The sequence below is a fragment of the Dokdonella sp. genome (genome assembly GCF_019634775.1).
GTDB lineage: Bacteria > Pseudomonadota > Gammaproteobacteria > Xanthomonadales > Rhodanobacteraceae > Dokdonella.
The window spans coordinates 287,316-344,986 of the sequence record NZ_JAHCAS010000002.1; the positions used below are offsets into that span (position 1 = coordinate 287,316).

General features: G+C 66.0%; 50 protein-coding genes and 1 riboswitch (2 of these 51 cut by a window edge). Of the genes, 21 read left to right on the forward strand and 29 right to left on the reverse strand.

The annotated features are described in order from the left end of the window. On the reverse strand, positions 1–170 hold the 5' portion of the coding sequence (locus KF907_RS12125) for a lamin tail domain-containing protein (RefSeq protein WP_291220714.1). Its footprint begins 2,623 nt before the window's first position; 170 of the gene's 2,793 nt are visible here — the first part of the coding sequence; its start codon is at positions 168–170; its stop codon lies beyond the left edge, outside the window. A 452-nt stretch (positions 171–622) separates the two neighbouring features. Beyond that, a riboswitch (SAM riboswitch) is annotated at positions 623–728 on the forward strand. Between the two features lie 48 nt (positions 729–776). On the opposite strand from KF907_RS12125, the gene KF907_RS12130 reads away from it, so the two are divergent. Together KF907_RS12130 and metB are read left to right on the forward strand one after the other, a co-directional pair. Further along, complete coding sequence (locus tag KF907_RS12130) at positions 777–1,769, forward strand: alpha/beta fold hydrolase (RefSeq protein ID WP_291220716.1); 993 nt, start codon at positions 777–779, stop codon at positions 1,767–1,769. Continuing rightward, positions 1,766–2,953, forward strand: a complete 1,188-nt coding sequence (gene metB, locus KF907_RS12135; RefSeq protein WP_291220718.1) for a cystathionine gamma-synthase — start codon at positions 1,766–1,768, stop codon at positions 2,951–2,953. The genes KF907_RS12130 and metB overlap by 4 nt, the downstream gene beginning before the upstream one ends. Before the next feature lie 31 nt (positions 2,954–2,984). Here metB and KF907_RS12140 read toward each other — a convergent pair whose 3' ends face one another. Further along, complete coding sequence (locus tag KF907_RS12140; protein WP_291220720.1) at positions 2,985–3,896, reverse strand: LysR substrate-binding domain-containing protein; 912 nt, start codon at positions 3,894–3,896, stop codon at positions 2,985–2,987. A 224-nt stretch (positions 3,897–4,120) separates the two neighbouring features. Between KF907_RS12140 and nudE the strand changes: the two genes are divergently transcribed. The 4 genes from nudE (at position 4,121) to KF907_RS12160 (ending at position 7,464) form a co-directional block, all read left to right on the forward strand. Then, complete coding sequence (gene nudE / locus KF907_RS12145; RefSeq protein WP_291220722.1) at positions 4,121–4,681, forward strand: ADP compounds hydrolase NudE; 561 nt, start codon at positions 4,121–4,123, stop codon at positions 4,679–4,681. Then, positions 4,678–5,475 (forward strand): 3'(2'),5'-bisphosphate nucleotidase CysQ, encoded by a 798-nt coding sequence (gene cysQ, locus KF907_RS12150; RefSeq protein WP_291220724.1) that lies wholly within the window; start codon positions 4,678–4,680, stop codon positions 5,473–5,475. Before nudE ends, cysQ begins: the two co-directional genes overlap by 4 nt. A gap of 26 nt (positions 5,476–5,501) precedes the next feature. Then, complete coding sequence (gene mazG, locus KF907_RS12155; RefSeq protein ID WP_291220726.1) at positions 5,502–6,299, forward strand: nucleoside triphosphate pyrophosphohydrolase; 798 nt, start codon at positions 5,502–5,504, stop codon at positions 6,297–6,299. 340 nt (positions 6,300–6,639) lie between these two features. Further along, positions 6,640–7,464 (forward strand): DUF4097 family beta strand repeat-containing protein, encoded by an 825-nt coding sequence (locus tag KF907_RS12160; RefSeq protein ID WP_291220728.1) that lies wholly within the window; start codon positions 6,640–6,642, stop codon positions 7,462–7,464. A 9-nt stretch (positions 7,465–7,473) separates the two neighbouring features. Here KF907_RS12160 and KF907_RS12165 read toward each other — a convergent pair whose 3' ends face one another. From KF907_RS12165 to dnaE, 3 genes are all read right to left on the reverse strand, one after another. Beyond that, on the reverse strand, positions 7,474–8,433 hold the full coding sequence (locus KF907_RS12165) for an acetyl-CoA carboxylase carboxyltransferase subunit alpha (protein ID WP_291220729.1): 960 nt from the start codon (positions 8,431–8,433) through the stop codon (positions 7,474–7,476). Positions 8,434–8,559: 126 nt separating this feature from the next. Beyond that, on the reverse strand, positions 8,560–10,920 hold the full coding sequence (locus KF907_RS12170; RefSeq protein ID WP_291220731.1) for a TonB-dependent receptor domain-containing protein: 2,361 nt from the start codon (positions 10,918–10,920) through the stop codon (positions 8,560–8,562). Positions 10,921–11,360: 440 nt separating this feature from the next. Further along, positions 11,361–14,885: a DNA polymerase III subunit alpha gene (dnaE, locus tag KF907_RS12175; RefSeq protein WP_291220733.1), complete on the reverse strand. Its 3,525-nt coding sequence runs from the start codon at positions 14,883–14,885 to the stop codon at positions 11,361–11,363. Positions 14,886–15,257: 372 nt separating this feature from the next. Here dnaE and KF907_RS12180 point away from each other — a divergent pair, with 372 nt between their 5' ends. Next, entirely contained in the window at positions 15,258–17,471 is a 2,214-nt protein-coding gene (locus KF907_RS12180) for a delta-60 repeat domain-containing protein (protein ID WP_291220735.1), read from the forward strand. A gap of 71 nt (positions 17,472–17,542) precedes the next feature. Here KF907_RS12180 and rnhB read toward each other — a convergent pair whose 3' ends face one another. The 16 genes from rnhB to rpsB all read right to left on the reverse strand — a co-directional run bounded on the left by rnhB (position 17,543) and on the right by rpsB (position 34,165). Continuing rightward, positions 17,543–18,151, reverse strand: coding sequence for a ribonuclease HII (gene rnhB / locus KF907_RS12185; protein ID WP_291220737.1), 609 nt, complete (start codon positions 18,149–18,151; stop codon positions 17,543–17,545). Then, the gene (locus KF907_RS12190; RefSeq protein WP_291220739.1) at positions 18,148–19,842 is read right to left on the reverse strand and encodes a sulfatase-like hydrolase/transferase; all 1,695 of its coding nucleotides are present in this window, start codon (positions 19,840–19,842) and stop codon (positions 18,148–18,150) included. The genes rnhB and KF907_RS12190 overlap by 4 nt, the downstream gene beginning before the upstream one ends. A 44-nt stretch (positions 19,843–19,886) precedes the next feature. Further along, entirely contained in the window at positions 19,887–21,101 is a 1,215-nt protein-coding gene (gene lpxB, locus KF907_RS12195) for a lipid-A-disaccharide synthase (RefSeq protein WP_291220741.1), read from the reverse strand. Between the two features lie 80 nt (positions 21,102–21,181). After that, positions 21,182–21,952, reverse strand: coding sequence for an acyl-ACP--UDP-N-acetylglucosamine O-acyltransferase (gene lpxA, locus KF907_RS12200; RefSeq protein ID WP_291220743.1), 771 nt, complete (start codon positions 21,950–21,952; stop codon positions 21,182–21,184). Next, positions 21,949–22,428, reverse strand: a complete 480-nt coding sequence (fabZ, locus tag KF907_RS12205) for a 3-hydroxyacyl-ACP dehydratase FabZ (RefSeq protein WP_291220745.1) — start codon at positions 22,426–22,428, stop codon at positions 21,949–21,951. Before fabZ ends, lpxA begins: the two co-directional genes overlap by 4 nt. Continuing rightward, a complete protein-coding gene (gene lpxD, locus KF907_RS12210) occupies positions 22,425–23,453 on the reverse strand; it encodes a UDP-3-O-(3-hydroxymyristoyl)glucosamine N-acyltransferase (protein WP_291220747.1) in 1,029 nt (342 codons plus the stop codon). Before lpxD ends, fabZ begins: the two co-directional genes overlap by 4 nt. Continuing rightward, complete coding sequence (locus KF907_RS12215; protein ID WP_291220749.1) at positions 23,450–23,971, reverse strand: OmpH/Skp family outer membrane protein; 522 nt, start codon at positions 23,969–23,971, stop codon at positions 23,450–23,452. The genes lpxD and KF907_RS12215 overlap by 4 nt, the downstream gene beginning before the upstream one ends. Before the next feature lie 91 nt (positions 23,972–24,062). Further along, entirely contained in the window at positions 24,063–26,414 is a 2,352-nt protein-coding gene (gene bamA / locus KF907_RS12220; protein ID WP_291220751.1) for an outer membrane protein assembly factor BamA, read from the reverse strand. A 77-nt stretch (positions 26,415–26,491) separates the two neighbouring features. Beyond that, a complete protein-coding gene (rseP, locus tag KF907_RS12225; RefSeq protein WP_291220752.1) occupies positions 26,492–27,829 on the reverse strand; it encodes an RIP metalloprotease RseP in 1,338 nt (445 codons plus the stop codon). Positions 27,830–27,850: 21 nt separating this feature from the next. Continuing rightward, the gene (locus KF907_RS12230) at positions 27,851–29,029 is read right to left on the reverse strand and encodes a 1-deoxy-D-xylulose-5-phosphate reductoisomerase (RefSeq protein ID WP_291220754.1); all 1,179 of its coding nucleotides are present in this window, start codon (positions 29,027–29,029) and stop codon (positions 27,851–27,853) included. Further along, positions 29,026–29,850: a phosphatidate cytidylyltransferase gene (locus tag KF907_RS12235; RefSeq protein WP_291220755.1), complete on the reverse strand. Its 825-nt coding sequence runs from the start codon at positions 29,848–29,850 to the stop codon at positions 29,026–29,028. Before KF907_RS12235 ends, KF907_RS12230 begins: the two co-directional genes overlap by 4 nt. A gap of 13 nt (positions 29,851–29,863) precedes the next feature. After that, positions 29,864–30,616: a polyprenyl diphosphate synthase gene (gene uppS / locus KF907_RS12240; RefSeq protein WP_291220757.1), complete on the reverse strand. Its 753-nt coding sequence runs from the start codon at positions 30,614–30,616 to the stop codon at positions 29,864–29,866. A gap of 25 nt (positions 30,617–30,641) precedes the next feature. Then, positions 30,642–31,199 (reverse strand): ribosome recycling factor, encoded by a 558-nt coding sequence (frr, locus tag KF907_RS12245; RefSeq protein ID WP_291220758.1) that lies wholly within the window; start codon positions 31,197–31,199, stop codon positions 30,642–30,644. 147 nt (positions 31,200–31,346) lie between these two features. Further along, positions 31,347–32,063 (reverse strand): UMP kinase, encoded by a 717-nt coding sequence (pyrH, locus tag KF907_RS12250; protein ID WP_291220760.1) that lies wholly within the window; start codon positions 32,061–32,063, stop codon positions 31,347–31,349. Positions 32,064–32,257: 194 nt separating this feature from the next. Then, positions 32,258–33,130, reverse strand: coding sequence for a translation elongation factor Ts (gene tsf / locus KF907_RS12255; RefSeq protein ID WP_291220761.1), 873 nt, complete (start codon positions 33,128–33,130; stop codon positions 32,258–32,260). Between the two features lie 156 nt (positions 33,131–33,286). Then, the gene (gene rpsB, locus KF907_RS12260; protein ID WP_291220763.1) at positions 33,287–34,165 is read right to left on the reverse strand and encodes a 30S ribosomal protein S2; all 879 of its coding nucleotides are present in this window, start codon (positions 34,163–34,165) and stop codon (positions 33,287–33,289) included. 508 nt (positions 34,166–34,673) lie between these two features. On the opposite strand from rpsB, the gene map reads away from it, so the two are divergent. The 11 genes from map to KF907_RS12315 all read left to right on the forward strand — a co-directional run bounded on the left by map (position 34,674) and on the right by KF907_RS12315 (position 48,434). After that, positions 34,674–35,441, forward strand: a complete 768-nt coding sequence (map, locus tag KF907_RS12265; protein ID WP_291220765.1) for a type I methionyl aminopeptidase — start codon at positions 34,674–34,676, stop codon at positions 35,439–35,441. Positions 35,442–35,452: 11 nt separating this feature from the next. Continuing rightward, on the forward strand, positions 35,453–38,143 hold the full coding sequence (gene glnD, locus KF907_RS12270) for a [protein-PII] uridylyltransferase (RefSeq protein ID WP_291220767.1): 2,691 nt from the start codon (positions 35,453–35,455) through the stop codon (positions 38,141–38,143). Then, entirely contained in the window at positions 38,118–38,939 is an 822-nt protein-coding gene (gene dapD / locus KF907_RS12275) for a 2,3,4,5-tetrahydropyridine-2,6-dicarboxylate N-succinyltransferase (RefSeq protein WP_291220769.1), read from the forward strand. The genes glnD and dapD overlap by 26 nt, the downstream gene beginning before the upstream one ends. A 4-nt stretch (positions 38,940–38,943) precedes the next feature. Then, on the forward strand, positions 38,944–39,306 hold the full coding sequence (locus tag KF907_RS12280; protein WP_291220771.1) for a Spx/MgsR family RNA polymerase-binding regulatory protein: 363 nt from the start codon (positions 38,944–38,946) through the stop codon (positions 39,304–39,306). Continuing rightward, complete coding sequence (dapE, locus tag KF907_RS12285; RefSeq protein WP_291220772.1) at positions 39,303–40,451, forward strand: succinyl-diaminopimelate desuccinylase; 1,149 nt, start codon at positions 39,303–39,305, stop codon at positions 40,449–40,451. Before KF907_RS12280 ends, dapE begins: the two co-directional genes overlap by 4 nt. A gap of 349 nt (positions 40,452–40,800) precedes the next feature. Beyond that, complete coding sequence (locus KF907_RS12290) at positions 40,801–42,621, forward strand: hypothetical protein (protein WP_291220774.1); 1,821 nt, start codon at positions 40,801–40,803, stop codon at positions 42,619–42,621. A 7-nt stretch (positions 42,622–42,628) separates the two neighbouring features. After that, positions 42,629–43,267 (forward strand): hypothetical protein, encoded by a 639-nt coding sequence (locus KF907_RS12295; protein WP_291220775.1) that lies wholly within the window; start codon positions 42,629–42,631, stop codon positions 43,265–43,267. A gap of 3 nt (positions 43,268–43,270) precedes the next feature. Beyond that, on the forward strand, positions 43,271–44,479 hold the full coding sequence (locus KF907_RS12300; protein WP_291220777.1) for a hypothetical protein: 1,209 nt from the start codon (positions 43,271–43,273) through the stop codon (positions 44,477–44,479). Positions 44,480–44,487: 8 nt separating this feature from the next. Next, positions 44,488–45,177, forward strand: coding sequence for a hypothetical protein (locus tag KF907_RS12305; protein ID WP_291220779.1), 690 nt, complete (start codon positions 44,488–44,490; stop codon positions 45,175–45,177). 11 nt (positions 45,178–45,188) lie between these two features. Beyond that, on the forward strand, positions 45,189–46,358 hold the full coding sequence (locus tag KF907_RS12310; RefSeq protein WP_291220781.1) for a hypothetical protein: 1,170 nt from the start codon (positions 45,189–45,191) through the stop codon (positions 46,356–46,358). A gap of 57 nt (positions 46,359–46,415) precedes the next feature. After that, positions 46,416–48,434, forward strand: coding sequence for a hypothetical protein (locus KF907_RS12315; protein ID WP_291220783.1), 2,019 nt, complete (start codon positions 46,416–46,418; stop codon positions 48,432–48,434). 56 nt (positions 48,435–48,490) lie between these two features. On the opposite strand, the gene KF907_RS12320 is transcribed toward KF907_RS12315, so the two are convergent. The 8 genes from KF907_RS12320 to KF907_RS12355 form a co-directional block, all read right to left on the reverse strand. Next, on the reverse strand, positions 48,491–50,860 hold the full coding sequence (locus KF907_RS12320) for a penicillin acylase family protein (protein ID WP_291220785.1): 2,370 nt from the start codon (positions 50,858–50,860) through the stop codon (positions 48,491–48,493). A 31-nt stretch (positions 50,861–50,891) separates the two neighbouring features. Next, positions 50,892–53,132, reverse strand: coding sequence for a DNA topoisomerase IV subunit A (gene parC, locus KF907_RS12325; protein ID WP_291220787.1), 2,241 nt, complete (start codon positions 53,130–53,132; stop codon positions 50,892–50,894). A 549-nt stretch (positions 53,133–53,681) separates the two neighbouring features. Next, on the reverse strand, positions 53,682–53,813 hold the full coding sequence (locus KF907_RS12330; RefSeq protein WP_291220788.1) for a transposase: 132 nt from the start codon (positions 53,811–53,813) through the stop codon (positions 53,682–53,684). A 244-nt stretch (positions 53,814–54,057) separates the two neighbouring features. Further along, positions 54,058–54,615, reverse strand: coding sequence for a DUF3885 domain-containing protein (locus KF907_RS12335; protein WP_291220790.1), 558 nt, complete (start codon positions 54,613–54,615; stop codon positions 54,058–54,060). A gap of 30 nt (positions 54,616–54,645) precedes the next feature. Continuing rightward, positions 54,646–54,855 carry a toxin C-terminal domain-containing protein gene (locus KF907_RS12340; protein ID WP_291220792.1) on the reverse strand — a complete coding sequence of 70 codons (210 nt, stop codon included), beginning with the start codon at positions 54,853–54,855 and terminating at the stop codon, positions 54,646–54,648. 31 nt (positions 54,856–54,886) lie between these two features. Continuing rightward, positions 54,887–55,561, reverse strand: a complete 675-nt coding sequence (locus KF907_RS12345) for an RHS repeat-associated core domain-containing protein (protein WP_291220794.1) — start codon at positions 55,559–55,561, stop codon at positions 54,887–54,889. Positions 55,562–55,665: 104 nt separating this feature from the next. Continuing rightward, a complete protein-coding gene (locus KF907_RS12350; protein ID WP_291220796.1) occupies positions 55,666–56,124 on the reverse strand; it encodes a hypothetical protein in 459 nt (152 codons plus the stop codon). Continuing rightward, positions 56,124–56,774, reverse strand: coding sequence for a hypothetical protein (locus KF907_RS12355; protein ID WP_291220798.1), 651 nt, complete (start codon positions 56,772–56,774; stop codon positions 56,124–56,126). The genes KF907_RS12350 and KF907_RS12355 overlap by 1 nt, the downstream gene beginning before the upstream one ends. Position 56,775: 1 nt before the next feature. Here KF907_RS12355 and KF907_RS12360 point away from each other — a divergent pair, with 1 nt between their 5' ends. The 3 genes in view from KF907_RS12360 to KF907_RS12370 are tightly spaced (at most 44 nt apart) and all read left to right on the forward strand, a layout consistent with a single transcriptional unit that may run on beyond the window. Further along, positions 56,776–57,075 (forward strand): transposase, encoded by a 300-nt coding sequence (locus tag KF907_RS12360; RefSeq protein WP_291220800.1) that lies wholly within the window; start codon positions 56,776–56,778, stop codon positions 57,073–57,075. Next, the gene (locus KF907_RS12365) at positions 57,072–57,395 is read left to right on the forward strand and encodes a hypothetical protein (protein WP_291220802.1); all 324 of its coding nucleotides are present in this window, start codon (positions 57,072–57,074) and stop codon (positions 57,393–57,395) included. Before KF907_RS12360 ends, KF907_RS12365 begins: the two co-directional genes overlap by 4 nt. A 44-nt stretch (positions 57,396–57,439) precedes the next feature. Further along, positions 57,440–57,671: the 5' portion of a multidrug effflux MFS transporter gene (locus tag KF907_RS12370; RefSeq protein ID WP_291220803.1), read on the forward strand. Its footprint extends 1,001 nt past the window's final position; only the first 232 of its 1,233 coding nucleotides appear in the window; it begins with the start codon at positions 57,440–57,442; its stop codon lies beyond the right edge, outside the window.

The window sequence follows — 57,671 nt, forward strand, 5'->3', positions numbered from 1 at the left end:
CTTTGCGCCGTCGCGCCGCGGTTGAAGAGTTCGACGAAATCATGGGTGTAGGGGGCGCCGCTGTTGCCGCCGCCGCCGTAGACCTGACTGATGACGACCTGCGCCGAGGCGCCGGCCGATGCGCCGGCGAGGACGAGCGCCGCGCCGAAAAGCTTTATGGACCGCAACATGTGAATTCCCCGCTGATGGACCGGACCGGACACGCTAGCCGGCAATTTTGACACAGGCATGTCGGTGCTGTCGGACGGGCCAGGGCGGCCCAGGTCGCTGCCATGGTTCACGCAGCCTCATCCAGATTCGGGCACCACATGCCCTCGGATGCGAGGATTCCCCGGCGTTGTGCGCATGACCTGTCGGCCGTCTGCTTGTCCCACCTGTGCGCATCCGGGGCGGCGATGTCCATGCGCTTCGTCAATGGCTCCTGCGGAGGCGCATGCGGAACCTGGTTTCGTGGCGGCGATGTCGGTAGTCACAGCGCCGGATCACCCGCTCGACCAAGCCGGTCCGGGTGCCATGCCCCGGATGCGCATGTCTGTTCCGAGTGCATTCCGTCAAAATGAAATCGAATCATATGGACGTCTATACGTCTTGACGGCCGAAGAGACAGTGACTAGAGTGCGCCCACTCATCGAGATCGGCGGAGGGGCTGGCCCTGCGATGCCGAGGCAACCACGGCCTGATCGCCGCACGGTGCCAAATCCAGCGGGAACCTTCCCGGGAGATGAGCCGCCGCCGCGCATGCTGGCTGCCGCTCCCGCCACCGAACGGAGAGCAGCATGGCCGCCACCCCAGAAAAATCCTCCGCTGCAGGGCATCCTGCGCGCATCATCCGCGAGCGCGGCGTGTTGCGTCTGCCGCCGTTCGTGCTGTGCTCGGGCGAGCGCCTCGTTGGCGGCGAACTCGCGTGGCAGGCCTGGGGGGCGCATCAAGCACCGGTCGCGATAGTCCTCGGTGGCATTTCGGCGGGGCGCGACATCGGCACCTGGTGGTCGACGCAGTGCGGCCCGGGTCGCAGCCTCGATCCGCAGCGGCTGCGTCTGGTCTCAATCGACTGGCTCGGTGGCGCGGATGCCTCCACCGGACCGCGCGGCGATGCCGCGTTTCCGGCCATCGATACTCTCGACCAGGCACATGCGCTCCTCGCCCTGCTCAATCATCTCGGCGTCGCCCGCGTCGAGGTGATCGTCGGCGCCTCGTACGGTGGCTGCGTGGCCCAGCATCTCGGCGTCCTGCTCGGCTCACGTCTCGGGCGCCTCGTGGTGATCGGAGCCGCACACCGCGCCAGTCCATGGGCATTGGCTCTGCGCCATCTTCAACGTGCCGGCATTGCCGCGGCCGGCCATGATCGCGCGGCGCGTGGTGAGGCCTTGCGCCGCGCACGTGCACTGGCCGTACTCGCCTACCGCACGCCCGATGAACTCGAGGCACGCTTCGGCGAAGCCGATGCGCAGACCGGCGTGCTCGGCTGGCTCGATGCGCATGGCGAGCGCTTCGCGCGGCGTTTCGATACCGAAGCATTCCTGCGTCTGTCTGCATCGCTCGATGCACATGTCTGTGCAGTCGAGGCCATTGTCGCGCCGACCACGCTGGTCACCTTTGTCGAGGACCTGATCGTGCCGCCTGCACTGGTCGAGGCCTGCGCGCGGCGCATCGCCGGTGCGCGCCTTGTCGCGCTGAACTCGCGCTATGGCCACGACGCATTTCTCAAGGAGGTCGCGGCGGTCGCCGCCGTCCTCGACGATGTGATCAACACGGAGTGTCCGGCATGAGCACGCGCGCGGCGGCGACGATAGCAGCGAGGGCAGGGGTCGACATCGATCCGGCACATGGCGCAGTGATGCCGCCCCTGTACCTGTCGACCAACTACAGCTTCGCCGGCTTCGGCGAAAAGCGCGCCTATGACTACTCGCGCTCGGGCAATCCGACCCGCGACGTGCTCGCGGGTGCCCTGGCCGAACTCGAGGGTGGCGCCGGTGGTGTCGTCACCGCGACCGGCATGGCCGCAGTGACGTTGGTCGCGGCCCTGCTCGAACCGGGCGACCTGCTGGTTGCGCCGCACGATTGCTATGGCGGCACCTGGCGCCTGTTCGATGCCCAGGCCAAGCGTGGCCTCTACCGCGTCGCCTTCGTCGATTTCCACGACCCGCGCGCGCTCGCGACCGCGCTCGCCGAGTCGCCGAAATTGGTCTGGATCGAGACACCGTCGAATCCGTTGCTGCGCCTCACCGACCTGCGCCACGTGATCGAGGCCGCGCACGCGGCCGGCGCGCTCGCGGTGGTCGACAATACCTTCCTGTCGCCGCTGCTGCAGCAGCCATTCGCGTTCGCCGCCGATGTCGTCGTGCATTCGACGACGAAGTACATCAACGGCCATTCCGACGTGGTCGGCGGCGCAGTGCTGTGGCGTGACGCCGCGCTCGGAGAACGCCTGGCGTGGTGGTGCAATTGCCTGGGGCTGTCGGGAGCGCCGTTCGACAGTTATCTGACCCTGCGCGGTCTGCGGACATTGAAAGCACGCTTCGCGGTGCACGAGGCCAATGCACGCGCCATTGCCGGCCTGCTCGCCTCGCACCAGGCCGTGCGCATCGTGCACTGGCCCGGGCTGGCCTCGCATCCGGGCCATGCATTGGCGAAGCGCCAGCAGGCCGGCTTCGGCGCGATGCTGAGTTTCGAACTTGAAGGCGGCTCGCCCGCGGCGCGCGCCTTCGTCGAAGGGCTCGAATGTTTCACCCTCGCCGAATCGCTTGGTGGCGTCGAAAGCCTGGTCTGCCATCCGGCCGGCATGACCCATGCGGCGATGGCGCCGGCCGCGCGCGAACGCGCCGGCATCGGTGACGGCCTGCTGCGCCTGTCGATCGGCATCGAGGACGAAGCCGACCTGCTCGCCGACCTCGCCGCCGCGCTAGAACGCGCACGCCACGCCACCTCGCCTCGTGCGGTCTCGGCTGCCTGACGCCCCGGGGTGGTCTCCTCTGCGCCGCGCGTCAGGCCGACGTGTGTGGATCGAGCAGATCGGGCGGCAGGCGGAACTCGGCGGCGAAGGTCTGCAGGAAGGCGTGCATGGCCGTGCTCTTGCGCCAGAGCATCGCAATCGAGCGGCTCGGTGCGTCGCCCGCAAACTCGATCAGGCGGATGCGTTCGGTGGGCGGTACCGGTGGTTTAACCGCGAGCGTCGGCAGCAGGGTCACGCCGACGTTGGCCGCGACCATCTGTCGCAGCGTTTCGAGGCTGGTGGCACGGAAGCCGCTGCGCTCGCCGGCACCGGCGAGGCGGCAGACCTCGAGTGCCTGGTCGCGCAGGCAATGGCCGTCTTCGAGCAGCAGCAGGCTCTGGTCGGCGAGATCATCGAGGGTCAGGCTGTGCCGCGTGGCGAGTTCATTGCCGGCCGGCACGGCCAGCACGAACGGCTCATCGAACAACGGTTCGGCATGCAACTGGCTGTCGTGCACGGGCAGGGCCAGGATGCCTGCATCAAGGCGCCCTTCGCGCAGCTGGCGCAGGATGATCTCGGTCTTTTCCTCGACCAACAGCAGTTCCAGGCGTGGAAAACGCGCCTGCACGCGCGGGATCACATGCGGCAACAGGTAGGGGCCCAGCGTCGGGAACAGGCCGAGGCGCAGCGTGCCCGATTCCGGATCGATCGTGCGCCGCGCGACCGCCTTGATCTGCTCGACCTCGTTCAGCACCTCGCGGGCACGTCGGGCGATCTCCTCGCCAACCTCGGTCAGCAGCACCTTGCGCGGCGTGCGCTCGACCAGGGCGACGCCGAGTTCGTCTTCGAGTTTCTTGATCTGGGTGGACAGGGTGGGCTGGCTGACGAAGCTCGCCTCGGCGGCGCGGCCGAAATGCTTGTGCTCGGCCAGGGCCACCAGGTAGCGGAGATCGCGCAGGTTCATGCGCAGGATGATCGGGTGCACACCGACCACTTGCAATTGCCCAGACCTGCCCCATCTGCTGCAGGGTGACGGATGGCAGTGCCCATCCGACGGTCAGAACGGCGTCGTACCCTCCCCTCCCCACGGCGTCGTTCGGCGGCGGTCCATCCTCCCCGGTGGCCGCCGCCACCTTTTTCCATCTGGCGACAAAAGACCGCATGCGGTGCAGCGGGTACAATGCCGGGATGCGAAAACCTCCGACGATCCTCGCCACGCGTGCCGTGGAAAAAAGCCGCTTCCTGCGCGCCGAACAGGTCGACCTCGAGTTCTCCAACGGCGAACGCCGCACGCACGAGCGCCTCAAGGGTTCGGGGCTCGGTGCGGTGGTGATCGTGCCGATGCGCGACGACGACACGGTCCTGCTCGTGCGCGAGTACGGCACAGGGCTGGGTCGCTATGAACTCGGCTTGCCGAAAGGCCGTCTCGACCAGGACGAGACGGTCGAGCAAGGTGCCTGCCGTGAACTAAAGGAAGAGATCGGTTTCGGCGCACGTGAACTGCACATCCTCGGCAGTCTATCGTTGGCCCCGGCGTACATGAGTTCGATGACCCATGTCGTGCTTGCCCGCGACCTCTACCCCGAGCGCCTGCAGGGTGACGAGCCCGAGGAACTCGAAGTGGTTCCGTGGAAGCTCAGCGAACTGCATCTCCTGTTGAACGAGCCCGAAGTCAGCGAGGGGCGCTCGATCGCCGCGCTGTTCATCGCGCGCGAATACCTGGCCGGCCGCTACCGGCCCTGCCCGTGATCGACGCGGCCCTCGTCGCCGGCGTGCGTGCGATCGCACACCGGGCCGGCGCAGCGATCCTCGAGGTCTATGCTGGCAACTTCGACGTCGCCCGCAAGGACGATCGTTCGCCACTGACCGCGGCCGACCTCGCCGCCCATCACCTCATCGTCGCTGGCTTGCGCACGCTGACGCCGGACCTGCCGGTACTGTCCGAGGAGTCGGCCGGGGTGGCCTGGGCCGAGCGCTCGCGCTGGACGCGCTACTGGTTGGTCGATCCACTCGATGGCACGCGCGAGTTCGTCAAGCGCAATGGCGAGTTCACCGTCAACATCGCCCTCGTCGACCGACATCGGCCGGTGCTCGGTGTGGTGCAGGTGCCGGTGAGTGGCGCCATCGCCTGGGCCAGTTCCGGGCAGGGTGCATGGCACGCCGTGGCCGATGGCGAGCCCCGTCCCTTGCGCGTGCGTGCGCGTGCGAACCCGCTGGTCGTCGCCGGCAGTCGCTCGCACGGCGACGCGCGTCAGGCTGGTTTGCTCGAGCGTGTCGGCGAGCACGTGCTCGTACCGCTCGGCTCGTCGCTGAAGTTCCTGCGCATCGCTGCCGGCGAGGCCGACCTGTACCTGCGTCTCGGCCCGACGTCGGAATGGGATACCGCCGCTGCGCAATGCGTGCTCGAGGAAGCTGGTGGGGCCGTGCTCGACCTGGCCGGCCGCGCGCTTGCCTACAACACCCGCGACTCCCTGCTCAATCCTGAATTTCTCGCTTGCGGCGACGCAAGCACCGACTGGGCGCAACTGTTCGCTGCCCATTGATCCGCATCCACGAAACGGAGTCCGCGATGGCCACGATCGACGACCTCATTGCCATCATGGCGCGCCTGCGCGACCCGGAGCGTGGTTGCGCCTGGGACGTCAAGCAGGATTTCGCCTCGATTGCCGCCTACACGATCGAGGAGGCCTACGAGGTCGCCGACGCGATCGATCGCAAGGACTACGCGGATCTCTGCGGCGAGCTCGGCGACCTTTTGTTGCAGGTCGTGTTTCATGCGCGCATGGCCGAGGAAGCCGGGCACTTTCGCTTCGCCGATGTCGTCGAGGCGATCTGTACCAAGCTCGTCGAGCGCCATCCTCACGTGTTCGGTGATGTCTCCGTCGAGGATGCCGATGCCGCGTTGGCCGCATGGGAGGCGATCAAGGCGCAGGAGCGTGCCGCGCGCGGCGAGAGCGATGCCAGTGCGCTGGCCGGCATCACGCGTGGCCTGCCCGAATGGCAGCGCGCGCTAAAGCTGCAGAAGCGCGCCGCCTCTACCGGCTTCGAATGGCCGGACATCGGGCTGGTATTCGCCAAGCTGGATGAGGAAATCGCCGAGGTGCGCGCCGAGATAGCCGCCGGCGCCGACAAGGCGCGCGTGACCGACGAGATCGGCGACATGCTGTTCGTCGCCGTCAACCTCGCCCGCCATGCGCGCGTCGATCCTTCCGCCGCGCTGCGTCAGGCCAACGCCAAGTTCGAGCGTCGTTTCCGTCGCATGGAAGCGCTTGCCGCCAGCGCTGGTGGCCTCGGCGGCCGGCCGTTGGCCGAGCAGGAAGCGTTGTGGAAGCGGGCCAAGGTCGAGGAGGGCAGCAGCCAGGAGTGAGGGTGCATCGTCGGTGGCCTGGGGATACTCTGATCAATCCCGCAACGGCGTCGACGATCATTCCCGGCAGGGCATCCCGACCGGCGTCGGCGCCACGAAGCGGATCCCATGCAGGCTCCTCCCGCGGCCAGGTCCTGCGGCTGTTCCCCGCAGTGCGGCCCTGCGGCAGCCTCCCCGCAAGAGGGAAGGTTCCGCGAAAGGCGCTGCTGCGGAGCACGGCGTGTCCTGGTAGCGCCTTCAGCCGCGATGCGGTTTCGCCTACGAGTGGTTTCGCCTTCTACGCTGTAAACCATTCGCGCTCCCGCCGTATCCCATCGGCGTCCTCAACCGGAGATCCGCCATGTACCGCCTGATCCTCGCTTCCACTGCTCTGTTGATCGCATCCACTGCCGTAGCCGATGACTGCAAGCACCAGGCCGCGCGCAATCTCGACATCGATGCGACGGGCCTCAAGACCCTTGCGATCGAGCCGGGTTGGTCGGACATCAAGCTGCAGGGCGTGGCCGGACTTGCTCGCATCGAAGTGCGTGGCAAGGCCTGCGCATCGAGCACCGAACGGCTCGAAGGCATTCGTCTGCTCGAGCGGCGTGACGGCGATCGCGTGGTCGTGCGCGTTGAGTACGAAGCGGGTTCGTGGTCGCTGATTGGTTATACCTACGCTACGCTCGGCCTCGAAGTGCGCATTCCTGAAACGCTCGCGCTGGAGATCTCCAGCGGTTCGGGTGACGCAGTCGTCGCCGACGTGGCTTCCCTGGACTGGAATGCCGGCTCTGGCGATCTCGAGGTACGCAAGGTTGCCGGCCTGCTGCGCGCCAAGGTCGGTTCGGGAGATGTCGATGCCCGTGATGTCGGTGCGTTCACGCTCGCCTCGACCGGCTCCGGCGATTTCAGGGTTGAAGGCGTGCGCGGCGATGTCGAGGTCGGCAGCGGTGGTTCGGGTGACCTGACGTTCCACCGTGTCGACGGCTCGGTGCGCATCGGCAATATCGGTTCCGGTGACGTGGAGCTGCACGACATCGGCGGCAGCGTGACGGTCGAGTCGATCGGCTCCGGCGACGTCAGTGTCGACGGCGTACGCGGCGACCTGACGGTGACAGCGCAGGGCAGCGGTACCACCTCGCACCGCAACGTTGCCGGCAAGGTCGACGTGCCAGCCGATGACTGATGCGGCGACTCAGGCGGCCTTGAAGGCGCCGTAGCGGCGCAGGCGCTGGTAGCGCTGCTCGAGCAGGGTGGCGGTGTCGAGACGCTTGAGCGCCTCGAGCTGGCCGAGCAGGACGGCCTTGAGGCGCACCGCCATCGCGCGCGGGTTGCGGTGCGCGCCGCCGAGCGGTTCACGCACGATCTTGTCGATCAGGCCAAGTTCGAGCAGGCGCGGTGCAGTGATGCCCAGTGCCTCGGCAGCGTCCCTGGCCTTCTCGGCGGTCTTCCACAGGATCGACGCGCAGCCTTCCGGCGAGATCACCGAGTAGGTCGAATACTGCAGCATGATCGTGCGGTCGCCGACGCCGATCGCCAGCGCGCCGCCGGAGCCGCCTTCACCGATCACCGTGCACAGGATCGGGACCTTCAGTTCGGACATCTCCAGCAGGTTGCGTGCGATTGCCTCGCTCTGGCCGCGCTCTTCGGCACCGACGCCGGGATAGGCACCCGGCGTGTCGATGAAGGTCAGGACCGGCAGCGCATAGCGTTCGGCCAGCTTCATCAGGCGCAGCGCCTTGCGGTAGCCCTCGGGGCGCGGCATGCCGAAGTTGCGACGGATCTTGGTCTTGGTGTCGCGACCCTTCTGGTGACCGATGATGACGAAGGATTCGCCATCGATGCGGCCGAGGCCGCCGACGATCGCGGCATCGTCGGCGAAGGCGCGGTCACCGGCCAGTTCGTGGAACTCCTCGCACATGACCTTGACGTAGTCGAGCGTGTACGGACGCGCCGGATGGCGGGCCAACTGGGCGACCTGCCACGGGGTCAACGCGCGGAAGATCTCGGCCGTGCGGACCTTGAGCTTGTCCTGCAGCTTGCCGATCTCGTCCTCGATGTTGAATGCCTGGTCGTGGCTGGCATGGCGCAGCTCTTCGATCCGGGCATCGAGTTCGGCGATCGGAGCTTCGAATTCGAGGAAGTTCGGATTCATTCCGCGACGTTTGAATGACAGGGCGCGGAGTATAGCCCGTTCCGGTCGGGCATCGCGGGGGCGGCGCGGGGCTGCCGTCCCGCGGACGGATCGCGACTGCCGCCGCGACCCGTCTGCTGCCGGCGGTCAGAAGCGCATGTTGAGGCTCAGCCAGAGGTTCCGCGACTTGTCCTTGTTGTTGTAGTCGTCGGTGTAGCTCGCCGTGTACGAACCGTTCGCGGCCTGCACGAACTCGGTACGGAAACTGGTGAAATCCTGGTCGAGCACATTGTTGATGCGCCCGGCGACACTGACGTGGTCGTTGACGCGGTACTGCGCAGCGAGATGGAAGACGTCATAGCTCTTGTAGTATCTCGGGTTGCCATCGGCGTCGACCGAGCCGCGGTAGCGCTTCGAGCGCGCTTCGCCGATCAGTTGGGCGCTTAAGCGTTCGCTGATCGCCCAGTCGAGGCTGGCATTGGTCATGTGCTTGGCCGCTTCGGTCAGCGGCAGGCCCCTGGTGGCGCCGCTCAGGCGTTCGCTGTCGGTCCAGGTGTAGTTGGCGCGGAATGCCAAGGTGTCGGTGATGCCCCAGCGGCCGGCCAACTCGACGCCCTTCACACGCGCCTTGTCGACGTTGACCTTCTGCGTCCAGGTCGTGTAGCCGAGTGCCTCGTAGTCGCCGAGGTTGACGCAGGGGCGAACGCCACCGGTTGCCGCGCAGGTTTGCGTGGCCTCGCCATTCTCGATCTTGTCCTTGAAGTTGTTGTGGAAGAACGTCGCATTGAAGTTGTGGCGACCGTCGATCGATGACCAGTACGCGGCGATCTCGCTGTTGACGCTGGTTTCCGGTTCGAGGTCCGGGTTGCCGGCGAACGGCAGCGTGCCCTGGCCGCCGAAGCCGGTGATGCCGTCGTAGAGGTCGGTGGTCTTGGGTGTCTTGTAGCCGGTGCTGATGCCGCCCTTGAGCGTCCAGGTCGGGCTGAGCGTGTACACGCCGTACAGGCGTGGGCTCACGTGGCCGCCGAACATGTTGTGGTCGTCGTAGCGCAGGCCGCCGGTGACGGTCAGCGCCTCGGTCGGGGTCCAGTTGTCCTCGGCGAACACGCTCCACATCTCGTGCTCCTGCACGGTGCCGCGGCCGTTGCCGCTTTCCATGCCGAACACGCCGTCCTCGAGTTCGCCGTCGATGATCTGGCCACCGATCACGAAATGGTGCTGCCCGCCCCAGCCATCGAACGGCATGTCGAGCTTGCCGTCGAGCGTGTACTGGCGGCTTTCCATGACGCGCTTCGGGCGCGGCAGGAACAGTTCCGCCATCAAGGCTTGGCGTTCGGCGACGCTCATGCCGGCGTATGCGCCGGTACCGCGGAAGATCTGTTCGTGTTGCAGGCGCTCGGCGACGGTGAACGGGAGCGTGCGGCCGTGATTGCCGGTTTCGATGTGGGCGAGCGAGAGGAAACTCGTACCGAACGACCAGTCGCCATGATGGGTGACCGACCACTGGTCACGCGTGAAGCGCTGCTCGTCGGTGTAGCCGACGCGCGGACCCGAGCGCCACAGACTCGAGCTGTTGACGGCGTCGACGGTGCCGAGCGGATACGAAGTCGTGCCGAGGTTGTTGGTGTACGGCGTGTTGTCGTAGACCTGTTCGGACGTGTCGTAGTCGAAGGCGAATGCCTGGTTGTCGGTCGGCTTCCAGCTCAGCGTCGCGCCGAGGCTCTTGTTGGTGTTGTCGACGGTCTTGCCGCCGCCGCCGAAACCAAGCGAACGCTCGTGCGGCGCGCCGGACGGATCGTGGATGATTTCGTACTCGGGCGTGGACGAATCACGCTGGTACCACGAGCCGCGCAGGCCGACGCCGAAGCGCTCGCTGGCGAGTGGTCCGAGCACGGCGAAGTCGAAGGTGCGGTCGGTGCCGAACTCGTCGTTTTCCTGGAAGTTGTGCGTCGCCGTGGCCGAGCCGTACCAGCGGTCGGCAACCTTGCGCGTGATGATGTTGATGACGCCGCCGAGCGCGTCCGCACCGTACAGGGTCGAGGCCGGCCCGCGGATCACCTCGATGCGATCGATCATGTCCAGCGGTGGGATGTGATTGAACTGGTTGCCGCCGAACGCGTTCGGGTAGATGTCGCCGTGGTTGTTCTGGCGCTTGCCGTCGATGAGGATCAGCGTGTAGTCGGAGCCCATGCCGCGCACGCTGATCGTTTTCTGGCCGGTCTTGTCCGAGGTCTCGCCGACATCGACGCCCTCGAGGTCACGCACGGCGTCGATCAGGGTCATGTACGGGCGCTTCTGCAACTCTTCGTGCGTGATCACGCTGATGCTCGCCGGCGCGTCGGTGATCTTCTGCTCGAAGCCCGAGGCGGTGACGACGACCTGGTGCATCTGCACGGCGTCGGAGTCCGAAGGCATGTCGTCGGCGAAGGCGACGGGTGCGATCAGGGCGAGCGCGATCATGGTGGCGAGCGGCCGGCGGGACAGTGGCGCGGCGTTGCTTGGAGTCATTGTTGTTGTTTTCCGGAGGATTGGGACGACAGCGCGCTTCGGCGCTGCCGTGGGGCAGGGGAACGAGTGGAAAGGGAACGGCTGCGGCGTCGTCAGGCGGAGGGTGGCGCACCGCCGCGACAGGCATGCAGGTGGATGTGCACCGGGGCTGGCCGGAGGTCGCCACCGAAGGGCGGGCAGGCGGGCGGGTGGCCGGAATGTGGACGCGAGTGGCGCATCGGAGCCGTGTCGGGCGGGCCCCCTTGGCCCGGCGTTACGGAAAACTAATGTAAATCATTCTCGTTCGCAATCGGTCAGGCTGTCGCAGGGGTGTCGGGACCGGCCATGCGACGCCGCGCGCGGAAAAACCGGCCGTGGGAGCCCGTTTACGGGCGATGCTCTTCGGCAACAAAGGCATCGCCCCTGCAGGGGCTCCTACCGGAAAAGCGGCGGACAACGCGTCAGGCGTTGATGCCGTACAGGCAATCCGCGTCGAGCACCCCTTCGAGAGTGCCGAGCGCTTCGATCAGGGCGGGGCTGGCGCGCACGCGCCAGTCGGGACCGAGTTCGACTTCGCCGCGGCCCTGGGCGTTGCTGAAGCTGATGCGTACCGGCGTGTTGCCGCCACGGTGTGCTTCGAGCATGCCGTGCAGGCGCGCAGCAAAGTCGCGGCCGATGCCGTTGACCGTGAGGCGCAGCACGCGTGCCTGGCGTTCGACCGCACTGTCGAGCGGCGACACCCGCTGGGTGCGCAACTGGTAGTTGCCGCTGAAGTCGTCGATGGAAAGGGTGCCCTCGAAGACGAGAATCGCGTCGCGTGTGATCAGCGGGGCATACTCGGCGAACGTCTCGTTGTAGAGCACGGCTTCGAAGCGTCCCGACCAGTCCTCGACCTGGACGAAGGCGCGCTTGTCGCCCTGCTTGCGCAGGCCGGTCACCGAGCCGGCGAGGGTGAAGGCCTGGCGATCGCCGTAGCGGCTGCGCTCGCCCTGCCGCTGCGCTGGCTTGTAGTGCTTGTCGAGTTCGCCATTCGGGCAGGTGACGACGCGCGCCAGCAGCTCGCGCCAGGCATCGGTCGGATGACCGCTCAGATAATGGCCGAGCGTGTCGCGCTCGCCGGCGAGGCGGCGGGCGGCGGGCCAGTCCTCGATCTCGGCCAGTACGATCCCGGCTGCGACCGGGCTGCTCGCGCCGAACATGTCGTTCTGCCCGGCCTGTGCATTGCGCGCCTGCTGCTCGGCAGCGCGCATCGCTTCGGGCAGTTGCGCCATCAGGCTGGCGCGGTTGCTGGCCAGTGCGTCCATCGAACCGCTGAGGATCAGCGCCTCGAGCGTGCGCTTGTTGATCTTCTGCGCATCGACGCGGTGGCAGAAATCGGCGAGATCGTGGAACGCGCCGCCACGCTGGCGTGCCTCGACGATGTTCATCACCGCGCCTTCGCCAACGCCCTTCACCGCGCCGAGGCCATAGCGGATCGTGCGCGAGGCGCCGCCGTCGGTGTCGGGCAGGGCTTCGAACATGTAGCTCGAGGCGTTGACGTCCGGCGGCAGCACGGCCAGCCCGAGCGCGCGTGCCTCGGCGAGGAAGTTGACGACCTTGTCGGTGCTGTCCATGTCCGACGACAGCACCGCGGCCATGAACTCGGAAGGGTGATGGGTCTTCAGCCACGCGGTCTGGTACGACACCAGCGCATAGGCCGCCGCGTGCGACTTGTTGAAGCCGTAGCCGGCGAATTTCTCCATGGTGTCGAACACGGCATCGGCCTTGGCCTCGTCGACGCCGTTCCTGGCCGCGCCCTCGCGGAAGATCGCGCGGTGCTTGACCATTTCCTCGGGCTTCTTCTTGCCCATCGCGCGACGCAGCAGGTCGGCGCCGCCGAGCGAGTAGCCGCCGACGATCTGTGCCATCTGCATGACCTGTTCCTGATAGACCATGATGCCGTAGGTCTCTTTCAGGACGGGTTCGACGCGCGGGTCGGGATAGTCGATCTCCTCGGTGCCGTGCTTGCGCCGGCAGTAGCTCGGGATCAGGTCCATCGGACCCGGCCGGTACAGCGCGCCGAGCGCGATGAGGTCCTCGAAGCGGTCGGGTTTCGCGTCCTTGAGCATGCCCTGCATGCCGCGCGACTCGAACTGGAACACGGCAACCGTCTGCGCGCGCCGGAACAGTGCATACACGGCGGGGTCGTCGAGGGCGATGCCGGTGATGTCGAGCGGCGACTCGCCGACCGCCTTGCGGCGCCGGTTGATGGCCTTCACCGCCCAGTCGATGATGGTCAGCGTGCGCAGGCCGAGGAAGTCGAACTTGACCAAGCCGACCGCTTCGACGTCGTCCTTGTCGAACTGGGTGACCACGCCGCTGCCGCCGGCTTCGCAGTAGAGCGGCGCGTAGTCGGTCAGCGGGCCTGGCGCGATGACCACACCACCAGCGTGCTTGCCGGCGTTGCGCGTGAGGTCTTCGAGCTTGAGCGCCAGGTCGACCAGCTCGCGCACCTGGTCGTCGCTTTCATAGAGCGCGCAGAAGTCGGCGACCACACGTTCGGGTTCCTTGCGCGATTTCTCGGTGCGGCCGAGCGCGTCCTCGAGGCTGAGGTCGAGCGGACGCGCCGGTATCAGCTTGGCGATCTTGTCGACCTGGCCGTATGGCAGGCCCAGCACGCGGCCGGTGTCGCGCAGCACCGCCTTCGCCGCCATCGTGCCGTAGGTGATGATCTGGCTGACGTGGTCACGGCCGTAGGCCTCGGCCACGTACTCGATCACGCGGTCGCGCTTGTCCATGCAGAAGTCGATGTCGAAGTCCGGCATCGACACGCGTTCGGGGTTGAGGAAGCGCTCGAACAGCAGGCCATAGCGCAACGGATCGATGTCGGTGATGCCGAGCGACCAGGCCACCACCGAACCCGCGCCCGAACCACGCCCCGGGCCGACCGGGATGTCGTGGTTCTTGGCCCAGTTGATGAAGTCGGCGACGATCAGGAAATAGCCTGGAAAGCCCATCTTCACGATCACGTCGACTTCGGTCTCGAGGCGTCGTGCATAGTCGTCCGCGCCGAAGCCGGGCGCCGGCGCTTGGCGTTCGAGGCGCGCGGCCAGCCCGCGTCGTGCCTGTTCGCGGATCCACGACCCGAGTGAGTGGCCTTCGGGCACCGGGAAGTCGGGCAGGTAGTAGGTGCCGAACGACAGTTCCAGATTGCAGCGCTTGGCCAGTTCGATCGCGTTCTCGATCGCCTCCGGAGCATCGGCGAACAGCGCGCGCATTTCCGCGGGCGATTTCAGGTACTGCTGTTCCGAGTACGGGCGTGGGCGTTTCGGGTCGCCGAGTACGCGGCCGCCGTGGATGCACACGCGCGCCTCATGGGCCTCGAAGTCATCACGGGCGATGAAGCGCACGTCGTTGCTGGCGACCGCCGGCACGTCGAGTTCGCCGGCCAGGGCGAGCGCGGCGTTCGTCCATGCATCGTCCTCGCTGCGACCGGCGCGCACCAGCTCAAGGTAGAAGGCATCGCCGAACACGCGCTGCCAGTCGCGCACGCAGCCACGTGCGGCATCGAGGCGGCCGGAGACGAGCAGGCGCCCGGGTTCGCTGTCGCGCCCTGCCAGTACGATCAGGCCCTCGGCGGCCTCGTGCAGCCATGCGGCCTCGATCACGGCATGGTCGCCGTGACGGCCTTCGGCCCAGGCCCGCGAGACCAGGCGCGAGAGGTTGCGGTAGCCACCGCTGTCTCGGCACAGCACGGTCACGCGAAACGGATGTACGCGGTCCTCGGGATTGGCCAGCCACAGGTCGCTGCCGGCAATCGGCTTGAGTCCGGCCTTCTCGGCGGCCCGGTAGAACTTGACCAGGGCGAACAGGTTGACTTCGTCGGTCAACGCGACCGCGGGCATGCCGGCGGCGACGCAGGCCTCGACGAGGGCATCGATGCGGATCGTCGAATCAACAAGCGAGTACTCGCTGTGGACGTGCAGGTGAACGAAGCCCGCGGACATGGCGGTGATGACACGGAAGGAGGGAACAGGGTAGCGGCGGCCACCAGGGGGGACAAGCTTGCAGTCGGTGCCCTGTTGTGCGTCATGCCGCGAAGGGCTGGGCATGCTCCGATCTGTTCCACAGCGGCGTCACCACCTCCGCAAGTTCGCAGCGCAGTGGGCATGGCGAAGTGCAGGCTGGCGGCCTGGGCGAGCCGCGCAGGCCGCGCCGCCGGCCTTGCGGATGTCACCCCGTCATATCAAGAGGTTGGTGCCGCTGTGGACTGGAGCAGGGCATGCCCGGATCAAGGCATCCCTACGGGCGTGATGTCGCAAAGCGGCGCGATGTGGCGTTGTCCGGGGTGGTTCCGCAACTCCTCGGGGAAGATCGCCATGGCATTCCGATTCGTCACGACCCTGTTCATCCTCCTTGCGTTGTTCACCGCGCCGGCGCGGGCGCAGATCCAGGTCCTGCTCGACCGGCCTGATCTCGACCTGCGCACCCAGGGTGTCGTGCGCGCGCTCGCGCGCCTGTCCGACGGCAGCGTGATCGTCGGTGGCCAGTTCCAGTCGATCAATGACCATCCGCGCGCGAACATCGCGCGCCTGCTGCCTGATGGCAGCATCGACACGGCCTGGGCGCCGCAGGTCGACGGCCCCGTGTTTGCCCTGACGCTCGCGCCCGACGGCGCAATCATCGCCGGCGGCTCGTTTACCGGCGTCAATGGCATCTCGCTGCCGAATCTCGCCAAGCTCGACAGCGTCGGCGGCGCGCCAATCGCGACCTGGCGCCCGGCGCCGGACAACGTCGTTTGGGCGCTCGCTGCGTCGGGCCCGAGCCTCTATGTCGGCGGCATGTTCGGACAACTCGGAGGTTCCCCGCGTGCGTCGATCGGGCGGGTGAGCACGGTCGGTACCGGTGTCGCCGACGGCTGGAATCCGTCGTCCAACGGGATGGTCTTCGCATTGACCGTGGTGCCCGGCCTGCTGTCGGCGCCGGACACTCTTGTGGTCGGGGGTAGTTTCACGGAAATTGGCGGCGCGGCGCGCAACCGCATCGCCAGCTTCGAACTGGGACCGAGTGTGGTCGTGACGAGCTGGAATCCGTCGATGGACGGGATTGTCTGGGCGCTGGCCAACGACAGCGCCACGGTCTTTGCCGGTGGCTCGTTCACCCAGGTCGGACCACGATCCATCGAGCGCCTGGCACGCATTCCAATCACCAGCAGCGTGCCGCTGACCAGCTTCGCTCCGCAACCGGACGCCAACGTGTATTCACTGTCCGTGCTCGGCGGTACGTTGCATGTCGGCGGCTTGTTCAGCGCGATCGGAGGCTTGCCGCGTGCGGGCGTCGCGCGCATGAGCACGGCGGGCGACGTCGATCCCGCCTGGAATCCCGGCATGCCCGGTTCGCAAGTGTATGCAGTCCGCGGCCGCAGCGATGGTGTCGCCTACGTCGGCGGCAGCTTCCGCCGCAGCGCGGGACAGCTGCGACTGGCTCTCGCGCGCGTCGATGCTGGCGGCGGCAGTAGTGTCGTCACCCATGCGACGATCAGGGGGCGTGTTTCCGCGCTGGCGAGACAGAGCGATGGCGCCGTCATTGCCGGTGGCGAGTTCGCCCTCGTCAACGGTGAGCAGCGCGGCAACCTGCTGCGCCTCGATGCCTCCGGCCGACTCGATCCGCAGTGGGCGCCCGCAACCAACGGCGACATCGTCGACCTCGCGGTCGATGGCTCGGACCGCGTGTATGCCGCCGGACAGTTCTCCACTGTGAACGACTTGCCGTTGCGCGGTGTCGTGCGCCTTGCGGCAGCCGGCGATGGCGCTGCCGATACCGGCTGGGACGCCGCCGTCGACTATTCCGTGCATGCGGTGGCGATCCAGGCGGATGGTGAGGTCATCGTCGGCGGCAGTTTCACCTCGATCGGCGGCCTCCCGCGCAATCGCATCGCGCGTCTTTCGGCGCTGAACGCCGCCGCCGATCCGGCCTGGAATCCCAATGCGGACAACTGGATCGAAGCACTGGCCGTGGCTGCGGATGGATCCATCTTCGCCGGTGGCAATTTTGGTGTGATCGGCGGCCAGCCACGCACGGGGGTCGCCCGATTGGCGGCAACCGACGGTTCCGCGGTGCCGACGTGGAATCTCGCGCTCAACCAAGCCGTCAACGCGTTGGAATTTTCGCCGGATGGGACGCAGCTCTACCTTGCTGGCTATTTCACCCAGGCCGGCGGCGCCTCGCGGCCGGGCGGTCTCGCGCGCGTGGCGATTGCGACGGGCGCGATCGATGTTGGCTGGGCACCGCCGTTGTTCGGAAGTGCCCACGCCTTGGCGGTCGACGAACGGGGCGAGGTGTATGCCGCCGGCTCACTCGGCACCTCTGGTGGGGTGCAACGATTCCTCTACCGTCTTGCCGCGAGCGACGGCGCCATTGTGCCGGGCTGGCTGTTTTCCGCCGACGTCCCGATTCAAGCCGTGCTGGTGCATGCGGGCAAGGTCTGGTTCGGCGGCCGATTTGCCCATGTGATGGGTCGGCCGCGCATCGACATTGCCGCCGTGGCGGTCGATCGTCTGTTCGCCGATGGCTTCGAGCAGGCTCAGTTCTGAGCCTGCTTCGGATCACGGCTGCTGAAATCCGGTCGCGGTCCGACAAATCGGGCATCCCCGAACCCCGCCCTTCACTTCTTCATCCAGTTGCGCACCGGCGCAAAGCTGCGTCGGTGTTCAGGGCAGGGGCCGAGGCGGCGCAATGATTCGATATGGGCCGGGGTCGGATAGCCCTTGTGGCCGGAAAAGCCGTAGCCCGGATACAGGGCGTCGAGTTCGCGCATGCGCGCGTCACGCATCGTCTTGGCGAGGATCGAGGCGGCGCTGATCGCCGGTTCGCTGGCGTCGCCGCCGATGATCGCGCGGCCGGCGCAGGGCAGGTCCTTCGGCAAATGGTTGCCGTCGACAAGGGCGAGCAGTGGCGCGGGTTGCAGGGCGGAGACGGCGCGTGCCATGCCGGTGAGCGAGGCCTGCAGGATGTTCAGGCGATCGATCTCGTCGGCTTCGACGTAGCACACCGAATACGCCAGCGCGCGCGCGCGGATCTCGAGCGCGAGCGCGTCGCGGCGGTTTTCAGCGAGTTTCTTCGAGTCGTCCAGGCCAATGATCGGCCGGGCAGGATCGAGGATCACGGCGGCGACCACGACCGGCCCGGCCAGCGGGCCGCGCCCGGCCTCGTCGACGCCGGCGATGCGCAGCGGATCGATCGCGGCAGTGTTTTCGAACAAGTCGTGGTTCATTCCTCGCGCAGGTCCTTCAGCACGTTGAAGACATGGTCGTGGTACGAGGTCAGCATGCGCGTGTCGCGGCACTGCAGGTAGCGGCCCTTGCAGCGTTCGCGCAGCAGTGTGTTGGCCTGGTAGAACGCGTCCTTTGGCACGCCGGCCGCGTCGAGCAGCAGCGAGCCGAGGTAGACGATGTCGAGCGATTCGTATTTCGGCAGCGGCGCCAGCGCGAAGCTCGTCTTCAGCATGTAGTAGGTGACACGGCTTGCGTTCGGTCCGGCCGCGTCGGGAATTCGTTTCGGGATTGCGTGCATGGCACCGTCGAACGAGGGTTGGTGGTCGCCGAAGTGCAGCAGCACGGTCGGCCGTCCGCTGTCCCAGAGTTGCTGCTGCAGCGTGTCGAGCATGACCGAGGACTCGTGCACGCGGGCGAGGTAGTTGCCAAGATTGAGGTTGAGCCAGTCGTCGAGCGCAGGTGGCTTGAACTTGCCGCGGAACAGCGGCTTGTCGAACGGCGGTGGCAGTTCGGCCAGCGGCGTCATGTGCGGGCCGTGCTGGTGCAAGGTCAGGGTGAACACGAACAACGGGCGATCCGGATGTGCGGCGCGCTCCTCGGCATGGATGCGCATTAGCACCTCGTGCAGATCAGCGTCGGTGCTGTCCCAGTCGAGGCCATTGTCGGTGCCGTCGTAGAACGCGTCGAAGCCGTAGTCGATGTAGGCATTGCGGCCATTGAGGAACTCGCCGCTGTGCGAGTACACGGCGATGGTGCGGTAGCCGGCCGCCTTGAACGCGTCGGGCAGGGTATGCACGACGCGCGGGGCCAGGTTGTACGGCGCGTACAGGCCGGCATTGCCGAACAACACGTCGGCGAGGCCGGTGTGCAGGGCGAATTCGCTGGTCCAGGTGCCGCCGCCGAAGGTATGCACGGTCAGCGCACCACCAGCCCGTGTGTACTTGTCCGGCACGAACATCGGCACGGTGCAGGCCGGCACGCTGCAGGCCTTGAGCATGCGTGGATCGAAGGTGCTTTCCTCGAGCACGACGAAAACATCGGGGTACTGTCGCGGCTTGCGCGGCTTTTCATCGAGCGTCCATTTGATGCTGCGGTCGATCGTCCCGGTCAGACTCGGCTGGCGCACCTCGGTATCGCTGAACGAGGTGAAGAACGCGGTGATGAAACTGCGGTCGGTGACGGTTGCCCACATCGGCTTGTTGAACACGCCGGAGAATGGCCCGGCCGGCGACAGGCACAGTGCAAACACGGCCGTGCTGGCCGCGGCGCCGACGAGGCGGATCGCCGCGGCGCGCGCGCGGCCGAGCCGTGTCCATTCCCGCGTCGTCTCCCATGCCCACGCCGGCACCAGCAGCAGCGGGATCAGCGCGACCACGCCCAGGCTGAAGCCGAGCAGGATCGGGTAGCGGCCGATCAGTTCGAGCGTGTCGCGGTTGACATAGTAGGTGAGGTCAGGCGCCAGCACCGGCGTCAGCAGGTACTCGAACTTGAGCATGCTGGCCGTCTTGAGCAGGCCAAAGGCGACGCTTGCGGCCATCAGGGCGAACGACAGGCGCGCCGTGGAGAACAGCAGGAACAACATCGCCGAGGTGACGATGACCAGGGCGTAGAGTTTTTCCATCAGCGCCTTTTCGGCCAGCGGGGCGAACACGAGCAGAGCCAGGAAGGCAATGACGGCGAATGCGCGCAAGCGTTGCCGCCGGCGCCGTCGTGATTGTTCGCGTAGGTCTTCGCTCAAGCGAGCACGGCCTCGGCCGCGTTGTGGTCGGCGTTGCCGCCAAGCAGTCGGTGCAGGCGTTCGTACTCGGCGAGCAGGGCCGGATCGACGCGTCGCGCGCGCAGGAACGGTTCGAGCGCATCGGCGAGTGCCGGCGGCGTGCAGTTTTCCTGCATGAGTTCGCGGACGAGTTCTCGCCCGGCGAGATGGTTCGGCAGCGAATAGCGCTCGACCTTGAGCAGGCCGAGGGCAGTGATGATGCGATGGGTCAGCCAGGCGAGGCGGTAGGCGACCACCATCGGTCGCTTGGCCAGCATCGCCTCGAGTGCGGCCGTACCCGAGGCGACCAGCACGGCATCGGCGGCGACCATGGCCTCATGCGCCCGGCAATCGATCACATGCATGCGTCCTGCGTGCGCAGCGCTGCGAGCGAGCACGGACTCGAATGCGGCGCGGCAATCCGCATTGGCCATCGGGGCGACGATTTCGAGTTGCGGAATGCGTTGCGCGAGCAGGTGCGAAGCCTCTATGAAGTCGGAGCCGAGGCGGCGGATCTCGCCGAGCCGGCTGCCGGGCAGCAGGGCGAGCACGGGTTTGTCCTGCGGCAGTTCGAGCGCACGGCGCGCGGCGGCCTGGTCAGGCTGCAGGGCGAAGGCATCAGCCAGCGGATGACCGACGAAACGTGCATCGACGCCGTGCCGCGCATACACGACGGGCTCCATCGGAAACAGGCACAGCACGCGATCGGCGCTCGCACCGATCTTCGCCGCGCGCTGCTCGCGCCAGGCCCAGATCGATGGGCTGACGTAGTGGATGGTGCGGATGCCGGCCTGCCTGAGGCGCCGCTCGAGCGGCAGGTTGAAGTCGGGCGCATCGATGCCGATGAAGGCCTGTGGTCGCAGTGCCAGCGTTCGCTCGCGCACGTCGCGACGGATGCGCAGCAGTTCCGGCAGGTGCCGCAACACTTCGACAAGCCCCATCACCGCGAGCTTTTCGGCCGGATGCCAGGCTTCGAGTCCCGCCGCCACCATGCGCGGTCCACCCACCCCGACGAAGCGCGCAGCGGGAACCCGCGCACGCAATGCCTTGATCAGCCCCGCGCCGAGCAGGTCGCCGGAGGTTTCGCCGGCGACGAGCACGAATAGCGGGGAATGCGGAATGGGGGCTGGGGAATGGTCGAGCGGAGCCGCGTCGGATCGGGAGTCGACCACCGGGAGTCGGGAGTGGCTCATGTGGCAAGGGTGCGTGCGAGCACGCCGCTGACATCTGCGGTCGCGAGACGGAATGCCTGGCTATTCCCCATTCCCAGCCCTCAGCGCACCAACGACCTCTGGCTGCGCTCGATGAAGTCGAGCATGAGCCGCACGTCGGGAGCGTCTTCCGCGGCGCGGGCGAGTTCGGTGCGAGCGTCGGCGAGGGGCAGACCGGACATGTACAGCGTGCGATAGGCGCGCTTGATCGCCATGATGCGGTCCGAGGAATAGCCGCGTCGACGCAGGCCTTCGGAGTTGATGCCTTTCGGCTCGGCGAAGCTGCCGGCGACGGTGACGTAGGGAGGCACGTCGCGGTTGATGATCGCACCCATTGCGGTGAAGGCGTGCGCGCCGACCTGACAAAACTGGTGGACGAGGGTGAAGCCGCCGAGGATGACCCAGTCGTCGACAACGACATGACCGGCCAGCGATGCGGCGTTGGAGAAGATGGCATGGTTGCCGACGACGCAGTCGTGGGCGATGTGCACGTAGGCCATCAACCAGTTGTCATTGCCGATCCTGGTCAGCCCGGCGCCATCCTCGGTGCCGCGATTGAAGGTGACGAACTCACGGATGACGTTGCGGTCACCGATCTCCAGGCGCGAACGCTCGCCGTGGAATTTCTTGTCTTGCGGGGCAGCGCCGAGCGAGGCGAACTGCCAGATGCGGTTGTCGCGGCCGATGCGAGTCGGGCCGTCGATGACCACGTGCGGGCCGATCGAGGTGTTGTCGCCGATCTCGACGTCTGCACCGATGATGCTGTACGCACCGATGCTGACGTTGGCGCCGATCTTCGCCTGTGGATCGATGATCGCGGAAGGATGGATCATCCGTCCCTCCGTTCGGCGCAGAGCAGTTCGGCTTCGGCGACGACTTCGCCGTCGACCTTGGCCTGACCCCAGAACAGGCCCATGCGCTTGAGCGTGCGCTTCTGCTCGACCTCGAGCACGAGCTGGTCGCCGGGCACCACGACACGGCTGAAACGCGCCTTGTCGATTTTCACGAGGTAGAACAGCGCGGGCTGGTTCGGGTCATCGGATGCAGACAGCTGCACGAGCGCGCCGGATGCCTGGGCCAGCGCTTCGATGACGAGCACGCCGGGCATCACTGGGTGACCGGGGAAATGGCCCTGGAAGAACGGCTCGTTGAAGGTGACGTTCTTCAGTGCGAGGAGACGCTTGCCCGGTTCCCAGGACACCACTCGGTCGATCAGCAGGAACGGATAGCGATGTGGCAGCAACTGGGTGATGCGCCTCACGTCGATCACCTCCGGAGCGGCGGCGGGAGGGGTGTTCGGTGTCGTCATTGCGTGCTTCCCTTGTCAATGGCCGCGACGCGTCGGGCCAGTTCATCGAGGTGCCTGATACGCGCCGCATTGCGTCGCCAGAGCCGGCTTTCCTGCATGGGGGAGGCGGACGAATACTCGCCGGCCTCGCGGATGGAGTGGGTGACCAGGGTCATGGCGGTGATCGTGACCCGGTCTGCCACCGTCAAATGGCCCAGTATGCCAGCGGCGCCGCCGATCAGGCAGTAGCGGCCGATTCGGGCACTGCCGGCAACAGCCGCACAGCCGGCGATGGCGGTGTGCGCACCGATGTGCACGTTGTGGGCGATCTGGATCTGGTTGTCCAGGCGCACATCTTCCTCGAGCACGGTGTCCTCGAGCGCGCCGCGATCGATGGTCGTGTTCGCGCCGATCTCGCAGTCGTCGCCAATACGCACGCCGCCGAGCTGCGGCACCTTGATCCAGTGGTCGCGCTCGAAGGCGAGGCCGAAACCGTCGGCGCCGAGCACGGCGCCCGGGTGGACGAGCACGCGCCGACCGAGGCGCACGCGTTCGACCAGAGTCACCCGCGCGACCAGGCGCGATTGCGCACCGACCGTGCAGTCACGGCCGACCAGGCAATGCGCACCGAGCACGGCACCATCCTCGATGACCGCGCCGTCCTCGACGACGCACAACGGTCCGATCGAGGCGCCGGCGGAAATGACTGCCGTGGCGGCGATGATCGCACTGGGATGCACGCCCGGGCTCGGTGCGGGGCGGTGCTCGAACAGCGCGGCGATCTTGGCAAAGGCGACGTAGGGGTCGCTGGCGATGAGGCGTACCGGGGCGCCTTCGAGGTCGGCGTCGGCTGCGCGCACGATCACCGCGGCGGCGGTGCTCGTCTGGAGTTGTGCGCGATAACGCGGATTGGCCAGGAAGGACACCTGTTCCGCGCCGGCATGGGCCAGTGTGGCCACCCCGGTGATGCGGCACGTACCATCGCCGCGCACGCCAAGGTCGAAGCGTTCGGCCAGTTCGGCAACGGTGAAGGCCACGCCGTTCATGGCGATGGTCGGCTCGCATACTGGCGCTTGAGGCGTTCGAGCACCTGGTCGGTGATGTCGATGCGCGGATTCGCGTAGACGACCGGGCTCGGCACGATCAGGTCGATGTTGTGTTCGCGCGCGAATTCGACGACGGCGTTGTTGATCTCGCGCCAGCTGCGATCGAGTTCCTGGTCGCTGCGCGCCTTGAGCTCGCTGCGCATGTTGTCGCGATTGCGCCGGATCGCGCGGTCGAGCGCATCGATCTCGCGCTTGAGTGCATCGGCCTGGTTGCGTTCGAGCGATGCGCCTTCACGGTCTTGGCGTGCACGCAATTCGGTGAGGCGCCGTTCATCGGCATTGAGTGCGTCGTCACGCGGGGCGAACTCGCGTTCAAGCTTCTGCCGGCCGGCCACGACTTGCGGTGCGTTGTCGAGCAGGCGCTTCATGTCGACGTAGCCGATGCGGACGGCAGCATCCTCGGCCGGCGCCGGCGCAGCGACCGTCAACGCGATCGCGGCGAGCAGCGCCCGGGGCATTGCTGTCCATGGACCGCTTCGCGCCACTCGTACCCCCTCGCCAGACGATCTTGCCTCGTTGTGCCGAGTTCCTGCTCGGCATGCTACCCGTTCAGAACTGCGGCCCGAAGCTGAACTGGATGGTTTCGGTATCGTCGCCATCCTTCTTGCGCAGAGGTCTGGCGAGGCTGATCACGATCGGGCCGACCGGCGCGCGCCACTGGAAAGACAGGCCGGTCGAGGCGCGCAGTTCGCTCGCTTCGAACGCGCTGTAATCCTTGAACACGTTGCCGACATCGAGGAACCACGATAGGCGTGTGGTGTTGTCGCTCTCCTTGACGAACGGGGTCGGGAAGATGATCTCGGCCGTGGCCACGGTCTTGAACGCACCGCCGAGCGGCTGGCGGAAGCCGCGAGTCTCGTCGACCGGGCCGAGCGTGTTGTCGCGGAAACCGCGCACGTCGGAGGTGCCGCCGGCATAAAAGTTCTCGAAGAACGGCAGGCCGCGGGCGCCGTATTCGGTCGTCACAGGCGGATCCTGGCCCTCGTCGACGACGGTGCGGTAGCGGCCGTTGTAGCTGCCGCCATAGCCGATCGAAGCGGTGCCGAGGAAGGTCAGCCTTTCCGTGATCGGCAGGTACTGCGAAAAGCGGTAGTTGAACTTGAAGTACTCGACCGTCGATCCGGGCAGGGTGGTCTCGAACGAGACCGTCTGCAGCGAACCGCGAGTCGGGTTCCAGTACTTGTTGCGTGTGTCATGTGCCCAGGACAGCTCCACGTTCCAGACATGGAAGGTGCGGTTGCCGAGCGCGAACACGTAGTCGACGAACTGCTGGGGCGTACTGGCAAACGTGTTGATCGAGGTCTGGCTGATGCCGAAGCGCGTGTTCAGCGTGTCATTCTCGGTCAGCGGAAAGCCGAGGTAGGTGCTGAACGAGTCGGAGTTGGTGAAGTAGTTGGCGATGTTCGCCTCTCCGGCGTCGAGTTCACGGTGGCTGATGTCATAGCCGAGGCCGAGGCCGTCGTCGGTCAGGTAGGGTTCGAAATACGACAGGTTGTAGCGTTTCAGGTACGCGCTGCGCTGCAGGGTCACGCCGATACGGTCGCCGGTGCCGAAGAAGTTGTTCTGCTGCACGGCGATGCTGGTGATCAGACCCTGCACCTGTGAATAGCCCAGACCAAACGTGAAGCTTCCGGACGGCTGCTCCTCGATGGTCACGGCGACGTCGACCTGATCGTCGGAGCCGGCCACGCGCGGTGTCTCGATGCTGACGGTCTTGAAGAAGCCGAGCCGCTGCAGGCGGATCTTCGAGCGGTCGATCGCGGCCTGCGAGTACCAGGCGCCTTCGAGCTGGCGCATCTCGCGGCGCAGGACCTCATCCTCGGTGTGCAGGTTGCCCTTGAAAGTGACGCGGCGCACGTACACACGCTTGCCCGGCAGGACCTGGAAGTTCAGCGCGACTTCGCGCTTGTCGCGATCGATCTCCGGGACAGGGTTGACCTGGGCGAACGCGTAGCCGATGTTCGAGAGCACGGCGGTGATCGCATCGGCTGATTGTTCGACCTTCTTGCGCGAGAACATCTCGCCGGGGTGGATCGACAACTGCTTGCGCAGGTCTGCGTCCTTCAGGATGAGGTCGCCGGTGAGCTTGATGTCGTTGACCGTGTAGACCTCTCCCTCAACGATGTTGGCGGTGACGTACATGCGCCGCTTGTCGGGGCTGATCGACACTTGGGTCGAGTCGATCGCGAAGTCGACATAGCCGCGGTCGAGGTAGAACGAAGACAGGCGCTCGAGGTCACCCGACATCTTCTCGCGCGAGTACTGGTCGTCCTTCGAGTACCACGATGTCCAGTTCGTCGTGTCGGACTGGAAGTCCTCGCGGATCGCCTTCTCCTTGAACGATTCGTTTCCGACGATGTTGAGGTGCTTGATCTTGGCCGGCCTGCCTTCGGTGATGTTGATCGCGACCTCGACGCGGTTGCGGTCGAGGTTGACCACAGCGGTCTTGACCGCAACGTTGTACTTGCCGCGGTTGTAGTACTGGCGGGTCAGTTCCTGCTGTACCGAGTCGAGCTTGAGGCGGTCGAAGGTTTCACCCTCGGCCAGGCCGATGCCCTTGAGGCCCTTGCGCAGGTCGTCTTCCTTGAGATCCTTGTTGCCGCGGATCGCGATCTTGGAGATCGATGGCCGCTCCTGCAGGGTGATGACGAGGATATCGCCCTGGCGTGACAGGCTGACGTCGTGGAAGAAGCCGGTCCGGTAAAGAGCGCGGATCGCCTCTTCGGCGCGCTCGGTGGTCAGGGTATCGCCACGCTCGACCGGCAGATAGGTGAACACAGTTCCCTGGGCGATACGTGACAGGCCGTCGATGCGGATGTCGGCGATGCGGAACGCTTCGAAGGCGAGGGCGTCCTTGGAACTGAGCCAGGCAAGCAAAAGCAGGGCGGCGATACGCTTCATCGTCACTTCCGTAGGGGTGCGGAACCGGCAGGCGGTGGGACTCACCGCATCCGTTGTTGTTTTTGGGCGGTTTTGGGTCAGAAAGGGAGCTTGAGGATGTCGTTGAAGATCACCAGCCCCATCAGGCCGACCAGCATCACCAGGCCAAGATACTGGCCGGCAATCATCGTGCGTTCGCTCACCGGGCTGCCTTTTATCGACTCGATAAGGTAATACAGCAGGTGTCCGCCGTCCAAGATCGGAATCGGCAACAGGTTCATGATCGCCAGCGACAGCGAGATGATGGCGAGGAACTGCACGAACCAGGTGAAGCCGAGCTTGGCCGAACTGTTGGCCACGCGCGCTATCGTGATCGGCCCGGACAGGTTCTCGAGGCTGGCCTTGCCGACCACCAGCATCTTCAGCAGGTTGAGCATGCTCGCTGCGGAATCCCGAGTCTCCGCGAGCGCGCGTGGCACGGCTTCCAGCGGACCGAAGCGCAAGGTGGCGTCTTGTGGGGCGCGGGCGCCGATGCCGACGCGGTGACGGGTCTTGCCGGTGGCGTCGGTGACTGACGCGGCGGTGACGTCCAGATCGATGGCCCCGCCGTCGCGGCGTACGGAAAAGACCAGTCGCGGATTGGTCGCGGCTTCGAGGGGGATCAGGCGGCTCACATCCTCGAAACTCGTCACCGCATGGCCGTTGATGCGCAGCACCTCGTCACCCTCGCGCAGGCCGCCGCGGGCGGCCGGACCGTCCGCTTCGACCAGGCCTATCACGGCCGGCGCGTACAGGCGCAGGCCGATGTGGTCGAACAATTCCTTCTCCGGCACGTTGGCCGGCAGGCTGCCGAAGGCCAGCCGGCGGGTCGCCGCCGCTCCCTCGGCGGTGACGACCTCGACGGTCGCGTCGCTGCGCCCGACTGCTGCTTCGGCCAGCTTCTGCATGGCCTTGGTCCAGGTGTCGGTCGCGGTACCGTCGACGCGCATGATGCGGTCGCCAGCCAGCATGCCGGCCTCGGCGGCGACACCCTGGGGCGGTCCGACCAGCGGCAGGAAATCGGGTTTGCCGACCACGAACATGAGCCAGAACGCGGCGATCGCGAAGACCAGGTTGAAGACCGGGCCGGCCGCCGCGATCGCCATGCGCTGGCCGACCGGCTTGCGGTTGAAGGCTTGCGCGACTTCGGCAGGGGCGACCTCACCCTCGCGTTCGTCGAGAAACTTCACGTAGCCGCCGAGCGGGATCGCGGCGATCGCGAACTCGGTGCCGTCGCGGTTGCGCCGCGACCACAGCGGTTTGCCGAAGCCAACCGAGAAGCGCAGCACCTTGACCCCGCACAGACGCGCGACGAGGTAGTGGCCGTATTCGTGGAAGGTGATGAGCAGGCCGAGCGTGACGATGAGCCACCACACGGAGCCGAAGAAGTCGTTCATGGAGTCCAACCGGGGCCGGAGTCAGCCCGCCATCGCCGCAATGATACGTTGGGCCTCGCGGCGCGCGGTTAAATCACTGTCAAGCAAACCGGCGAGATCACGGACCGGTTCAGCCGCGAGGCGGTCCAGGCATCCGGCGACGACCTCGGCAATGGCAAGGAAGGGCAGACGGCCGTCGAGGAAGGCGGCCACCGCCTCCTCGTTGGCTGCGTTGAGGATGGCCGGCGCCGTGCCGCCGGCGCGCAGCGCGGCATAGGCGAGGTCGAGGCAGGTGAAGGTGGCGCGGTCGGGGGCTTCGAAGCCGAGCTGGCCGAGCGCGACCAGGTCGAGCCGGCGCACGCCCGCGTCTACGCGCCCGGGCCAGGCCAGGGCATGGGCGATTGCCGTGCGCATGTCCGGATGGCCGAGCTGGGCGAGCACCGAGCCGTCGAGGTATTCGACCAGCGAGTGCACGATGCTCTGCGGATGCACGACGACGTCGATCGCCTCGGCCGGCGCGCCGAACAGGAAATGCGCTTCGATGACTTCGAGGCCCTTGTTCATCAGGGTGGCCGAATCGACCGAGATCTTGCGGCCCATGCTCCAGTTCGGGTGCGCGCAGGCCATTGCCGGCGTGACTGCGGCGAGGTCGGTGCGCGTGCGCCCGCGGAACGGCCCGCCCGAGGCGGTCAGCACGAGGCGGCGGACGCCGGCCGTCGTCAGTTCCGGGCGTCCGCCCGGCAGGCACTGGAACACCGCATTGTGCTCGGAATCGAGCGGCAGCAGCTCGCCGCCGCCTGCGGACAGCGCCGCCAGCAGCAGCGGGCCGGCCATCACGATCGCTTCCTTGTTGGCCAGCAGCAGGCGCTTGCCTGCGCGTGCCGCGGCCAGGGTCGATTCCAGTCCTGCCGCGCCGACGATCGCAGCGACCACGGTGTCGACTTCGGTCAGCGTGGCCGCCTCGGTGAGCCCGGCCGAGCCCGCGAGCACGCGTGTCGACAGGCCGTGGCCGGCGAGGCGCTGGCGCAGGTCCGCTTCGAATGCGGCATCGGCGATCACCGCCCAGGCCGGACGGAAGCGCAGGCACAGTGCAACCAGTGCCTCGACGTTGCGGTGCGCGGCGAGCACGTGCGCACTGAAGCGATCAGGGTGGCGCGCGATCAGGTCGAGCGTGCTGGCGCCGATCGAACCGGTCGCGCCGAGAACGGCGATGCGCTTCATCGTGTGCAGAAGTCGATCACCAGCTTGCCGGCAGCGAATACCGGCATCGCCGCGAACACGCTGTCGAGACGGTCGAGCAGGCCGCCATGGCCGGGGAACAGCGCCCCCGAGTCCTTCACGTTGGCCTGGCGCTTGGCCAGGCTCTCAAACAGGTCGCCGATGATCGAGGCCGCCAGGGTCAGCAGGGCAACGATGACCAGCAGGGCGAGGCCGAGGCCGCGCTCGCCGAGCAGCCAGCCACCAGTCAGGGCGACCAGGGCGCCGCCGACGAAGGCGCCGATCGCGCCTTCGACGGTCTTGCCCGGGCTGATGCGCGGAGCGAGCTTGCGTCGCCCGAAGCGGCTGCCGGCGAAGTAGGCGAAGGTGTCGGCAGCCCAGACCAGGGCAAGGGCGAACAGCGCCCACCAATGGCCGAGCGGTTCGAGATCATGGATCGTCATCAGGGCAACCCACGCCGGCACGATGAGCAGATAGCCGACGACCAGCTTGAGCACGCGGTTGCCCGGAGACGGTGATGCGGCGAACGAGAAATGGCGCAGCCAGGCCAGAGAAACCAGCCACCAGACCAGCCCGAGGCCGATCACCATCGGCCACACGGCGGCATGATCGGCGTACCACAGTCCGGCCAGCAGCAGCGCGCCAGCGACGACCGCAGTGACGCGGCTGGCCATCGATTCGAGTCCGACCAGGCGTGTCCATTCCCACAACGCGAGCAGGAAGGTGGTGCCGACGATCACCGCGAAGACCGGTGTCGGCAGCAGCAGGATGATCGCGACCGCGATCGGGGTCAGCACGAGGGCGGTGATGATGCGTTGTTTCACGAGCCGGGTCCCCTCAACCGCTGGCGGCGACTTGCGCCGAGGTCATGCCGAAGCGCCGCTCGCGCCGCGCGAACTCGTCCAGCGCGCCCTGCAGCACGGCGGCATCGACGTCGGGCCACAGGGTGTCGAGGAAAACGAGCTCGGCGTAGGCGATCTGCCAGAGCAGAAAGTTGCTGATGCGCAACTCGCCGCCAGTGCGGATGAAAAGGTCGACCGGGGGCTGTTCGGCAAGGCAGAAGTACGCTGCCAGGCTGCGTTCGTCGATCGCGGTGGCGTCGAGTTCTCCGCGCTGCACGGCTTCCGCGGCGCGGCGCGCGGCGCGGGCGATGTCCCAGGCGCCGCCATAGTTGACCGCGACGTTGGCCTTCAACGCACGGTTGCCGGCGGTGCGTCGCATCGCCTTCTCCATGCGCTCGCGCAGGTCGCTCGAGAACGCCGACAGGTCGCCGATGAACTCGATGCGCACACCGTGGCCGTGCAGTTCCTCGACTTCGTTGTCAAGCGCCTTGAGGAACAGCTGCATCAGCGCGCCGACCTCGCCGGCGGGGCGCTTCCAGTTCTCGCTGGAGAACGCGAACAGGGTCAATGAGCCGATGCCTCGGCGCAGGCAGAACTCGACAGTCGCGCGCAGCGCCTTCTGACCCTCGCGGTGGCCGAAGCTGCGCGGACGATGGCGGCGTTCGGCCCAGCGGCCGTTGCCGTCCATGACGATGGCGACGTGGCGCGGCACGCGCGGCGCCACGTCGGGCGTGGTGTTCTCGGTCATGCGCGACGCTCCAGGGCGACCTCGATTACATCGCCAGGAGTTCGTCTTCCTTCTTCTTCACCACCTCGTCGATGTCCTTCACGGCGCGGTCGGTCAACTTCTGGATGTCGTCCTCGGCACGGCGCTCCTCGTCCTCGGTGATCTTGCGCTCCTTGAGGAGCTCCTTGACGTGCTGGATCGCGTCGCGACGCACGTTGCGCACGGCAACCTTGGCGTTCTCGCCCTCGCCGGAGACATGCTTGGCCAGTTCCTTGCGGCGCTGCTCGGTCAGGGGCGGGATGTTGATGCGGATGACCATGCCGACCGTGGTCGGGGTGAGGCCGAGGTTGGAGGCGAGGATCGCCTTCTCGATCGCGGCGATCATCGGCTTTTCGTACGGGGTGATCGTCAGGGAGCGAGCGTCGGCGATGGCGACGCTGGCGACCTGGTTCAACGGTACCTCCGAGCCGTAGTAGCTCACCCGCAACGGTTCGACGAGTGAGGCACTCGCCCGGCCCGTGCGCAGGTGGGTGAGTTCATGGCGCAAGGCTTCGACGCTCTTGGCCATGCGTTGTTGGGCGTCCTTCTTGATCGGGTCGAGCATGGGCGCTGTTCCTGCGGTTTCGTTATCCGCCGGAGTATACCAGTCGCGCTCGATCTGCCCGCGCCGCGCGGAAGTTTGGAGATCACGGCTGAAGCCGTTCCTGCGAAAACAAGGCCCTGCAGGAGCGCCTGCAGCCGCGATGGGGCCTCAGTCGGTGACGAGAGTGCCGACTGGCTCGCCGCGCATGATGCGCATCAGGTCGCCCTCACGCGACATGTCGTAGATGCGCAGGGGTACGTGGTGGTCGCGGCACAGCGCGATCGCGCTGGTGTCCATGACCTGCAGGTTGCGTCGGATGACCTCTTCGTAGCTGAGGTGGTCGTAGCGCGTGGCGCTGGCGTCCTTGGCCGGGTCGGCCGTGTAGACGCCGTCGACCTTGGTCGCCTTGAGCAGCAGGTCGGCACCGATCTCGATCGCACGCAGCGCAGCGGCCGAGTCGGTGGTGAAGAACGGGTTGCCTGTGCCGGCGGCGAACAGCACGATGCGGCCCTTCTCGAGATGGCGCATCGCGCGGCGACGGATGAAATCCTCGCAGACCTCGTTGATCTTGATCGCACTCATCGTGCGCGCGGTTCCGCCGGCTTTCTCGATTGCATCCTGCATGGCCAGTGCGTTCATGACAGTCGCGAGCATGCCCATGTGGTCGCCGGTGACGCGGTCCATGCCGCTGGCGGCCAGGCCGGCGCCGCGGAAGATGTTGCCGCCGCCGATGACCACGCCGACCTCGATGCCGGCGCTGCGCACCTCGAGGATCTCGCGGGCGAGGCGGCCGATGACCTTGGGGTCGATGCCGTAGTCGCCATCACCCATCAGGGCTTCGCCGGAGAGCTTGAGCAGGATGCGCTTGAACTGGACCTCGGCCATGTCTCTCTCCGTGCAGGCAAACCGACGCATTGTAGATGACCTCGCGCCCGCCGCGAACCACTGGCGACGAAACGCACTTCCCTTGCCCGCAGGAGCCCCTTCGGGGGCGATGCGTCTTCCGGCATCCTCATGCCGCGCGATCGCCCGTGAACGGGCCCCTACGAAAACAGCCGCGGTTTCCCGCGGCTTTTTCTTCAGGCCAGGCCGGCTTGCTTCATGACCTCGGCTGCGTAGTCCTCGACGACCTTCTCGATGCCCTCGCCGACCGCAATGCGGTGGAACGAAACCACCTCAGCGCCTTCTTTCTTCAGCACGGCGCCGACGGTCTGGTCGGTGTCGATGACGAAAGGTTGGCCGGTCAGGGTCACCTCGTTGATGATCTTGTTGATCTTGCCGCTGATGATCTTCTCGAGGATCTCGGCCGGCTTGGCCTTGTCCTTCTCGGACATCTTGGCGAGTTCGATTTCCTTCTCCTTGGCGATGAAGTCGGCCGGGACATCCTTCTCGGCGATGTACGGCGGGTTCATCGCGGCGATGTGCATGGCGAGGTTGCGGGCAAGTTCGGGCGAGCCGCCCTTGACCTCGACAAGCACGCCGATGCGGCCGCCGTGCAGGTAGCCCGCCAGCGTGTTCGCACTGTCGATGCGCACGAGGCGGCGCAGCTGAACGTTCTCGCCGACCTTGGCGATGATCGCGGCACGCGCTTCCTCGACATTGCCTCCGCCCGGGAAGGCGGCGGCCTTCAGTGCCTCGACGTCCTTCGCATCGATCGCCGATTTGGCGACGTTGTCGGCGAAGGCGAGGAAGTTCTCGTCCTTGGCTACGAAATCGGTCTCGCTGTTGATCTCGACGAGCACGGCCTTGCCGGGCGCCTGGCCGAGCACGATGCGGCCTTCCGCGGCGACGCGGTCGGCCTTCTTGTCGGCCTTGGCGAGACCTTGCTTGCGCAGCCACTCGACCGCGGCCTCGATGTCGCCACCGGTCTGGGTCAGGGCCTTCTTGCACTCCATCATGCCGGCGCCGGTGCGCTCGCGCAGTTCCTTGACGGTCTGGGCAGTGATTTCCATTGGAATACCTCACGTGAAAGCGCGGCGACGGGCGCCGCGCGGAAAGGGGATCGGGGCGGTGCGCCGGCACGCTGCCGGCGTCACCTGGACATCATCACCGGGCCTGGTGACGGGCCCGTGGCGGAACCATGCTGAGCGGTGGTCCCGCGACCGGTCTCACTCGGCGGTCTCGGCCTTGGCTTCGCCGCGCGGCTTGCTGCCGGCGGCAGGACGACGGCCCGACGGCGCCGCACCGCGCTTGGCCGGCGCCTTGCCGCGCGGAGCCTGCTTGCGGCGGTCGTCGACCTTGGCGACCGGGTTGCCTTCGGCGTCGAGCTCGACGAACTCGTCGTTGCCGACGGCGACGGCCGGAGCCGCGGCCTTGCCTTCGAGCACGGCGTCGGCGACGGCGCTGGCATAGAGCTGCACGGCGCGGATCGCGTCGTCGTTGCCGGGGATCGCGTAGTCGACCAGGCTCGGGTCGTAGTTCGTGTCGACCACGGCAACGACCGGAATGCCGAGTTTCTTGGCTTCCTCGATCGCGATGTTTTCGTGACCGATATCGATGACGAACAACGCGTCCGGCAGGCGGTTCATATCCTTGATGCCGCCGAGCGACTTCTCGAGCTTCTCGCGCTCGCGCTCGATCTGCAGCACTTCGTGCTTGACCAGCTTGTTGAAGCTGCCGTCGGCGGCCATCGCCTCGATTTCCTTGAGGCGTGCGATCGACTGCTTGACCGTGCGGAAGTTGGTCAGCATGCCGCCGAGCCAGCGTGCGGCGACATAGGGCTGGCCGCAGCGTGCGGCTTCTTCCTTGATCGCCTCGCGCGCCGAGCGCTTGGTGCCGACGAACAGCAGGGTGCCGCGCTTCTGCGCGAGGCCCGACACGAAGTTCATCGCGTCGTTGAACAGCGGCAGCGTCTTCTCGAGGTTGATGATGTGGATGCGACCGCGTGCGCCGAAGATGTACGGCGCCATGCGGGGATTCCAGTAACGGGTCTGATGGCCGAAGTGGACGCCCGCTTCGAGCATCTGGCGCATGGTGACTTGAGGCATGGTGCGAAAACTCCATCGATGGGCAATCGCGCCGGTTGCATGTGCGGCGGACGAAGCCCGGGGTTGGGACCTCCACGTTCCCAGCGTTGACGACCTCCATCCGGGCGGCATGGCGCGCGGTGGAAGCACCCCGACAACGGTATCGGAACGTGTGTGGATTCGTTCCCTGGCGAGGGAACTGCGGGATTGTAGCGTGAGACCGCGGTCCAGGGCCAGAGCGTCCCCGATCGATCCCGCGGTGGCGTGCGCGACCCGGTTGGCCCGCCGCGGTCCCAGCTGCACCGTGCCTTCGCGCCTCGCACCCCGTATCGCTCAGGGACGCTCTGATCAATCCCGCAACGGCGTCACCGTGCTGGGCGGGCGCAGCCCGGCCTTGCGCCGGCTCGACAGACGGCCAGATTGGCATTGCCGTCGCGCCTTGATCTGCGCCCGCTCAGAACGGTGACGCCGTTGTGGGATCGATCGGAACATCCTTAAACTGTGCGGCCCTCTGCCACCCGCTATCACAATGGCTGTGACCATCAAGACCCCCGAACAGATCGAGAAGATGCGTGTCGCCGGCCGTCTGGCCGCCGAGGTGCTCGAGATGATCGGGGCGTACGTCAAGCCGGGCGTCAGCACCGAGGAACTCGACCGCCTCTGCCACGACCACATCGTCAACGTGCAGAAGGCGATTCCGGCAAACGTCGGCTACAAGGGCTTTCCGAAGACCGTGTGCACGTCGGTCAATCACGTGATCTGCCACGGCATTCCGGCACCGAACAAGATCCTCAAGGACGGCGACATCCTCAACATCGACGTCACCGTCATCAAGGACGGCTGGCATGGCGATACCAGCCGCATGTACTTCGTCGGCGAGCCTTCGGTCCTGGCCAAGCGCCTGGTCGAGACGACGTTCGAGGCGATGATGAAGGGCATCGGTGTGGTGCGTCCGGGCGCGACTCTCGGCGATATCGGCCACGCCATCCAGCGCGTCGCCGAGGCGCGCGGATTCTCGGTGGTGCGCGAGTATTGCGGGCATGGCATCGGTCAGATCTACCACGAGGATCCGCAGGTGCTTCACTATGGCCAGGCCGGAACCGGCCTGACCCTGCAGAAGGGCATGACCTTTACCGTCGAGCCGATGATCAATGCCGGCAAGCCGCACACTCGCCTGCTCCCGGACGGCTGGACCGTGGTCACACGCGACCATTCGCTGTCGGCGCAGTGGGAGCACACGATCACCGTCACCGACGATGGCTACGAGATCCTGACTCCCTGGCCACGGGCAGCCTGAGGCACGCTGCCATGGCCGCCACCGCCGAGGTGCCGGTCCCGCCCTTGCCGCGTCTGGCCGCAGCTGTTCCGCGCGGTGGTGTGGTTGGTCCGGCGCGGCTCGCCCTGCGTCAGTTCCTTGCCGACTACGACCGCGACCTTGCCGGTGCCTTCCGGGATGGTGTCGCGGCGACCGCGTTGGTGCGGGCGCGCGCCGAGGCCGTGCGTCGCCTGCTCGACTACGCCTGGTGCTCCTGGCTCGGCGACACCGACCAGGCGGCCCTGCTCGCGGTCGGTGGCTTCGGCCGTGGCGAGTTGTTCCCGCACTCCGACGTCGACATGCTGATCCTCACGGTCGACGCGCCGCAGCCGCACCTCGTGCGTGCGATCGAGGCTTTCGCAGCCTGTCTGTGGGACATCGGGCTCAAGCCCGGCCTGGCGGTGCGTGATCTTGGCGGTTGCCGTGCACTCGCCGCCGAGGACGTCAGCGTCTACACCAATCTGCTCGAAGCCGGCTGGATCGGCGGCGCGCGCCCGCTCGCCGACGCCTTGCTCAGCCGTCTGCCCGACGAAAGCCTGTGGACACCGGCGCGATTCCTCGCCACCAAGCAGGCCGAGCAGACGGCGCGCCACCAGCGCTTCGGCGACACCGCCTACAACCTCGAGCCGCATCTCAAGGATGGCCCCGGTGGCCTGCGCGACCTGCACATGATCGGCTGGCTTGGTCGCGCGATCGTCGGCTCCGGTGATCCGGCGACGATGGTCGAAGCCGGCCTGCTCGATCCCGTCGACGCCGATGCGCTCGGGGCGGCGCGGGCGACGCTGTTCCGCATCCGCCATGCGCTGCATCTGCTCGCGCGGCGCGCCGAGGAACGCCTTCTGTTCGACTACCAGCGCGACCTGGCCGCTGCGCTCGGCTACCGCGACGAGCACGCCGACAACCTCGGCGTCGAACAATGCATGCAGGACTATTTCCGTGCCGCGCGTGCCATCGGCGGCATCAACGAGGAACTGCTCGTGCGCTGCGGCGAACGGCTGTCGCCGTCAGTGGATGCACCGGTCGTGCTGGCGGAGGGGGTCGTGCGCGTCGGCGACCGTCTTGACGTGATCGAAGCACAACGCCTGCGCGAGGCACCCGAGGCGCTGATCGAACTGTATGCACTGTTCGCACGTGAGCCGGGCCTGCGTGGCCTGCGTGCGAATGCCCTGCGCCTCGTGCGCCTGACCCTGGCCGAGCCCGGCTTTGACCTCGAACACCCGGCCGTGTATGCGGCCCTGCGCGAGCTGCTCGACCTCGGCGCGCCGGCGGTGGAATCGCTGGCGGCGATGGCGCGCCACGGCGTGCTTGCACGGCTCATTCCAGGTTTCGCCCGCGTCACCGGGCGCATGCAGTACGACCTGTTCCATGTCTACACGGTCGACGAACATACCTTGCGCGTGCTGCGCTTCATCGCGCGCTTCGCCGACGAAACCGGTGCGGAGGCATTCCCGCTCGCGCATGCCGTGTTCAGGCGCCTGCCCAAGGTGTCGCTGCTGCTGCTTGCAGGCTTGTTCCATGACATCGCCAAGGGACGCGGTGGCGACCATTCGGTGCTCGGCGAGGAGGATGCGCGCGCGTTCTGCGCGAAGCTGGGCCTCGGCAGTGCGGCCATCGAACGTGTCGCCTGGCTGGTGCGCTGGCATTTGCTGATGAGCGTCACTGCACAACGCCAGGACATCACCGATCCGGACGTGATCGCGCGCTTCGCCGAGCAGGTCGGTGACTGGGAACGCCTGGACTACCTCTATCTGCTGACCGTCGCCGACATCAACGGCACCAGTCCGAAGCTGTGGAACGGCTGGCGTGACCGCCTCCTCGCGGAGCTCTACGCGGCGACACGTTACGTGCTGCGCGGGGGAGCCGGCGAGCTGCCGCAGGCCGACGAACGCATGGCCGAGACACGCCAGCGCGCCGAGGCGATCCTGGTAGCCCAAGGTGTCGATGCCGTGCATGCGGCGCGTGTGCTCGATGGCTTCCCCGACGAAAGCTTCCTGCGCTACCGGCCGGAGCAGGTGGCCTGGCAGGCCAGTGCGATGGCTGCGCATGCCGATCCGGCACAGCCGCTCGTGCACGTGCGGGCACAGGGCGCGCGCGGTACCAGTGAAGTGTTCGTGCATACGCGCGACCGCGACGGCCTGTTTTCGACGATCACCGCGGTGCTCGACCGCCTGCAGCTCGATGTGGTCGAGGCACGCCTGCTTCCGGGCCAGGCCGGCCGCGTGTTCGACACGTTCTATGTACTCGATGCGCATGGCCGGCCGCTCGGCTCGGACGAGGATGTGGCCGCGATAGAGGCTGCGTTGCGCAATGCGTTGTCGCGCGAGCGGCTCGACGAGACAGCGCCACGGCGCACGGTGCCGCGCAGGCTGCGCCACTTCCATATCGCGCCGCGCCTCGTCTTCAGCAGCGAGGGCGAACGTACCCGCGTCGGTTTGGTCTGTTCGGACCGCCCTGGTCTGCTCGCTGCGGTCGCGCAGGCCTTCCGTGCGACCGGCGTGCGCGTGCATGATGCACGCATCGCGACGTTCGGCGAGCGCGTGGAAGACTTCTTCCTCGTCTCCGATACGCACGACCGGCCGCTCGACGCGATCATCGAAAGCGCCCTGCGCGAGGCGTTGAGCGAACGCCTCGATGCCGCACCCGTACCGAAGGCCCAGCATGCCAGCCATCGAATCGATCATTGAATCTGCCTGGGAACGCCGCAACCAGCTCGATGCCGGCGAGGTCGAGGCCGAGATCCGTCCAGCCGTCGAACAGGTGCTCGATGGGCTCGAGTGCGGGCGACTGCGCATTGCCGAGCGCGGCGACGATGGCCATTGGCAGGTGCATGCCTGGCTCAAGCAGGCGGTGTTGCTGTACTTCCGCATCAATCCAAACCGGGTCATGGATGGTGGTCCGGCCGCGGCCTGGGACAAGGTGCCGCTGCGGTTCGCCGGGGACGGCGCACAAGCGCTGGCCGGGCTCGGTGCGCGCGTGGTGCCGGGAGCGCTGGTACGTCGCGGCGCGCATGTCGCGCGCGATGCCGTACTGATGCCGAGCTACGTCAACATCGGTGCACACGTCGGTGCCGGCACGATGGTCGATACCTGGGCCACGGTCGGTTCCTGCGCGCAGATCGGCGCGCGCGTGCATCTTTCCGGCGGAGTCGGCATCGGCGGCGTGCTCGAACCCCTGCAGGCGAACCCGACCATCATCGAGGACGACTGCTTCATCGGCGCACGCTCGGAGGTCGTCGAGGGCGTGATCGTCGAGCAGGGCAGCGTGATCGGCATGGGCGTCTTCCTCGGTCAGTCGACGAAGATCTTCGACCGCACGACCGGTGAAACACGCTACGGCCGCGTGCCGGCCGGCAGCGTGGTCGTCGCCGGGTCCTTGCCGGCCGCCGATGGCAGCCACAGCCTGTATGCCGCCATCATCGTCAAGAAGGTCGACGCCAAAACGCGCGCCAAAACCGCGATCAACGAATTGCTGAGGGCCTGACGACATGGCGATCGAGGTCTACGGCCTGGACAAGTGCAGCACCTGCGTCAAGGCACGCAAGTGGTTGGATAGGCACGGCGTCGACTATCGTTTCGTCGACTACCGCGAGCAGCGCGTGCCGGCGGAGAAGCTGAAGCGCTGGGCCGAGGCGGTCGGTGGTTTCGACCAGTTGGTCAACCGCAGCGGCATGACCTGGCGCAACCTCGCGCCGGCGCGCAAGGCGCCGGGTTCCGATGCCGAGTGGACCCTGCTGATCAGGGAATACCCGGCCCTGGTGCGCCGGCCGCTGGTGGTGCTCGCCGATGGCGACATCAGCCTCGGCTTCAGCGACGCCTTGTTCGCGCGGCTGTTCGGCAAGGCGAAATGAGCGGGCACTCGCTGGTATTCGAGCTGACGTCGGATCTGATCCGGCGCGTCTCGGTGACGCCGGACGACGCCGGCTGCCAGGCCGTGCTCGCCGCACGTCTGGCCACCGCCGGTTTCCAAATCGAGCAGCTGCGCTACGGCGAGGTCGACAATCTGTGGGCGACGCATGGCCGGGGCCGTCCGGTGTTCGTCCTGCTCGGCCATACCGACGTGGTGCCGAGCGGGCCGCCCGAGGCCTGGACGAGTCCGCCGTTCGAGCCGGCGATCCGTGATGGTCGCCTGTACGGGCGCGGCGCCGCCGACATGAAGTCCGGCGTGGCGGCGATGGTCGTCGCCGCCGAGGATTTCGTGCGCCGCCATCCCGATCACACCGGCACCCTGGCAATCCTCGTGACCAGCGACGAGGAAGGGCGCTCGATCGACGGTGTGCGCCGCGTTGTTGAGGAGTTCCGCCGGCGCGGCCAGCCGATCGACTTCTGCCTGGTCGGCGAACCTTCCTCGCAGCGGGCGCTTGGTGACCTGATTCGGGTCGGCCGGCGTGGCTCCTTGAGCGGGCATCTGGTCGTGCGCGGCGTGCAGGGCCATGTCGCCTACCCGGAAAAGGCGCGCAACCCGATCCACGCCGCCGCGCCTGCGCTGGCCGAGTTGGCAGCGACGCGCTGGGACGAGGGTGATGCGGATTTCCCTCCGACCTCGTTCCAGATATCGAACCTCAGCGCCGGGACCGGTGCCGGCAATGTCATTCCGGGCGCGCTGACCGTGCTGTTCAATTTCCGCTTCGGCACCGCGAGCAGCGCGGCGGGTCTGCGCGCGCGCGTGGAGGAATGCCTGCAGCGTCATGGTCTGGACTTCGTGCTCGACTGGGACCTGTCGGGCGAGCCGTTCCTGACCCCACCCGGATCATTGCGCGATGCGGTCGAGGCGGCCGTGCAGGCCTGCTGCGCTCGCCGGCCCGAGGCCAGTACCGGTGGCGGCACCTCGGACGGGCGCTTCATCGCGCCCCTCGGTGCGGAAGTGGTCGAACTCGGCCCGGTCAATGCCAGCATCCACCAGGTCGACGAGCACATCGACCTGGCCGAACTCGAGGCCCTGCCGGTGCTGTATGGCGAGGTCATTGCGCGCTGCCTCGAAAAGCATCGCCCGTGAGCGGGCTCCGGCGGGCGTCTGCCCATTCAGGTTGTGAGGATGCGCCCCATTCGGCGACTTCGGTCGGCCGTTTGTGGTAATAATCGCGAGTCGGTCCGCACCGATGTGCGCTGCCGACCTCCGGACGATCATCCATGGACACTCGCGGGCGCGTTCCCTTTCATCGGAAGCGTGCGCTGACTTGCAGGTTGCGCCGGATGGTTTCAGGGGAAACTCTCGCGCCATGCCGGCGGAGTGCCGGTCGCATATCGGGGTAAGTGCGTTGTCGTACGAAGTGGTTTCGGCTGTGCGGGCCCGGATGGCGATCGGGCGCCTGCTTATTCTTCTGTGCCTTTCCTGCGTCGCCGGGATGGCGATCGCTCTCGATTTCACGCCGCACGGTACCCAGCCGGGCCTGCTGTGGGGGCTGGAGGAGCCGGAAGGCTGTTCATCCTGCCATCGCGGTTTCAGCGGCACCCGGCCGTCGTTCATGCCGCAGAACACCTGGGGTGGCTCGATGATGGCAAATGCCGCGCGCGACCCTTTGTTCTGGGCTGCGCTCGATGTCGCCAACAAGGACTTCCCCGGCGCCGGCGATTTCTGCCTGCGTTGTCATACGCCGCCGGGCTGGCTCGGCGGTCGCGTGGTCAAGGCCATCGGCGGCGGCAACAATGGCCCGACGGGTGCCATGGGCTGCAAGCTCGGCGGTGACTATGATGACTTCGACTTCAAGGGCAACGACTTCGCCGGCATCACCTGCCATTTCTGCCATCGCATGATGCCGACCGGCCCGGCCGGCGAGCCCGGCATGATCGGCAACGCGAACATCTGGATCGACAACACGACCGAATGCTTCACCCCGGACGGCTCGAGCTACGGCGGCCCTTGCCGGTATGGCCCCTACACCTACAGCGACGGCTTCCTGACCCCGCCGCATGGTTGGGTCCAGTCGAGCTACCACACGAAGTCGGCGCTGTGCGGGACCTGCCATGACGTCACCTCGCCGGATACCGACAAGGGCCCGCTCAAGACCCTCGTGCTCGAAGGTGGCGTGGCGACCACGCGGCCGTTCCCGATCGAGCGTACCTATTCGGAATGGACACGCAGCCTGTTCGCCGACCTGATCTTCCGTGACGGCCTGGGCGAGGGTGCGTCCGGCACACCGGCGCTGGCACGCGAGCAGCACTGCCAGGACTGCCACATGCGCAGTTCCGAGGATCCGACGGCGCTGGCCTGCAACCAGAATCCGCCCGGTTCACGCACGGGCAACCTGCCGATGCACGAGTTCGTCGGCGCCAACGCCTGGATTCCCGAGATCCTCAAGAACGAATACGGTGGTTCGGGAGGTCTGGATCGCGAAGCCGATTTTGACCGCACGATTGCCGCGGCAAAGGCCATGCTCACCTCGGCGGCCCAGGTCGAGACGACGATCACCGCTTACACCGCGCCGACCGTGTCGACGGCCGGCTCGATCAGCGTGCGGGTCAAGGTGACCAACCTCGGTGGACACAAGCTGCCGACCGGATACGGCGAAGGCCGGCGCATGTGGCTGAATGTGAAGGCGGTCAGCGCAACGGACACCGTGCTCGCCGAGAGCGCGGCCTGGGACGCCACGACCGGGGTGCTGACCGAGGATGCGCAGGCCAAGGTCTACGAAGTCCTGCAGGGCATCTGGACGCCAGGTTCGCCGGGCGAGTGCGTGGTCGAGGTCGGCGGCAAGAAGAAGTTCCACTTCGTGCTGAACAACTGCGTGCGCAAGGACAACCGCATCCCGCCGCTCGGCTTCCGCCCGAAGACGGCAAGTGACCCGAATGGCGACGAAGTGCGCCCGGTCGCCTATGCCTATCCGGAGACATCCCCAGGCTCGGGCGTGCTGGTCAACTACGACGTCACCGATTACACCTTCCCGCTGCCGGCTGGCGCGGCCCGCCCGATCCGCGTCGATGCGCGCCTGCAGTTCCAGACCGCGAGCAAGGAATACATCGAGTTCCTGCGTGACCAAGCCATCACCGCGCCGGTGATCCCGGCCGAGAACACCATGTGTGCGGGCGAACCGAATCGTCCGTTCGATGTCGGCCCGCAGTCGCTCTCGCGCGGGGAATACATGTACGAACTCTGGTCGAACCCGGCCTACGGCAAGTCGCCACCGGAGACGGCCGGCAATCCATCCAGCGTGACGACGGCGAATTGAGGTGACCATGGCAATGCGTGCGCGCGGGGACATCGACTCGTTTCCATGGGTGGGCACGCGCGTCGGCGTCGCGATGCTCGCCATGCTCGGCGCAGCGCTCATCACCGGCTGCACGCATGCACCATTGCAGGTGTCCGCAAAGCCGCATTCGCTCGATCCCGAGGGGCGCATGCGCGGCTATGTCGAATCGGCCCGCACCTCCGATTTCTGTCCTGACCAGGCGAGCCGACCCGAGACCGACCGCTGCATGGTCACACGCGGCTTCGACTACGCGAGCGGCACCACCGTCGTGCGCATGTACGACCCGAGCGGTGCCCTGATCCGTACCGACCATCCGCCCGGCGCAGACCTCAGCCTGACGCCGCCCGAACAGGGGCGCGTCGAGGCGCTGGTGCGCGCCGACCCGCGCACTGCGTCGATCGTCAATCGACCCGACGTGATGCTTTGGTCGGGTGGTTTCGTCATGCGTGAGCCGGGTGATCGCTACTGCGACCGCGGCAGCCGCTGTATCCGAGTGATCGCCGCTACCGATGGTGGCAATGACGTGGTCCTGCACTCGGTGGTCGATTTGATGACGGACCGCGTCGTCTATCCGTCCTATGAGCCTTCCGGCAAGGAAACGGCCGGCCTTGCCGGGAAACCCTGACCCATGCGCAGTGTGTACGCGTTCCTGTTGTTGATTCCTGTCCTCGTCGGGTTTCCGGTGCCGGTACTTGCCGCGTCGCCAACCTGCGTCGCGCCGGAAGTGAAACTCAGCTGGCCGGCAGTCGACCCGATCTGGGAAATGTGCTGGCTCGGGCCGAACCAGAGCGTCGGTCCGCGTGGCTCCGGCATGGAACTGCGCAACGTGCACTGGAATGGTCAGCTCGTCCTGCGCCGCGCGCATGCGCCGATGCTGTTTGCCGAGTACAAGGGCGGCGCAGGCGGCGACTGCTATCGTGACTGGAAGGACGCCCGCACACCGATCCTTGCTGCAGCCGGCGTGCAGAACCAGCTCGGCGTGATTCCGCCGGGTGGAGAACCGGCCAAGACTTCATGTGACCGGTCGCTGGATGCGACCGCATCGTACGGCGTGTGCCCGTATGCCCTGCCGACACCGCCCGGCTACAGTTGCGCGAATGGTGTGATGATCGAGGACATGGGTAGCCATGTCCTGCTGACGACCCAGTACATCGCCGACTGGTACATGTACAGCTCGCGCATCGAGTTCCATGCCGACGGCCGCATCGCGCCGACCTTCGGCTTCGGCAATCGCAACGGCACGTTCAACCACGTCACCCACTGGCACCACAACTACTGGCGCTTCGAGTTCGACATCGATGGCCTCGGCGACAACGTGGTCAGCACGAACGGTGTCGACCAGGCCACCGAGTTCAGCGACGTGCGCGATGCCAGTGGCGGACCCGGCGGCGGCCCGAAGACCTGGGAAGTGCGCAATGCCACCAGCGGCAATGGTTTCCGCCTGATCCCCGGCACCAACGACTACCTCGTGCCGGCGAACCAGTCGGGTCGCGGCTTCCACATGACCGACTTCATGGCCACCCGTGCCAACGCCGGTGAGTATGGCGACACGCCGGATTACAACCTGTTCGATTGTTCGATGCATGCGGGCAACCTCGTTAACGGCCAAAGCATCGCAAACACGAATCCGGCCTTGTACTACCGCGTGGCCGTGCGCGACACGACCGCCAACGACTGGCCGCCCGGCTGCAGCGGTGCCGGCTGCCAGGCGCAGGATTCGATGGTGTGCAAGAGCGCCGGGCCGGTATGGGTGCCGTTCGGCCCATGGGTGGACCTGATCTTCGCCAACGGCTTCGACGCGCTCGTGCCGGGTGCGCGACCACACCTTTTCCGCTGAGTCGACCGATGACTGCATTTCGACACCAGCGTGGTGCCGCATTGGCCTTGCGGACGGGCGTGCTGGCGCTGATGGCGTTCGGCGTGATCCTGTCCGCCGGTTGCCGCCAGGCTGTCGTGCGCGACGACAGCGGCGCAGGCCCGGCAGCCGTCGATCTCGGCCCGCTCTCCGCCTCGGCCGGCGTTGGTGGCGGCGCCGTCAACGTCGACCTCGCCGCATCGAGCATCGTTCTGCCGGAGTACGTCGCGGTGCGTCGCTACCAGGACGTGTTCACCATCGATGGCAACAACCGCCGCGTGTTCGTCGAGTATGGCTGGGACTATCGTCGCGGCATCGTCGTCGAAACCGTCTATGAGACCGACGGTACGGTGTCCTCACGCACCGACATGCCGGCCCATACGCTCAACTTCACCGACCGCGAACTCGAGTTGGCGATCGCCCTGGCCCGCGAGGATGAGCGGCTGCGTGACGTACTCGCCGAGCCGGGTCTGCACTACTACGCCGGTTTCCCGTATCGCCAGGTCGAGCAGCCAATGTGCGCGGCGCATTCGCGCTGCGTGCATGTGATCGTGTCCGCCGACGACGGCCAGCGCCACGTCGCACATGCGATCGTCGACCTGATGACGCGCAAGGTCGTGCTGCCGAAGCTCGATGAATGGCGCAATCCCGATCCTGTTTCGAATGAAAAGAACTCCTGAGGAGTGGCGTGATGAAGTGTCTGATTCTGCGCGTGCTGGCTGTGCTGATCGCGGCTTCGGCGGGGCAGGCCATCGCAGCCGGCGCCGACTGTGCCACCTGGGGTGGGACCCTGCTGAAATGGCCGGCCGCGGCGCCGGTGTGGGAGATGTGCTGGGTGCGCCCGAGCCAGAGCGTGGCCAGCGACGGCTCCGGACTCGAGCTGCGTGACGTCCACTACAAGGGCATCCTCGTCGCCAAGCGTCTGCATGCGCCGATCCTGTTCGCCGAGTACCGTGGAAGCTCGACCTGCTATCGCGACTGGAAGGATGCCAACGCGAACTTCGCGGCCACGCCGCCGGTGCGCAACCAACTCGGCGTGCCGGGCACCTTCATCGCCACCACCACCTGCGACGTGTCGAACGCGGCAACGGCTTCGTACCAGAACTGCCCGTGGAACACGCTGCCGGGCTCCACCTTCACCAGCGCCGACTGCATCGGTGGCGCCGGCGGCGTGGCGATCGAGGACATGGGGGACCATGTCGTCCTGACCACGCAGTATTCGGCATCGTGGTACCAGTACACGAGCCGTTACGCATTCTGGGAGAACGGAGACATCCAGCCAGAATTCGGTTTCGGCAACTCGAACGGCACGAACAACAATCTGACTCATTGGCACCACAACTACTGGCGTTTCGACTTCGACATCGATGGTTCGGACAACAACGAGATCCGCGCCAACGGTGTGCCGCAGTCGACCGAATTCACGGGTCTGCGCAGTCTGACCGGTGGGCCGGGCGGGGGGGTGACCTATTGGGATGTCGTCACCACGAAAGGTGGATTCGGCTACCGCATCGTGTCCGGCAACGGCGATTACACGCCGGCCAACGAGTCAGGGCGCAATTTTCACACCGTCGACGTGATCGGCAGCCGCTTCATCAACAACGAGTATGCGGACCGCGCCAACAACAATCTCGGCGATTGCGAGATGCAGGCCGGAAACATCGCCAATGGCCAGAGCATCGCCGATACCGACGTGGTGTTCTGGTACCGCACGAGCGTGCGCGACGCCAATGGCAACAACTGGCCGCCGAACTGCTCCGGCGCAAGCTGCGAACCGCAGAATTCGATGGTCTGCAAGTCCGGTGGGCCGACCATGACGCGCATCGGTGACTGGCCGATCTATCGCAACGGTTTTGAATGAGATACCCACTTCATCCGCGGCATCTTCGGATTCCAAGAACCTCAGGAGATTTGCAACATGCGTGCTTCGAACAGATTCCTTGCCTTCACAATCCTGGCCACAGCGATCTCGCTGGCGCTGCCCGTGGCGGTTTGCGCTGAAGAGGGTGAAGGCCCCGCGGCGAGCAGCGAGCAGTTGTGGGCGGCCTGGGGCGGCACCGTCGGCGTGCGCTGGAACCGCGAGCTTGCTGCCGATCTCGGCCTGCGTTTCGAGACGCCGACATCGCTGCTCGAGGGTCTGAGCTGGATGGGGCACGAACGTTTTGCGTTGCGCAACAGCGGCAGCCTCGAATTCCATGTGGCCAACGGCAACCTGCGCGCCTTCGCCGGCGGTTCCGTGCAGGCGCGCGGCGGCTACGTCCTGGTGATCGGCGAGGATCGCATCGACCTGACCGATTTCCGCCTGCGGCCGCGCGCAGACGACCCGCTGATCCTTGATCTCGTCGGTGCCGACGGCAAGGCCTGGTTCTACATCGATCGCCTGATGTACGAACTGGTCGACGACAACAAGGTGCTCGCCGTGCGCACCATGGATCTGCGCATCAGCACGGCCCTCGCGCAGCGCCTTGGCCATGCCGAGGCGGCAAACTGGGCGATCGCCGACATGGAGATGACCACCGAGGTGCAGCGCCAAGGTCCGGGCATCGAGCCGTTTGGCGCCAGCTATCGATGGCATGGCACCAGCGCTCCTGGCGGCAACATCTACCAGGCCGACCTGTTCATGCAGACCTTCAACGCCCAGTACTCCCGTTGCAGCGGCTGCACGGGCACGTCCTCGTCGAGCCAGGTCGTCTTCACGCCGTCGTCGACGCTGCGCAACAACGTCAACAACGGAACGATTTCGGCTACCGTGCCGGGCGATCCGCTCGGTACCAGCACCGCGCTCTACGCCGCCGATATTCCGTGGTGGCAGAAGTTCTCGGGCAACCACGAACCTTACGGCAACGACCAGCATCCCTACCTGATCTGGAATCTGTACCGCATCAATGCCAATGGCTCGATCGACCAGATCGGCCGCTCGGGCGTGAAGCACGCCTTCCTGACCACGAATACGGGCTGCATCGAGAATCCCAACAACGGCCACGTCCTCGGCCTTGGCTGCATCGACACCTACAGCACCGGCAACAACGACAGCAACAACGCGCTTGGTCCGCGCTCGGAAATCATTCCGGCGACGAACGAATGGGGTCGTTGCGGCTCGATCTACGACATCGACTGCAACGGTGTCGCCAACAGCTCGGGCAACACCAACTATTCGCAGCGCCTCATCGTCGCCGAGTCGCAGATCGCCCCCGGCCTCAACCCCGGTGCGACCTTCCTGTTCGAGTCGTGGTACCTGGCACGAGAGGACATCAATATCTACAACTCGATGGCAAGCAAGTCGTTCACCGCGACCTGGACGGGCAGCACCTGGGCGGTCGGCGGCAATGCCAACTACCGCCTCGGTCCGGCCATCGACCGCTGGGTCGACCCGGCGATTCCGACGGCCAATGCGCAGTCGATCGAATTCGCCTCGGTCGAGGGCCATGTGAAGGTAGCGGTCAAGGCGACCGACCTCGGCGGCGGCAACTGGCGCTACGACTATGCGGTGATGAACCTCGACTTCGCGCGTGGCGTGACCGAAGGCGCGTCGCCGAACCTGCGCGTCGTGCACAACTACGGCTTCGACCGCTTCAGTGTCACCGCGCCTGGCGTGGCGATCTCGGACATCGTGTTCAGCGATGGCGACCTCGACGCGGCGAACGACTGGGCCGGCACGGCTACCGCCAGCGGCATCGAGTGGAGCGCACCGGTCAACCCGGCGCCTCCGGCGAACACGCCGGCGGTGCTCAATCCGCTGAACTGGGGCACGCTGTATCGCTTCTCGTTCACGGCGAACTCGGCACCGACGGCGGCCGCGATCGACTTGCACATCGCCCAGGCCGGCATGCCGGCATCGTTGACCAACACCATCCTCGGCCCGACACCGATGCTTGCCGACCTCATCTTCCGGGATGGTTTCGAGCAGGATGATTCCGAGCAGGCCGGATCCGAGTAACCAGCGGTCTGAACCGTCGATGCGAGCGGACCCCGCCATGGCGGGGTCCGTTCGTTTCAGGGGGTGAAGCGCAGGCTGTGGCGCGCCGGGCCGGGCAGGAACGGCGTCTTCTCGCCCTTGACCCAAGCGGCATGGCCGGCACCGTAGAATGGCGACAGTGGATGACCGCTCTGGCCGCCCGGCATCTCGAAATACCCGTTGGCCTCATCGCCGGGGGCAACGGCGAAACGTTCCGAAGCGCCGAAACCCGGTGCCTGCACACGTGGCATGTTGGCGTCGCCCGGCAGTGGCTCGGCCGGCATGTCGAGGTGGCGTGCGATGAAGCCGGGCAGGGCGCGTGACAGCGGATGGGCGATGCGTGCGGTATTGCGTTCGCCCCAGCTGCGTGCGGCGATGCCGCCTGCCTGCTGGTCGAGGCGTTCGGCGACGCGGTCGGCGCAGGCCAGCAGCAGCGCGTTCCAGTCCTCGTAGCCGGGCGGCAGCAGATGCGGCGGGCGGCGCTCGATCAGCATCCACACCGCGTGTTCGGCCTGCGACAGGCGCGGCAGGTTGAAATCGTCGTGTTGCGCGCGCACGGCGGCGGCGAAGCCGTCGAGCACGGTGGCGATCACTTCGCTGCGCCAGGCGCGCACGATGCGGTAGCTCACCGAACCGGTCGAGGCGCTGCGGTCCCAGTCGCCGAGGCCGGCACGCAGCGCTTCGCGCTGTGCCGGCAGCGTGTCGTTGCCGAGGGTGAGCGCGAGCAGGGCCTGCCAGCGTTCGAGGAACATGGCGCGGTCGTCGAGCTGGATCGCCAGCATGTCGTCGATGCCGATGCGCTCGCGCATAAGCAGGCCGTCGCGGATCTGGCGCTGGCGTGCGCCGAGGTCGTAGCCACCGTCGCCAAAGGCGTCGAGCAACGGCCCCTCGTCGAGCAGGCGCGCATTGGCGGTCCACAGGCGGTGCCTCGGTGGATTCGACAGCAGCGGATAGTCGTCGGGATCGACCCAGCCATTCCAGCCGGTGCCGGGTTGGCTCCAGTCGGCCGGCAGGCGCGGGTCGTAGCCGCCTTCGCGTTTCGGGATGCGCCCGGCGATGGTCCAGGCGATGTTGCCGTTGCGGTCGCCGACGACGAAGTTTTGCGCCGGCATGCCGGCGCGCTGGGCGATGGCGACGCCCTCGTCGACGGTTTCGGCGCGTTCCAGGTTCATCAGTTCGAGGTTGACCGCGCCTTCGCGGTGCGCGGTCCAGGCCAGCGCGAGTTCGCTGCCGTCGACGTCCTTCGCCGTGATCGGCCCCCAGCGCGTTTCGCGCACGCTGAGCCGTTCCGGCTCGCCACCATGCACGGCGATCGATTCCTCGATCAGGCTGATCGCCTCGCTGCCATCGGCGGTGAGGTATTTCGCGGCATCGGCTTCGTCGGTCCGCACACGCACCCAGTCGGTGAAGTCGCCGTAGCTGTTGGTGAAGGCCCAGGCGATCCTGCGGTTGCTGCCGGCGACGATGGCCGGCGTCCCGGGCAGGCTGGCGCCGCTGACGTCCACGGTTTCGCCGGCGCGGCGCGGATTCGGGTAGACCAGGCGCGCACGGAACCAGATGTTCGGCACGCGCAGTTCGAGGTGCATGTCGTTGGCGACGATTGCCGCGCCACCGGTCACTGCACCGCCGGCAGCGAAGCTGTTGCTGCCTGGGATGATACTGGTCGGCGCCTCGGTGCCGCGCAGCAGCGAGGGATCGAAGGCGCGCAGGTCGATGTCGGCGATGCCGGGCGGATCGGGCCAGCGCATCGGCGGGCCGGTCAGTGGCGCATCCCAGGAACCACCGATCGCGGTCAGGAATCGCCACGCCGGTTCCGGCAGGGCCGCGTGCATCGTCGAGAAGGCGAGTTCGCGGCGGTTGCTGGCGTCGTTGAGGGCGAAGTACATCGCATCGACGACGAGGATCGTGTCCTCGCTGCGCCACGGCACCGGCTTGTTGCGCGTGAGCAGGTAGGCGAACGGGCGCGCGCTGAGTGCGGCGAGGCCGGCATTGACGCCGTCGCGGTAGCGGTCGATCACGGCACGCTGTTCGGGTGGGGCCAGGGCCAGCGCGGCCTCGGCGCGGGCGCGCAGGCGATGCACGCGCGCCTTGCGGTCGGCCGGCAGCGCAACCTTGCCGAACAGTTCGGCCAGTTCACCGGCTGCGCTGCGACGCATGAGATCCATCTCGAAGTAGCGCTCCTGCGCGTGCACAAAGCCGAGAGCCCAGGTCACGTCGGCACGATCCTGGCCACTGACGGTGACAGTGCCGAGCGCGTCGCGGTCGATCGTCACCGGCGCGCCGAGCGAGGCCTCGCTGACATTGCCGTCGAGCATTGGCAGGCTGGCGCGCAGGACGAGCCAAGCGCCAAGTGCGAGCGCGATGGCCAGGACGACGATCAGGGCGAGCAGGCGGCGCAACCAGCGCATGCAGGGATTCCTCGATGGGTGGTGGGACGGATCAGGCCGTGGTCTCGATGCGCTCGACACGTTGCAGGCCGCGCGGCAACAGGCTGCCGCGCGTGGCGCGGTTGCCACCGTATTCGACGAGATCGGCCCAGCGCAGGATCAGCTTGCGCTGGCCGGCGTAGACGGTGACTTCGCCCTTGCCCTCCGCGACCACGGCGACACCGCTGACGCGCTCGCCGGCGGCGAGCTTCGGCTTCGGGATCTCGATCAGCTTGTTGCCCTTGCCGCCGTTGTCGAGCTCGGGCAGTTCGGCCACCGAGAACATCAGCAGGTGCCCCGCGCTGGTAGCCACGACGATGCGGTCGCGCGCCGAGTCGGCGACCAGCGCGGGTGCCAGCACGTGCGCTTTCGCGTCGAGGTTGACGAGCTGTTTGCCGGCCTTCTTGTTGGCGAGCAGCGCCTCGAAGCGCGTGACGAAGCCGTAACCATGGTCGGTGGCGACGACGACCTTGGTCGCCGCATCGGCAATGACGACGGCGTCGATCTCCGCACCCGCCGGCAGGCTGAAACGCCCGCTCAAGGGTTCGCCATTGCCGCGCGCCGAGGGCAGCGTATGTGCCGGCGTCGAATAGCTGCGCCCGCTCGAATCGATGAAGGCGACCTGCTGGGTCGTGCGCCCGCGCGCCGAGGCGTGGTAGCCATCGCCCTCGCGATAGGCCAGCGCGGCGGCATCGATGTCGTGGCCCTTGGCCGCGCGTACCCAGCCTTTTTCCGACAGCACGATCGTCACCGGCTCGCTGGCGACGAGAGCGGCCTCGTCGAGCGCCTGAGCGGCGGCGCGCTCCACCAGCGGCGAGCGGCGCTCGTCGCCGTATTTCTTCGCGTCCTCGCGCAGCTCGTCCTTGATCAGCGTCTTCAGGCGCGCCTTCGAGTTCAGCAGCACGTTGATGCGCGCGCGTTCCTCTTCCAGTTCATCGCGCTCGGCATTGATCTTCATTTCCTCGAGGCGGGCGAGCTGGCGCAGGCGCGTCTCGAGGATGTAGTCGGCCTGCTCCTCGCTGAGCCTGAAGCGCGCCATCAACACGGGCTTCGGTTCGTCCTCGCTGCGGACGATGCGGATCACTTCGTCGAGGTTGAGGTAGGCGATGCGCAGGCCTTCGAGCAGGTGCAGGCGACGCTCGACCTTAGCCAGGCGGTGCTGCAGGCGGCGCGTGATCGTATCGGTGCGGAAGCGCAACCACTCGCCGAGAATCTGCTTGAGGTGCTTGACCTGCGGCCGGCCGTCGAGACCGATCATGTTGAGGTTGATGCGGTAGCTTTTCTCGAGGTCGGTGGTGGCGAACAGGTGCGGCATGACCTCGTCGGCATCGATGCGGTTCGAGCGTGGGATCAGCACGAGGCGGATCGGATTCTCGTGGTCCGACTCGTCGCGGACGTCCTCGATCATCGGCAGTTTCTTCGCGCGCATCTGGTTGGCCAGTTGCTCGACGATCTTCGACGGCGATACCTGGTAGGGCAGGGCAGTGATGACGATGTTGCCGTCCTCGCGCATCCAGGTCGCGCGCGCGCGCACCGAGCCGGTGCCGTTCGCGTACATGGCGAGGATCTCGTCGCGCGGCGTGATGATCTCGGCGCTCGACGGGAAGTCCGGCCCGCGCACGTGTTCGCACAGTTCGGCGATGCCGGCCTCGGGATGGTCGAGCAGGTGGATGCAGGCGGCGGCGATCTCGCGCAGGTTGTGCGGCGGGATGTCAGTGGCCATGCCGACGGCGATGCCGGTCGAGCCGTTCAGCAGCACGTGCGGCACGCGCGAGGGCAGCCACGAAGGCTCCTGCTGGCTGCCGTCGTAGTTGGCGACGAAATCGACCGTGCCCTGGCCGAGTTCCTCGAGCAGAAGTTCGGCCAGCGGGGTCAGCTTGGCCTCGGTGTAGCGCATTGCCGCGAACGACTTCGGATCGTCCTGCGAGCCGAAATTGCCCTGGCCGGTGATCAGCGGATAGCGGTACGAGAACGGCTGCGTCATCAGCACCATCGCCTCGTAGCAGGCGCTGTCGCCGTGCGGGTGGTACTTGCCGAGCACCTCGCCGACGGTCAGCGCCGACTTGCGCGGCTTGGCGCTGGCGGCCAGGCCGAGTTCGCCCATGGCGTAGACGATGCGCCGCTGCACGGGCTTGAGGCCGTCGCCGACGAACGGCAACGCGCGGTCGAGCACGACGTACATCGAGTAATCGAGGTAGGCGCGCTCGGCGTAGTCCTTGAGCGCGATCTGTTCGTGGTTGCCTTGCAGGGTCATGCGGTATCCGGAAACGGGGTGTGTCGCAGCCCATCATTTTGCCGCATCCGGGGCAAGGGATGTCGTGTGTTCTTCGCAGGAGCCCGTTCCGGGCGATCGGTTGTGGATCCCACGCCGGGCTACCTGGTCTACATGGCCCACCCGGCCGGTGCGTGCACGCACATCACGCGCGACGTGCTGGCTACGGGCGTTGGACCTTGTAGCGTGCAAAGTGATCTTGCTCCCGCTCGACGGACACCCGGTTAAGCGATTCACTATCGCAAACCGAGGTCTCAGCCTCGGGCGAGCTCGGGCGGCCCCGGCATCGACGCCGCTGCGTCGCTCGCGGCTGGCGCACGACCCGGCACGCCAGCCGCTCGCTCACCGTCCTTTCTTCCCGCAGCCAGCCCACCGCCTCGCGGCGCTGTGCTGGCGTCACCACTTTTTTGCGACGACCTCCTTCATCAGCTCGAGCTCCAGGCACTGGTTCGCGACCAGCCGTTTGAGTCGCGCGTTTTCCTGTTCCAGCTCGCGCAGGCGCTGCAGGTCCGACACGCTCATCCCGCCGTACTAGGAACTCCACGCGTAGAACGTCGCCGCGCTGATCCCGTGCTTGCGCGCGACATCCGCCACGCCCATGCCGGCCTCGGCCTCTTTCAGGATCCCGGCGATCTGACTCTCGCTGAACTTCGACTTGCGCATGGAAACCTCCGTTTGGGGACGTTTCCAGAAATCCGTGGACTCACTCTACGGGGGAAGGACCGCGGGGCCGGGCTTTGCTTCAGACTTTTTCAAACGGGCGTATGTGAACCTGGAACCGTTTTTGTTCTAGCGTCAGACGGACGGATGGATGGCCAAATGCAATGCCCGGCGCGGGGCCGGGCTTTGCAAGGTAATTAGATTAGACGAGAAATTCGACTCTGACCACATCTTTTTCAGCCTACGCCTATAGCCCGTCATCTCTTTCTGATAACCATAACGAGAAATGCTCTCTCGCCTTCACCAAACTAAAATGCGAAGAAAATATTAAATCAGCCCCTCCATCATAAGGAGCATAAGCGCTACCAGCTGGCACATTGGCGAATAGGACAGGGCAAGCTCTGTCATTGGCTATTTCAACGACCAATTCTTCATACCTAGCTGCATTCCATACAATGCGAGAAAATATAATTTCAAAATCGCCATGATCATCTGAATTATTAATGTAAGTATTAAAATCAATATCCTTAGGAAAAATTTTAATAAATTCAGATTTCAAGCCTCGATCAAATATAGAGGCGAATAAAATACATTCACTCTGATCACCAAGAACGTAGTTTGAAACACTTCTTTGCCGCAACAATACCTCGTGGCGCTCACAGTCAGTGCTTGCGTATCTTTTGGCGCCTGGAAGGCTATGAATTCTCAGCCATCGATCGGAAAGCAATTCTCTACATGAAAAGCCAATAGGTAGTGAATTGCCGAATGATCGATGCCATTCCTCTTGTAGAGATAAATTATCCATTGGGCGCCTCTGAAAATGAGTAAATTGACCTCAATCTCCTATCCATTTCAGATCTTGATCATAAGTACCCATACGAGTTTCCTTAGAGCCAAGGTTTCTAACAGAGTCAGCCATCTTCCAAGCGCCACCATTATGCCAATCTATATCTCTCGTTATAAATCTGACGCCATCCGTGAATATCGCCTGACCATTAATCGTATCGTTGATTCTCTTAAAGCCAAGTTTTTCAGCGGCCGTCACCGCCTCCTTCGTTGTTCTAAATATTGCCGCTCTAGCAGAGGCACCTTTTATACCTATGCCAAAAAAATTTACCGACAGGTCCTAGCCACCAATACTTCACCGTATCTGTGGCCTGCTCATCTACAACATCTGCAATTTCAGATGCGCCGGTGGCTACTTTCTGCCCAACCTCGTTCTGCTTGCCAATAAAGTCATGATGAATCTCAGCAGCGATTTCGGATGCCTCATCGCGTCCTCCTTGCGCTCCATACACGTGCGCAGATGACGCTCCATATTCTCCATTCTCAAAACGACAGGTTGTGTCTTTTCCACATGCCTGCCGCCCGTCCGGGTCTACGTTTTTGTACGGATTGTTATTGGCATACCAATACCGATTGAAGTTCGCCCCGGTCGCCGCCTCCGGCACGACCGGGTCGACGGACAGGAACCTGCCCGCGACCGGATCATAGTAGCGCTGCTGCATGTAGTAGATGCCGGTCTGGGCATCGTAGACGTGGCCGGTGAAGCCGGGGCCCTGGGTCGGCGTGCCGACCGACACGAGGCCGTAGGGTTCATGAAGCTGGCGGCTGCCGGTGATGAGGGTGCCGGTGGCGTCGGTCTCGGCGGTGGGGCTGCCGATGCCATCGGTATGCTGGTACCGCACCGTGGTCGTGCCGCCCGCGCCGGTGATCCGCTTGGCGACCAGGTGCTTGCCGAGATAGATCACCTCGGCCGGCGGGATATAGGGGACCCCGGCGCGCCGACAGCCAAAACAACGCCCGGCGCCAGGCCGGGCTTTGCATGGACAGCGAGCTCAAGCGCGAAAAACGATTACGATCCAGGTATTTCGCGTTCAATATCGACATTTAAGTTGTTAGATTCGACCAAGGAAAGCTCACCATCCAGGTAGACGCCATTGTACGAGCCATGCACGACATATCTGCCTGGAGAAAGACAATACAGCATCTTCAGAATTCCGAAGGTCTCATGAACTGAGATTTTGTGCCGAAAGTATAGGGTCGATCTCCTAGGCATATTGGCGTAGTTGATCTGTGCGCACAGCGGATATCGCTTACCGTTGGCGCCAACAAACCTCAACGAAACTCCCTTATCCTGAACGCTTGGGGAGATCACAATGGGCAGTTCGATCGTCGAGTTGTATATCGAATTACTTTCGATGCTAATTGTTATCCCGCCCGACTCTTCTTTGAGCGAAAGAACAACATCATCCTTTGCCATCAAGGCCATTGGGAGGAGTGCGAATGAAGCGATCAGCAGGCTTCTTCTCATCACTTCAACCTCGCGGCTGCCTTATAGGAATCAAGACGCTCCTGCATCTCTTTCACTTCATCCGGAGTATTTCCGAATCGCCGTATATTTTCTGTCCTGAGGTTGTACATGTACGCCTCAACTTCGCGAAGATTGTAGCCCTTGCTGAAGTCATGTCCCAGAGCTTTCATCACAGCGAACTGCCCCACGTGAACTTCGATTTCATGACTCAGAACATAGCCCACGAAGCTCCACGACCTGTAAGCGGAAGGCCCCGCGCTCACCATAATACTACCATTGTATTGGGTTAAACCATTGTCCTGAAGGTTGCTGTTATAGTACGGACCATCGTACGTCGCCTTCGATTTTATTCCGAAGATCGAAACCGCCGCATCGGCCGCTTTTTGCCTGTCTGCGGGGTTCGTAGACTCCATTGCTCTCTGCAGTTCTTGCGTAGGAGCATTCTGACGACCAAATCCCGTGCTGTGCGTGTTATGGGCCGTGTACCGAACGGCAGTGGACGAGCCCCTCTCGCCATTTTCCAATCGAAACGTTGTGTCTTTTCCACACGCGCGCCTGCCATCCGGATCAATGTTTTTGTAGGGATGATCTTGCTCCCGCTCGACGGACACCCGGTTAAGCGATTCACTATCGCAAACCGAGGTGGACATCATGGCAACGAAGACGGCAGGACGGAAGGCGCGGCGGTCGCGCTTCAGCGCGGAGTTCAAGCAGCAGGCATTGCTGAGGGCGGTGAAGGACGGGGTGCCGGCGGCGGCGCAGGAGCTGGGCCTGGCGCCGGCGCAGCTGTACGCGTGGCGATCCAAGGCGCAGCAGCAGGGCCAGAACGACGAAGCGCAGCGGCTGCAGCAGTCAGAGCTGGCGCGGCTGCGGCGTGAGCCGGCGCGGGTGGAAGAGGAGAACGCCTTCCTAAAAAAGGCGGCGGCGTACTTCGCGAAGCAGCCGAAGTGAAGTACGCAACGATGAGGGAACACGAGGGCGAGTTCGCGGTGCGGTTGATGTGCCGGGTACTGTCGGTGTCGGCGAGCGGGTACTACGACTGGCGCAAGCGGGGCGCATCGAAGCGGGCACAGGCGCGAGCCGCGCTGGATGCGCAGGTGGAAGCGGAGTTCAAGGCCCACAAGGGCCGCGCCGGTGCGCCGCGGCTGTCGCGTCACCTGCATCGAGGACGTCGGCAGGTGGCGATGAGCCTGCGTCGTCAGGGCCTGCGTGCCAAGGCCGCGCGGAAGTTCACGGCGACGACGAACTCGGGAGAAGGGTGTGGTAACTGAGCCGTTGGGCTTGTCAGGAATGTGATCGGGTCGCACGTGGCAGAATGGGCGACCTCGCGATGACACCGCGCACCGACATCGTTCCTGCCACCGCGCCGCGTCGCCGCCGGCTCGCGCCGCTGCTCGCCGCGCTGGCGATGTTCGGTCCGTTCGCGATCGACACGATGTTCCCGGCGTTCCCGGTGATCGCCGAGGAACTGCGCACGACGCCGCTGGCGATGCAGCAGACGCTGAGCGTCTACATGATCGCCTATGCGCTGATGTCGCTTGCGCATG

Coding starts and splice junctions, on each gene's coding strand:
- dapD (WP_291220769.1), top strand. CDS start 38,118: ATGCCAGCCATCGAATCGATCATTGAATCTGCCTGGGAACGCCGCAAC.
- parC (WP_291220787.1), bottom strand. CDS start 53,132: ATGACCCTGCAAGGCAACCACGAACAGATCGCGCTCAAGGACTACGCC.
- map (WP_291220765.1), top strand. CDS start 34,674: ATGGCTGTGACCATCAAGACCCCCGAACAGATCGAGAAGATGCGTGTC.
- KF907_RS12280 (WP_291220771.1), top strand. CDS start 38,944: ATGGCGATCGAGGTCTACGGCCTGGACAAGTGCAGCACCTGCGTCAAG.
- KF907_RS12330 (WP_291220788.1), bottom strand. CDS start 53,813: ATGCGCAAGTCGAAGTTCAGCGAGAGTCAGATCGCCGGGATCCTGAAA.
- lpxA (WP_291220743.1), bottom strand. CDS start 21,952: ATGATCCATCCTTCCGCGATCATCGATCCACAGGCGAAGATCGGCGCC.
- KF907_RS12165 (WP_291220729.1), bottom strand. CDS start 8,433: ATGAATCCGAACTTCCTCGAATTCGAAGCTCCGATCGCCGAACTCGAT.
- lpxD (WP_291220747.1), bottom strand. CDS start 23,453: ATGAACGGCGTGGCCTTCACCGTTGCCGAACTGGCCGAACGCTTCGAC.
- lpxB (WP_291220741.1), bottom strand. CDS start 21,101: ATGAGCCACTCCCGACTCCCGGTGGTCGACTCCCGATCCGACGCGGCT.
- rnhB (WP_291220737.1), bottom strand. CDS start 18,151: ATGAACCACGACTTGTTCGAAAACACTGCCGCGATCGATCCGCTGCGC.
- tsf (WP_291220761.1), bottom strand. CDS start 33,130: ATGGAAATCACTGCCCAGACCGTCAAGGAACTGCGCGAGCGCACCGGC.
- KF907_RS12335 (WP_291220790.1), bottom strand. CDS start 54,615: ATGGATAATTTATCTCTACAAGAGGAATGGCATCGATCATTCGGCAAT.
- pyrH (WP_291220760.1), bottom strand. CDS start 32,063: ATGGCCGAGGTCCAGTTCAAGCGCATCCTGCTCAAGCTCTCCGGCGAA.
- KF907_RS12300 (WP_291220777.1), top strand. CDS start 43,271: ATGCGCAGTGTGTACGCGTTCCTGTTGTTGATTCCTGTCCTCGTCGGG.
- KF907_RS12295 (WP_291220775.1), top strand. CDS start 42,629: ATGGCAATGCGTGCGCGCGGGGACATCGACTCGTTTCCATGGGTGGGC.
- KF907_RS12320 (WP_291220785.1), bottom strand. CDS start 50,860: ATGCGCTGGTTGCGCCGCCTGCTCGCCCTGATCGTCGTCCTGGCCATC.
- nudE (WP_291220722.1), top strand. CDS start 4,121: ATGCGAAAACCTCCGACGATCCTCGCCACGCGTGCCGTGGAAAAAAGC.
- frr (WP_291220758.1), bottom strand. CDS start 31,199: ATGCTCGACCCGATCAAGAAGGACGCCCAACAACGCATGGCCAAGAGC.
- KF907_RS12355 (WP_291220798.1), bottom strand. CDS start 56,774: ATGTCCACCTCGGTTTGCGATAGTGAATCGCTTAACCGGGTGTCCGTC.
- KF907_RS12315 (WP_291220783.1), top strand. CDS start 46,416: ATGCGTGCTTCGAACAGATTCCTTGCCTTCACAATCCTGGCCACAGCG.
- rseP (WP_291220752.1), bottom strand. CDS start 27,829: ATGAACGACTTCTTCGGCTCCGTGTGGTGGCTCATCGTCACGCTCGGC.
- dapE (WP_291220772.1), top strand. CDS start 39,303: ATGAGCGGGCACTCGCTGGTATTCGAGCTGACGTCGGATCTGATCCGG.
- KF907_RS12160 (WP_291220728.1), top strand. CDS start 6,640: ATGTACCGCCTGATCCTCGCTTCCACTGCTCTGTTGATCGCATCCACT.
- KF907_RS12130 (WP_291220716.1), top strand. CDS start 777: ATGGCCGCCACCCCAGAAAAATCCTCCGCTGCAGGGCATCCTGCGCGC.
- metB (WP_291220718.1), top strand. CDS start 1,766: ATGAGCACGCGCGCGGCGGCGACGATAGCAGCGAGGGCAGGGGTCGAC.
- bamA (WP_291220751.1), bottom strand. CDS start 26,414: ATGAAGCGTATCGCCGCCCTGCTTTTGCTTGCCTGGCTCAGTTCCAAG.
- uppS (WP_291220757.1), bottom strand. CDS start 30,616: ATGACCGAGAACACCACGCCCGACGTGGCGCCGCGCGTGCCGCGCCAC.
- glnD (WP_291220767.1), top strand. CDS start 35,453: ATGGCCGCCACCGCCGAGGTGCCGGTCCCGCCCTTGCCGCGTCTGGCC.
- KF907_RS12180 (WP_291220735.1), top strand. CDS start 15,258: ATGGCATTCCGATTCGTCACGACCCTGTTCATCCTCCTTGCGTTGTTC.
- mazG (WP_291220726.1), top strand. CDS start 5,502: ATGGCCACGATCGACGACCTCATTGCCATCATGGCGCGCCTGCGCGAC.
- KF907_RS12360 (WP_291220800.1), top strand. CDS start 56,776: ATGGCAACGAAGACGGCAGGACGGAAGGCGCGGCGGTCGCGCTTCAGC.
- KF907_RS12350 (WP_291220796.1), bottom strand. CDS start 56,124: ATGAGAAGAAGCCTGCTGATCGCTTCATTCGCACTCCTCCCAATGGCC.
- KF907_RS12310 (WP_291220781.1), top strand. CDS start 45,189: ATGAAGTGTCTGATTCTGCGCGTGCTGGCTGTGCTGATCGCGGCTTCG.
- KF907_RS12305 (WP_291220779.1), top strand. CDS start 44,488: ATGACTGCATTTCGACACCAGCGTGGTGCCGCATTGGCCTTGCGGACG.
- fabZ (WP_291220745.1), bottom strand. CDS start 22,428: ATGACGACACCGAACACCCCTCCCGCCGCCGCTCCGGAGGTGATCGAC.
- KF907_RS12215 (WP_291220749.1), bottom strand. CDS start 23,971: ATGCCCCGGGCGCTGCTCGCCGCGATCGCGTTGACGGTCGCTGCGCCG.
- dnaE (WP_291220733.1), bottom strand. CDS start 14,885: ATGTCCGCGGGCTTCGTTCACCTGCACGTCCACAGCGAGTACTCGCTT.
- KF907_RS12140 (WP_291220720.1), bottom strand. CDS start 3,896: ATGAACCTGCGCGATCTCCGCTACCTGGTGGCCCTGGCCGAGCACAAG.
- KF907_RS12170 (WP_291220731.1), bottom strand. CDS start 10,920: ATGACTCCAAGCAACGCCGCGCCACTGTCCCGCCGGCCGCTCGCCACC.
- KF907_RS12290 (WP_291220774.1), top strand. CDS start 40,801: ATGGCGATCGCTCTCGATTTCACGCCGCACGGTACCCAGCCGGGCCTG.
- KF907_RS12230 (WP_291220754.1), bottom strand. CDS start 29,029: ATGAAGCGCATCGCCGTTCTCGGCGCGACCGGTTCGATCGGCGCCAGC.
- rpsB (WP_291220763.1), bottom strand. CDS start 34,165: ATGCCTCAAGTCACCATGCGCCAGATGCTCGAAGCGGGCGTCCACTTC.